The 56,258-nt window shown below is 64.2% G+C and carries 54 protein-coding genes and 1 riboswitch; of the genes, 17 read left to right on the top strand and 37 right to left on the bottom strand.

Annotation, left to right across the window (positions count from 1 at the left end; translation table 11 throughout):
- From rpmI to pyk, 3 genes are all read right to left on the bottom strand, one after another.
- On the bottom strand, positions 1-201 hold the full coding sequence (gene rpmI / locus DRF71_RS15675) for a 50S ribosomal protein L35 (protein ID WP_092899823.1): 201 nt from the start codon (positions 199-201) through the stop codon (positions 1-3).
- Between the two features lie 166 nt (positions 202-367).
- Complete coding sequence (locus tag DRF71_RS15670) at positions 368-592, bottom strand: hypothetical protein (protein ID WP_112311502.1); 225 nt, start codon at positions 590-592, stop codon at positions 368-370.
- A gap of 37 nt (positions 593-629) precedes the next feature.
- On the bottom strand, positions 630-2,078 hold the full coding sequence (gene pyk, locus DRF71_RS15665) for a pyruvate kinase (protein WP_112311501.1): 1,449 nt from the start codon (positions 2,076-2,078) through the stop codon (positions 630-632).
- 190 nt (positions 2,079-2,268) lie between these two features.
- On the opposite strand from pyk, the gene DRF71_RS15660 reads away from it, so the two are divergent.
- The 3 genes from DRF71_RS15660 to DRF71_RS15650 all read left to right on the top strand — a co-directional run bounded on the left by DRF71_RS15660 (position 2,269) and on the right by DRF71_RS15650 (position 4,556).
- Positions 2,269-3,042 (top strand): N-formylglutamate amidohydrolase, encoded by a 774-nt coding sequence (locus DRF71_RS15660; RefSeq protein WP_112311500.1) that lies wholly within the window; start codon positions 2,269-2,271, stop codon positions 3,040-3,042.
- Entirely contained in the window at positions 3,035-3,391 is a 357-nt protein-coding gene (locus DRF71_RS15655; RefSeq protein WP_232831546.1) for a DUF1244 domain-containing protein, read from the top strand. Before DRF71_RS15660 ends, DRF71_RS15655 begins: the two co-directional genes overlap by 8 nt.
- A 160-nt stretch (positions 3,392-3,551) precedes the next feature.
- Entirely contained in the window at positions 3,552-4,556 is a 1,005-nt protein-coding gene (locus DRF71_RS15650; protein WP_112311499.1) for a calcium-binding protein, read from the top strand.
- Between the two features lie 92 nt (positions 4,557-4,648).
- Here the strand turns inward: DRF71_RS15650 and DRF71_RS15645 are convergent, their stop codons facing one another.
- Together DRF71_RS15645 and dgcA are read right to left on the bottom strand one after the other, a co-directional pair.
- Positions 4,649-5,506, bottom strand: coding sequence for a D-amino-acid transaminase (locus DRF71_RS15645; RefSeq protein WP_112311498.1), 858 nt, complete (start codon positions 5,504-5,506; stop codon positions 4,649-4,651).
- A 4-nt stretch (positions 5,507-5,510) separates the two neighbouring features.
- Positions 5,511-6,473, bottom strand: a complete 963-nt coding sequence (gene dgcA, locus DRF71_RS15640; protein ID WP_112312102.1) for an N-acetyl-D-Glu racemase DgcA — start codon at positions 6,471-6,473, stop codon at positions 5,511-5,513.
- A 177-nt stretch (positions 6,474-6,650) separates the two neighbouring features.
- Between dgcA and DRF71_RS15635 the strand changes: the two genes are divergently transcribed.
- From DRF71_RS15635 to DRF71_RS15625, 3 genes are all read left to right on the top strand, one after another.
- The gene (locus DRF71_RS15635) at positions 6,651-7,610 is read left to right on the top strand and encodes an L-malyl-CoA/beta-methylmalyl-CoA lyase (protein ID WP_112311497.1); all 960 of its coding nucleotides are present in this window, start codon (positions 6,651-6,653) and stop codon (positions 7,608-7,610) included.
- A gap of 400 nt (positions 7,611-8,010) precedes the next feature.
- The gene (locus tag DRF71_RS15630) at positions 8,011-8,970 is read left to right on the top strand and encodes an acetyl-CoA carboxylase carboxyltransferase subunit alpha (protein WP_112311496.1); all 960 of its coding nucleotides are present in this window, start codon (positions 8,011-8,013) and stop codon (positions 8,968-8,970) included.
- A gap of 145 nt (positions 8,971-9,115) precedes the next feature.
- The gene (locus tag DRF71_RS15625; RefSeq protein ID WP_112311495.1) at positions 9,116-10,138 is read left to right on the top strand and encodes a Hint domain-containing protein; all 1,023 of its coding nucleotides are present in this window, start codon (positions 9,116-9,118) and stop codon (positions 10,136-10,138) included.
- A gap of 20 nt (positions 10,139-10,158) precedes the next feature.
- Here the strand turns inward: DRF71_RS15625 and DRF71_RS15620 are convergent, their stop codons facing one another.
- The 3 genes from DRF71_RS15620 to DRF71_RS15610 are packed head-to-tail and all read right to left on the bottom strand — an operon-like array spanning position 10,159 to position 12,493.
- Positions 10,159-10,917, bottom strand: coding sequence for a lysophospholipid acyltransferase family protein (locus DRF71_RS15620; protein WP_112311494.1), 759 nt, complete (start codon positions 10,915-10,917; stop codon positions 10,159-10,161).
- Positions 10,914-11,786, bottom strand: coding sequence for a cell division protein FtsX (locus DRF71_RS15615; protein ID WP_112312101.1), 873 nt, complete (start codon positions 11,784-11,786; stop codon positions 10,914-10,916). Before DRF71_RS15615 ends, DRF71_RS15620 begins: the two co-directional genes overlap by 4 nt.
- Positions 11,787-11,821: 35 nt before the next feature.
- Positions 11,822-12,493 (bottom strand): cell division ATP-binding protein FtsE, encoded by a 672-nt coding sequence (locus tag DRF71_RS15610; RefSeq protein WP_112312100.1) that lies wholly within the window; start codon positions 12,491-12,493, stop codon positions 11,822-11,824.
- 219 nt (positions 12,494-12,712) lie between these two features.
- Here DRF71_RS15610 and DRF71_RS15605 point away from each other — a divergent pair, with 219 nt between their 5' ends.
- Entirely contained in the window at positions 12,713-13,729 is a 1,017-nt protein-coding gene (locus tag DRF71_RS15605; RefSeq protein ID WP_157971113.1) for a zinc ribbon domain-containing protein, read from the top strand.
- Positions 13,730-13,834: 105 nt separating this feature from the next.
- On the opposite strand, the gene DRF71_RS15600 is transcribed toward DRF71_RS15605, so the two are convergent.
- The 5 genes from DRF71_RS15600 to argH all read right to left on the bottom strand — a co-directional run bounded on the left by DRF71_RS15600 (position 13,835) and on the right by argH (position 19,552).
- Positions 13,835-16,342 carry a DUF4175 domain-containing protein gene (locus tag DRF71_RS15600; protein ID WP_112311492.1) on the bottom strand — a complete coding sequence of 836 codons (2,508 nt, stop codon included), beginning with the start codon at positions 16,340-16,342 and terminating at the stop codon, positions 13,835-13,837.
- Positions 16,343-16,386: 44 nt separating this feature from the next.
- Positions 16,387-17,661 (bottom strand): diaminopimelate decarboxylase, encoded by a 1,275-nt coding sequence (lysA, locus tag DRF71_RS15595; RefSeq protein WP_112311491.1) that lies wholly within the window; start codon positions 17,659-17,661, stop codon positions 16,387-16,389.
- Positions 17,662-17,751: 90 nt separating this feature from the next.
- Complete coding sequence (locus tag DRF71_RS15590; protein ID WP_112311490.1) at positions 17,752-17,988, bottom strand: hypothetical protein; 237 nt, start codon at positions 17,986-17,988, stop codon at positions 17,752-17,754.
- 1 nt (position 17,989) lies between these two features.
- Positions 17,990-18,121, bottom strand: coding sequence for a hypothetical protein (locus DRF71_RS29055; protein WP_269814374.1), 132 nt, complete (start codon positions 18,119-18,121; stop codon positions 17,990-17,992).
- Positions 18,122-18,148: 27 nt separating this feature from the next.
- On the bottom strand, positions 18,149-19,552 hold the full coding sequence (gene argH / locus DRF71_RS15585) for an argininosuccinate lyase (protein WP_112311489.1): 1,404 nt from the start codon (positions 19,550-19,552) through the stop codon (positions 18,149-18,151).
- 24 nt (positions 19,553-19,576) lie between these two features.
- On the opposite strand from argH, the gene DRF71_RS15580 reads away from it, so the two are divergent.
- A complete protein-coding gene (locus DRF71_RS15580; protein WP_112311488.1) occupies positions 19,577-20,134 on the top strand; it encodes a TlpA family protein disulfide reductase in 558 nt (185 codons plus the stop codon).
- Positions 20,135-20,191: 57 nt separating this feature from the next.
- Here DRF71_RS15580 and DRF71_RS15575 read toward each other — a convergent pair whose 3' ends face one another.
- Both DRF71_RS15575 and DRF71_RS15570 read right to left on the bottom strand, forming a co-directional pair.
- Positions 20,192-20,980: an exodeoxyribonuclease III gene (locus DRF71_RS15575; RefSeq protein ID WP_112311487.1), complete on the bottom strand. Its 789-nt coding sequence runs from the start codon at positions 20,978-20,980 to the stop codon at positions 20,192-20,194.
- Positions 20,981-21,423: 443 nt separating this feature from the next.
- Positions 21,424-22,110 carry a response regulator transcription factor gene (locus DRF71_RS15570; RefSeq protein ID WP_112311486.1) on the bottom strand — a complete coding sequence of 229 codons (687 nt, stop codon included), beginning with the start codon at positions 22,108-22,110 and terminating at the stop codon, positions 21,424-21,426.
- 155 nt (positions 22,111-22,265) lie between these two features.
- On the opposite strand from DRF71_RS15570, the gene ribA reads away from it, so the two are divergent.
- A complete protein-coding gene (gene ribA, locus DRF71_RS15565; protein ID WP_112311485.1) occupies positions 22,266-23,378 on the top strand; it encodes a GTP cyclohydrolase II in 1,113 nt (370 codons plus the stop codon).
- A 50-nt stretch (positions 23,379-23,428) separates the two neighbouring features.
- Positions 23,429-23,899 (top strand): L,D-transpeptidase family protein, encoded by a 471-nt coding sequence (locus DRF71_RS15560; protein ID WP_232831585.1) that lies wholly within the window; start codon positions 23,429-23,431, stop codon positions 23,897-23,899.
- Here DRF71_RS15560 and DRF71_RS15555 read toward each other — a convergent pair.
- Both DRF71_RS15555 and DRF71_RS15550 read right to left on the bottom strand, forming a co-directional pair.
- Positions 23,887-24,543 (bottom strand): YggS family pyridoxal phosphate-dependent enzyme, encoded by a 657-nt coding sequence (locus DRF71_RS15555; protein ID WP_112311483.1) that lies wholly within the window; start codon positions 24,541-24,543, stop codon positions 23,887-23,889. The genes DRF71_RS15560 and DRF71_RS15555 overlap by 13 nt on opposite strands.
- 122 nt (positions 24,544-24,665) lie before the next feature.
- On the bottom strand, positions 24,666-25,634 hold the full coding sequence (locus tag DRF71_RS15550; protein ID WP_112311482.1) for a porin: 969 nt from the start codon (positions 25,632-25,634) through the stop codon (positions 24,666-24,668).
- Between the two features lie 317 nt (positions 25,635-25,951).
- Here DRF71_RS15550 and DRF71_RS15545 point away from each other — a divergent pair, with 317 nt between their 5' ends.
- On the top strand, positions 25,952-26,473 hold the full coding sequence (locus tag DRF71_RS15545) for a DUF3576 domain-containing protein (RefSeq protein ID WP_112311481.1): 522 nt from the start codon (positions 25,952-25,954) through the stop codon (positions 26,471-26,473).
- 102 nt (positions 26,474-26,575) lie between these two features.
- On the opposite strand, the gene DRF71_RS15540 is transcribed toward DRF71_RS15545, so the two are convergent.
- The 10 genes from DRF71_RS15540 to DRF71_RS15495 all read right to left on the bottom strand — a co-directional run bounded on the left by DRF71_RS15540 (position 26,576) and on the right by DRF71_RS15495 (position 37,729).
- Positions 26,576-27,592, bottom strand: a complete 1,017-nt coding sequence (locus DRF71_RS15540; RefSeq protein WP_112311480.1) for a DNA polymerase III subunit delta — start codon at positions 27,590-27,592, stop codon at positions 26,576-26,578.
- Positions 27,592-28,113 (bottom strand): LPS assembly lipoprotein LptE, encoded by a 522-nt coding sequence (gene lptE / locus DRF71_RS15535; protein ID WP_232831545.1) that lies wholly within the window; start codon positions 28,111-28,113, stop codon positions 27,592-27,594. Before lptE ends, DRF71_RS15540 begins: the two co-directional genes overlap by 1 nt.
- Before the next feature lie 5 nt (positions 28,114-28,118).
- Positions 28,119-30,677, bottom strand: a complete 2,559-nt coding sequence (gene leuS, locus DRF71_RS15530) for a leucine--tRNA ligase (protein WP_112311478.1) — start codon at positions 30,675-30,677, stop codon at positions 28,119-28,121.
- A gap of 70 nt (positions 30,678-30,747) precedes the next feature.
- Positions 30,748-31,164 (bottom strand): GNAT family N-acetyltransferase, encoded by a 417-nt coding sequence (locus tag DRF71_RS15525; RefSeq protein WP_112311477.1) that lies wholly within the window; start codon positions 31,162-31,164, stop codon positions 30,748-30,750.
- Complete coding sequence (gene dapE / locus DRF71_RS15520) at positions 31,161-32,315, bottom strand: succinyl-diaminopimelate desuccinylase (RefSeq protein WP_112311476.1); 1,155 nt, start codon at positions 32,313-32,315, stop codon at positions 31,161-31,163. The genes DRF71_RS15525 and dapE overlap by 4 nt, the downstream gene beginning before the upstream one ends.
- 72 nt (positions 32,316-32,387) lie before the next feature.
- Positions 32,388-33,518 carry an alpha/beta hydrolase gene (locus DRF71_RS15515; RefSeq protein WP_157971112.1) on the bottom strand — a complete coding sequence of 377 codons (1,131 nt, stop codon included), beginning with the start codon at positions 33,516-33,518 and terminating at the stop codon, positions 32,388-32,390.
- A 175-nt stretch (positions 33,519-33,693) separates the two neighbouring features.
- Positions 33,694-34,992 carry an ATP-dependent protease ATPase subunit HslU gene (hslU, locus tag DRF71_RS15510; protein WP_112311474.1) on the bottom strand — a complete coding sequence of 433 codons (1,299 nt, stop codon included), beginning with the start codon at positions 34,990-34,992 and terminating at the stop codon, positions 33,694-33,696.
- The gene (locus DRF71_RS15505) at positions 34,989-36,077 is read right to left on the bottom strand and encodes a hypothetical protein (RefSeq protein ID WP_112311473.1); all 1,089 of its coding nucleotides are present in this window, start codon (positions 36,075-36,077) and stop codon (positions 34,989-34,991) included. Before DRF71_RS15505 ends, hslU begins: the two co-directional genes overlap by 4 nt.
- Entirely contained in the window at positions 36,074-36,631 is a 558-nt protein-coding gene (hslV, locus tag DRF71_RS15500; RefSeq protein ID WP_112311472.1) for an ATP-dependent protease subunit HslV, read from the bottom strand. Before hslV ends, DRF71_RS15505 begins: the two co-directional genes overlap by 4 nt.
- Before the next feature lie 60 nt (positions 36,632-36,691).
- The gene (locus DRF71_RS15495) at positions 36,692-37,729 is read right to left on the bottom strand and encodes an acyl-CoA desaturase (RefSeq protein ID WP_232831544.1); all 1,038 of its coding nucleotides are present in this window, start codon (positions 37,727-37,729) and stop codon (positions 36,692-36,694) included.
- Positions 37,730-37,986: 257 nt separating this feature from the next.
- Here DRF71_RS15495 and DRF71_RS15490 point away from each other — a divergent pair, with 257 nt between their 5' ends.
- Together DRF71_RS15490 and DRF71_RS15485 are read left to right on the top strand one after the other, a co-directional pair.
- Entirely contained in the window at positions 37,987-38,694 is a 708-nt protein-coding gene (locus tag DRF71_RS15490) for a hypothetical protein (protein ID WP_157971111.1), read from the top strand.
- A gap of 29 nt (positions 38,695-38,723) precedes the next feature.
- On the top strand, positions 38,724-38,939 hold the full coding sequence (locus DRF71_RS15485) for a hypothetical protein (RefSeq protein WP_112311470.1): 216 nt from the start codon (positions 38,724-38,726) through the stop codon (positions 38,937-38,939).
- Positions 38,940-39,038: 99 nt separating this feature from the next.
- Here the strand turns inward: DRF71_RS15485 and trxA are convergent, their stop codons facing one another.
- From trxA to aroC, 7 genes are all read right to left on the bottom strand, one after another.
- Positions 39,039-39,365 (bottom strand): thioredoxin, encoded by a 327-nt coding sequence (gene trxA, locus DRF71_RS15480; protein ID WP_112311469.1) that lies wholly within the window; start codon positions 39,363-39,365, stop codon positions 39,039-39,041.
- 75 nt (positions 39,366-39,440) lie between these two features.
- Positions 39,441-42,755: a double-strand break repair helicase AddA gene (addA, locus tag DRF71_RS15475; RefSeq protein WP_112311468.1), complete on the bottom strand. Its 3,315-nt coding sequence runs from the start codon at positions 42,753-42,755 to the stop codon at positions 39,441-39,443.
- Positions 42,752-45,703: a double-strand break repair protein AddB gene (addB, locus tag DRF71_RS15470; RefSeq protein WP_112312099.1), complete on the bottom strand. Its 2,952-nt coding sequence runs from the start codon at positions 45,701-45,703 to the stop codon at positions 42,752-42,754. The genes addA and addB overlap by 4 nt, the downstream gene beginning before the upstream one ends.
- Complete coding sequence (locus tag DRF71_RS15465) at positions 45,703-46,416, bottom strand: nucleotidyltransferase family protein (RefSeq protein ID WP_112311467.1); 714 nt, start codon at positions 46,414-46,416, stop codon at positions 45,703-45,705. Before DRF71_RS15465 ends, addB begins: the two co-directional genes overlap by 1 nt.
- Positions 46,395-47,408, bottom strand: a complete 1,014-nt coding sequence (locus DRF71_RS15460; protein ID WP_112311466.1) for an aminoglycoside phosphotransferase family protein — start codon at positions 47,406-47,408, stop codon at positions 46,395-46,397. Before DRF71_RS15460 ends, DRF71_RS15465 begins: the two co-directional genes overlap by 22 nt.
- Positions 47,405-47,854 (bottom strand): tRNA (adenosine(37)-N6)-threonylcarbamoyltransferase complex ATPase subunit type 1 TsaE, encoded by a 450-nt coding sequence (tsaE, locus tag DRF71_RS15455; protein ID WP_232831543.1) that lies wholly within the window; start codon positions 47,852-47,854, stop codon positions 47,405-47,407. Before tsaE ends, DRF71_RS15460 begins: the two co-directional genes overlap by 4 nt.
- A gap of 42 nt (positions 47,855-47,896) precedes the next feature.
- On the bottom strand, positions 47,897-48,997 hold the full coding sequence (gene aroC / locus DRF71_RS15450; protein WP_112311464.1) for a chorismate synthase: 1,101 nt from the start codon (positions 48,995-48,997) through the stop codon (positions 47,897-47,899).
- Positions 48,998-49,305: 308 nt separating this feature from the next.
- Between aroC and DRF71_RS15445 the strand changes: the two genes are divergently transcribed.
- The 4 genes from DRF71_RS15445 (at position 49,306) to DRF71_RS15430 (ending at position 53,785) form a co-directional block, all read left to right on the top strand.
- Complete coding sequence (locus DRF71_RS15445) at positions 49,306-50,343, top strand: TerC family protein (protein WP_112311463.1); 1,038 nt, start codon at positions 49,306-49,308, stop codon at positions 50,341-50,343.
- 134 nt (positions 50,344-50,477) lie between these two features.
- A riboswitch (TPP riboswitch) is annotated at positions 50,478-50,577 on the top strand.
- Positions 50,578-50,623: 46 nt separating this feature from the next.
- Positions 50,624-51,598 carry a thiamine ABC transporter substrate binding subunit gene (gene thiB, locus DRF71_RS15440; RefSeq protein ID WP_112312097.1) on the top strand — a complete coding sequence of 325 codons (975 nt, stop codon included), beginning with the start codon at positions 50,624-50,626 and terminating at the stop codon, positions 51,596-51,598.
- Entirely contained in the window at positions 51,574-53,100 is a 1,527-nt protein-coding gene (locus tag DRF71_RS15435; RefSeq protein WP_112311462.1) for a thiamine/thiamine pyrophosphate ABC transporter permease ThiP, read from the top strand. Before thiB ends, DRF71_RS15435 begins: the two co-directional genes overlap by 25 nt.
- A complete protein-coding gene (locus DRF71_RS15430; RefSeq protein ID WP_112312098.1) occupies positions 53,084-53,785 on the top strand; it encodes a thiamine ABC transporter ATP-binding protein in 702 nt (233 codons plus the stop codon). Before DRF71_RS15435 ends, DRF71_RS15430 begins: the two co-directional genes overlap by 17 nt.
- Before the next feature lie 63 nt (positions 53,786-53,848).
- On the opposite strand, the gene DRF71_RS15425 is transcribed toward DRF71_RS15430, so the two are convergent.
- The 3 genes from DRF71_RS15425 to petA form a co-directional block, all read right to left on the bottom strand.
- Positions 53,849-54,640 (bottom strand): cytochrome c1, encoded by a 792-nt coding sequence (locus DRF71_RS15425; RefSeq protein WP_112311461.1) that lies wholly within the window; start codon positions 54,638-54,640, stop codon positions 53,849-53,851.
- Between the two features lie 20 nt (positions 54,641-54,660).
- Positions 54,661-55,974, bottom strand: a complete 1,314-nt coding sequence (gene petB / locus DRF71_RS15420) for a cytochrome b (protein WP_112311460.1) — start codon at positions 55,972-55,974, stop codon at positions 54,661-54,663.
- A gap of 10 nt (positions 55,975-55,984) precedes the next feature.
- Positions 55,985-56,258 (bottom strand): ubiquinol-cytochrome c reductase iron-sulfur subunit (gene petA / locus DRF71_RS15415; RefSeq protein WP_112311459.1); only part of this gene is annotated, 274 nt, incomplete at its 5' end.

The following is a 56,258-nucleotide window of genomic DNA, read 5'->3' as shown; positions in this document are numbered from 1 at the left end:
TTACCGGTTATAGGGCATGTATTTCTTGACGATCTTCGCATCCGAATCGTCCAGGATCATGGTCCCGGTCGCCTGACGGATGAAGGTCGTCGAACGCTTGATCATGCCGTGGCGCTTACCGGCCACACCGGCCTTCACGCGCCCCGAGGCGGTGAAGGAGAACCGCTTTTTGGCAGCGGATTTCGTCTTCATTTTGGGCATTTTACACTCCAGTGTTTTCACGCGCGACGCGGCATGCCACTTTCGCCGGTCTCGCGGTTCTTGTCGAAGCCGTCCCTATAGGGGGTTCCGTGTAAAGGGGCAAGGGCTAATCCGCCCGCTGCCCTGCCCTAATCCTGGCCCCGAATTCTGACCCTGCCCCGGGCGGTCAGGGCATATAGCGCGCAACGACCGCCAGCATGATCGAGGGGATATCGCTGACATCATAGCCGCCCGGCTTCTGGGTGAAGGCCACGATCAGCAGCGCCGCCGACAGGATCACCAGAAGCGTTCCTAACCGTGGTGCCCTGCCGTCGACCCAGCCGGCGAGCATGGTCGGAATGGTGAGGATCGCGGTCACGATTCCCACCGTAAGCAACAGATCCGGATCCACGCTGCCCCCACCCTGAAAACCCTTCGCAGGGCTCAGGTTAGCCGGGATCGACCCGCGAAATCAATCTTTCATCACAGGGCGCAACCCGAAGGATATTGGTCGAGCCGGGCACGTTGAACGGCACGCCCGCCGTGACCACGATCTGATCCTTCTCTTCGGCGAACCCGGCTGACCGCGCGGCGCGGATCGCGGAAAGCACCGCGCCTTTGAAGCGCTCCTGCTCGGGCACGATCACGCAATGGACGCCCCATGTCAGCGCAAGACGGCGCGCGGTCGAGACCAGCGGCGTCAGCGCGATCACCGGCACATGCGGGCGTTCACGCGCCACAAGACCAACGGTCTGGCCTGACTGGCTGAAACAGGTGATCGCCTTGATATCGGTCGCCTCGGCGATTTCGCGGGCGGCAGCGACGATGCCATCGGCCACCGTCTCGCGCTTGACGACGCGGCTGGCGTCGATGATCGAAAGATAGGTCGGATCGGCCTCGACCGATTTCGCGACATTGTCCATCGTGGTGACGGCCTCGATCGGGAATCTGCCAGCGGCAGATTCTGCCGAAAGCATCACCGCATCGGCGCCCTCATAGATCGCGGTCGCGACATCCGAGACCTCGGCACGGGTCGGCATCGGGTTCTCGATCATCGATTCCAGCATCTGGGTCGCGACGATCACCGGCTTGGCGGCCGCGCGGGCCTTGCGCACAAGACGCTTCTGGATCGGCGGCACCGAATGGACCGGCAGTTCAACCCCAAGATCGCCCCGCGCCACCATGATCCCGTCAGAAACCGCAAGGATCTCCTCATAGGCCTTCACCGCCGCCGGTTTCTCGATCTTGGAAAGGATCGCGGCGCGGCCTTTGGCAAGGCCACGCGCCTCAAGCACATCCTCGGCGCGCTGCACGAAAGACAGTGCCAGCCAGTCAACGCCCAGTTCGCAGACGAATTCCAGATCCTTGCGGTCTTTCTCGGACAAGGCCGCCAGTGGCAGCACCACATCCGGCACGTTCACGCCCTTGCGGTTCGAGATGACGCCGCCGACCTCAACCACGCAATCCGCGAAATCCTTGCCGCATTCCAGCACTTTCAGGCGGATCTTGCCGTCATTGACCAGAAGCGAGGCACCTGGCTCCAGCGCTGCGAAAATCTCGGGATGCGGCAGCTGCACGCGGGTCGCATCGCCCGGCGCCTTGTCCAGATCCAGCCGGAACTTTGCGCCATCGGCGAGGTCATGCCCGCCATCCTGTGCAAAGACACCGACCCGCAGCTTCGGCCCCTGCAAATCGGCGAGGATGCCGATCGGGCGACCCAGATCATGTTCGACCTGGCGGATTATGGTGTGACGCTCACGGATGTCGTCATGGGTGCCATGGCTCATATTCAGGCGGAACACATCGGCCCCGGCGGTAAAAAGCTGGCAGATCATGTCATAGGTGCTGGAAGCAGGCCCCAGCGTTGCCACAACCTTCACGTTACGGTGACGGCGCATATGCCATCCTCCTGTCTCGAATTTCGCGTTACGATGTGGGCCAACCGCGTTATGGCTTAAACTGTTAGCGCCCGCAACAGAACGATTTGTGACGGTGCTGCGTTTCAGGGCCATCCCGCTCGACCGGCGCGCGCGGATAGGATACCCCGATGAAATATCAGGCAGGGCAACAGGCGGGGCCGGCAGCGAAATGCAACATGAGGCGTTCCGGATCGAGGGCGAGGACCGCAGAGGCCCCTGGCTGGTGACCTGCGACCATGCGACCAACCGGGTGCCCGACTGGGTTGCGGGCGGCAGTCTCGGCCTTCCCGACACCGATATGGAGCGCCATATCGCTTATGATCCCGGCGCGCTTGGCCTGTCGCGCGCTTTGGGCGTGGCGCTGGACAGCGCGGTGATTTCCTCGGATTTCTCGCGCCTCGTGATCGACCCTAACCGGGGCGAGGATGATCCCACCCTGGTGATGCGGCTTTATGACGGCTCGGTCATCCCGGCCAATCGCCGCATCGGCGCCGAAGGGATCGCCGAGCGGCTCGACCGCCTTTACCGCCCCTATCATGCCGCGCTGGAGCAGCTTGCGGCGACGCCCTCCCCTTCCGGGTCCGGGGCGCTTTCCGGGCCGCGCGCCATCCTCGCGATCCATTCCTTCACCCCCTGTCTGCGGGGTCGCCCGCCCCGGCCCTGGCATGTCGGCGTACTGCATTCCCATCTCGACAGCCGGCTTTCCCGCGCGCTGCTGGCAGAGCTGGCCCGTGAGGCCGATCTCTGCATCGGCGATAACGAGCCCTATTCCGGCCATCTCCCCGGCGATTCCATCGACCGCCACGCCCTTGAACAGGGCCGCCACAATACCCTGATCGAGTTGCGCAACGACCTGATCGAAACACCTGCACAGCAAGAGGCCTGGGCGCAGCGGCTCGCGCCCGTTCTGACCCGCGCCCTGAAGGAGGCAAGCCATGTCTGACCCCGCATCCCGCCCCGTATCCGAACAGGCGACAATCGACGATCAGACCCGGATCGAGCTGGAGGCCGCCACCTTCCGTGCGCTGATGCATCATCTGCAGGAGGCCAGGCCCGATGTGCAGAATATCGACCTGATGACCCTTGCCGGTTTTTGCCGCAACTGCCTGAGCCGCTGGTATCAGGAGGCCGCAGCCGAAAAAGGCATCACCCTGACAAAAGATGCAGCGCGCCAAGTGGTTTACGGGATGCCCTATGCCGACTGGGTCGCCGCGAATCAACGCGCGGCCGGGCCGGAGAAACAGGCCGCTTTCCGCGAGGCCTTCGCGCAGAATGTTCCCGATAAAAGCTGATCCAGGCCAGCATCGCGGCAGAACAATCCCCGACCGTTCCACATTCTGTTTCCTGTTTGGGAACAGTTAATCAACCGTTAGCTGATATGCTTGACTCAGGTTCGCGCAGACAGCATCGCTTCAGGGATTAAGTCATCCTTTGGGCAGTGGGGCTGTTGCCATGGAATTGCTGTTTCTTCTTCCCGTACTTTTGATTGGCGGGCTGATCGTCGCGAATAACGATGATGACGATGACGACAACACCGAACAGCCCTCGAACCAGACCATCAATGGCACTGACGGCGACGACACATTGACCGGAACCGACGGGCGCGAACAGATCCTGGGCAATGAAGGAGATGATTCCATCAGCGGCCTCAGCGGTTATGACACGATCGACGGCGGCGCCGGCAATGATACGATCCAGGGCGGTAACGGCGAAGATCTGATCATGGGTGGCGATGGCAATGACTGGATTGCCGGTGGCCTCGATGACGACAGGATCTTCGGCGGCGATGGCAATGATACCGTCAGTCACTTTGGCAATGACGGCGATGACGAGGTTTTCCTCGGCGATGGCAATGACGTGTTCGACGGCTCGGGCGGGCGCGGTGAATTGCTGGTTCGTGGCGGTGCCGGTCGCGACATCATCCATAGCGGTGTCGGCAATGACACGCTTTATGGCGATGCCGGCAATGATGCGCTGCGCTCCTGGGGCGGCGAGGACGTCATGTATGGCGGCGTCGGCAATGATTATCTGCGCTCGGTCGACACCGATATCCGCTATGCCGGCAATGACACGCTGTTCGGCGGCGATGGCAATGACCGGCTGACCGCAGATGGCGGCGACACGCTGACCGGCGGCGCCGGAGAGGATATTTTCGAGCTCGACCATCGTGGCGTCAGCACCGATCTGATGACCGTCACCGATTACAACCCGACCGATGACAGGTTGCATATCCATGTGCTGGAAGGGCCGGAACTGCCGGAAGTCACGCTGCGGGCCAGCGAGTCGGGCACCGGAACCATCGTGACCGTGAACGGGTTCGACGAGGTGCTGCTGGAAAACATCGCGCCCGGCGATGTGAACAGTGATGATTTCATGGTAACGCGCCACGAAGCGCCGGTTCCGGATCCGGCCCCGGCGATGGCAACGACCGGGGAGCCGCTGATCTCGGTGAACTGACAGCCCGACTCCAAAGGATCCGACCTCCGGAACGATCCGTCAGGCGAAAGGGCCGCCCCATCCCGGGGCGGCCCTTTTTCATCTCCGCCGGATCAGATCGCGGCCTTGTTCATCTCATCGAGGTAGATCTCGCGCATCCGGGCTGCAACCTTGCCCGGCTTGCCGGAGCCGATTGCGGCACCGTCCAGCTCGACCACCGGCATCACAAAGGCCGAGGCCGAGGTGATGAACGCCTCATCCGCCGCTTTGGCCTCTTCGACGGTAAAAAGCCGCTCTTCGATCTCGAATTGCGCCTCTTTGGCGAAACGCAGCACCGCCGCGCGGGTGATCCCATGCAGGATGTCGGAAGACAGCGGCCGGGTGATGATCCGGTTGCCTTTGACGATATAGGCGTTGTTCGAGGTGCCCTCGGTCACATGGCCGTCCTCGGTGAACCAGGCGTCATCGACACCGGCCTTCTTCGCCATCATCTTGCCCATTGACGGGTACAAAAGCTGCACCGTCTTGATATCGCGCCGCCCCCAGCGGATGTCGGGGATCGAGATCACCTTCAGCCCGGTTTCCGCCTGCGGATTGGCGGCAAGCCCCGGTTTCGACTGGGTGAAGAGTACGACGGTCGGCGTGACACCCGGGCCCCAGGCGAAATCACGGTCGCCCGGGTTGCCGCGCGTCACCTGCAGGTAAACCATCCCCTCGGCGATATTGTTCACCAGAACCAGCTCGCGATGCACGGCCAGCCAGTCCTCAGCGCTGAGCGGATTGTCCATCTCCAGCTCATCGAGCGAGCGTTGCAGCCGCGCGATATGGCCCGCGAAGTCAATCAGCTTGCCGCCCAGCACCGAGGTCACCTCATAGACCCCGTCCGCCATCAGGAAGCCGCGGTCAAAGATGGAAACCGTGGCCTCGGTTTCGGGCAGGTATTGGCCATTCACATAGACGGTGCGGGTCATAGGACTATCCCCAGAGTTGGCGTTCGGGCGGATGAAGCTGCGAGAGGGTGTAATGCAGCGGGTGAGGCCGGTCTTCTGCCAGCAAAAGCGGCCCGTCAAGATCAACATGCGCGGCGCCTTGCGCCAGCAGCACCGCCGGCGCCATCGCAAGCGACGAGCCAACCATGCAGCCGACCATCACGCCAAAGCCCTGTTTTGCAGCCTCTTCGCGCAGGGCAAGCGCCTCGGTCAGCCCGCCGGTCTTGTCGAGCTTGATATTGATCACGTCATAGCGGGGTTGCAGCAAGGGCAGGCTGTGGCGGTCATGGCAGCTTTCATCGGCGCAGACCGGCAGCGGGCGGGCCATATCGGCCAGCACCTCATCCTGGCCCGCCGGCAGCGGCTGCTCGACCAGCACCACGCCCATTTCCACAAGGCGCGGCGCGAGGTCCTGGTAGATATCGGCGCTCCAGCCCTCATTGGCGTCGATGATCAGCTTTGCTTTCGGCGCGCCGCGCCTGACGGCCTCCAGCCGGGGCATGTCATCGGGCGTGCCGAGTTTGATTTTCAGCACCGGCCGGTCTGCTTGCGCCCGCGCCGCCGCCTCCATCGCCGCCGGCTCCGCCAGCGACAGGGTGAAGGCGGTGGTGACCGGCCCGGGCGCCGGTAGCCCCGCCAGATCCCAGACCCGGCGGCCCGAGGCCTTGGCTTCCAGATCCCAAAGGGCGCAATCGACAGCATTGCGGGCCGCGCCCGGCGGCAGCGCCTGCTGCAACGCCGCCCGGCCAATCCCCTGCGGCAGTGCAGCAATCTGCGCCATCACCGATTCAAGGCTCTCGCCATAGCGCGCATAGGGCACGCATTCGCCGATGCCCGTCGCGCCCCCCCGGCTGATCCGCACGGCAACCACCCGCGCCTCGGTTTTCGAGCCCCGGCTGATGGTGAAAACCTCGGCCAGGCGGAAAGTCTCGGTGGTGACGGTGATCATGGCGGCCTCCTCATCGCGATCAGGATTTCCCGCGCCCTTGCGCCGGGGGCAAGCGAAAACGCCGCTGCCCTGCGGCATCTCCTTTCTGCATGTGCAAATTTACCTTGCAAGCACAAAAGCAACAATCTAACCAAATCAGCAACCATATCGAAATATGATTGCCAAAAGGATGCGCCCATGAGCTTTCGCCTCCAGCCCAGCCCCCCTGCCCGCCCCAATCGCTGCCAGCTCTTCGGCCCCGGCTCGCGCCCCGCTTTGTTCGAGAAAATGGCGGCCAGCGCGGCGGATGTGATCAACCTCGATCTGGAAGATTCAGTGGCGCCCCAGGACAAGGACCAGGCGCGGCAGACTATCATTCAGGCAGTGAACACGATCGACTGGGGCAAGAAGACGCTTTCCGTGCGGATCAACGGGCTGGATACGCCTTACTGGTATCGCGATGTGGTCGAGCTGCTGGAACAGGCCGGCAACCGGCTCGACCAGATCATGATCCCGAAAGTCGGTTGCGCGGCCGATGTCTATGCGGTGGATGCCCTGGTAACGGCCATTGAGCGCGCGAAGGGCCGCCCGAGACCGATCAGCTTCGAGGTCATCATCGAGACCGCCGCCGGCATCGCCCATGTCGGGGAAATCGCGGCCTCCTCGCCGCGCCTGCAGGCGATGAGCCTCGGCGCCGCCGATTTCGCGGCCTCGATGGGGATGGCGACCACCGGCATCGGCGGCACCCAGGACAACTATTATATGCATCGCGAGGGCCAGAAATACTGGTCCGATCCCTGGCACTGGGCCCAGGCGGCGATTGTGGCCGCCTGCCGCACCCATGGCGTGCTGCCGGTCGATGGCCCCTTCGGCGACTTCTCGGACGATGAGGGCTTCCGCGCCCAGGCGCTGCGCTCGGCCACGCTGGGGATGGTCGGGAAATGGGCGATCCATCCGAAACAGGTGGCTCTGGCCAATGAGGTCTTCACGCCGTCGGAAACGGCTGTGACCGAGGCCCGTGAGATCCTCGCGGCGATGGAGGCCGCCAAAGCCGCCGGCCAGGGCGCCGCCACCTGGAAGGGCCGCCTGATCGACATCGCCTCGATGCGCCAGGCCGAGGTGATCGTCCGCCAGGCTGAGATCATTGCCGGAAAGTGAAGAGAATCCGTTGACACACTGCTTTTACAATGTGCAACATCCGTACAACCTGGCCCGTCTTTGAGGCGAAGCTGAAAGAACACCCGCGCCGCGACCACAGGGAGAGGAGGCCCTGCGCGGCAATCGGGAGGAAGCGCACCCCGTGGCGAAAGCTGCGGGGTGTTGCCATTTAAAATGCCCCGCCTCTGTTTGATTTCGGAAGCCTCCGGCGGGGATATTTAGAGACAGATGAAATCGGCACTGTCCTCGCTGAATTCATCTGTCTCTAAATATCCCGGGGGTGAGGCCCGCCAGGGCCGAGGGGGCTGGCCCCCTCTTCAGCGCCGACACGTCGTAGCCTCAGTTGCACTTTGCGCCTGACCCCTCCATATAGGAGTCGATCAAAACAAGGGTCCTGCGCATGATCTATCTCGATTTCGAAAAGCCCCTGGCCGAGATCGAAGGCAAAGCCGAGGAATTGCGGGCGCTTGCCCGCAAGGATTCCGCGATGGATGTCACTCGCGAGGCCGAGGCGCTTGACCGCAAGGCCGAAACCGCGCTGCGCGACCTCTACAAGAATCTCAGCGCCTGGCAGAAATGTCAGGTCGCGCGGCACCCGGACCGGCCGCATTGCAAGAGCTATATCGACGCGCTTTTCACCGAATACACGCCGCTGGCCGGCGACCGCGCCTTTGCCGATGACCATGCGGTCATGGGCGGCATCGCGCGGTTCAACGACCGTCCGGTGGTGGTGATCGGCCATGAAAAGGGCCATGATACCAAAACCCGGATCGAGCATAATTTCGGCATGGCCCGCCCCGAGGGCTACCGCAAGGCGATCCGCCTGATGGATCTGGCCGACCGCTTCAGCCTGCCGGTGGTCACCCTGGTCGACACGCCCGGCGCTTATCCGGGCAAGGGCGCGGAAGAACGTGGCCAGTCCGAAGCCATTGCCCGTTCGACCGAGAAATGTCTTTCGCTGGGCGTGCCGCTGATCTCGGTGATCATCGGCGAGGGTGGCTCGGGTGGCGCTGTGGCTTTCGCCACCGCGAATCGCGTCGCGATGCTTGAGCATTCGGTCTATTCGGTGATCTCGCCCGAGGGCTGCGCTTCGATCCTGTGGAAGGATGCCGAGAAGATGCGCGAGGCTGCCGAGGCGCTGCGCCTGACCGCGCAGGATTTGCAGAAACTCGGCATTGTCGACCGCATCATCAAAGAGCCGGTCGGCGGGGCGCAGCGCGCGCCTGGCGAGGCGGTCGATGCGGTGGGCAAGGCGATTGCCGCCATGCTGGCCGAGCTGACCGAGAAGAAACCCGCCGCTCTGCGCAAAGACCGCCGGCAGAAATTCCTCGACATGGGGTCCAGAGGTCTCGCGGCCTGACCCCGCTCCAGGCCCGGATCCGGTCAGCCCCCTGACCCCCTTTCGGCAGCCTCTGGACCGCCGGCACGGTTTCGTCACAACTCATCCATATTGTTACCGCAGTTCTTAGGCAATTTCGGCAGGTAAGCATCGGAAGGGTCCTGTTGTGCCGGTAACCAATGTCATTGTTAATGGAGGCTTCGACCAGGGCAGCAGCGGCTGGAGCGGCACCGACCTTGAAACCAGCTACACCGAGAACGCCTATCTGGGGAACGGCTCGAACAACCACCTCGCCGAGCTTGATGGTCGGACCGGCTATACCACGGTCATGGAGCAGACCTTCCATATCGACCGTGTCGGTGAATTCCCGCTGAGCTTTCGCGGCGCGCTGCGCAGCGGGGTCGCCGGCAGCACCAGCGAAGGCTACCGCGTCGAGATCCTAGATAATTCAGGCAATGCCCTCTTCTCCCGCGACATTCACCCGGTGACCACGACCTGGCAGACCTATACCTTCCCCATCGACTTCCCTGCCATCGGCGATTACACGATCCGCTTCACCGAACTGGGCCCCGACAACTCGCTGGGCGGCCTTGTTGACGATATCTCGCTGCTGGTCTGCTTTGTCGCCGGCACGCTGATTACCACCCCCGACGGGCAGCGCCCGGTTGAAGATCTGCGCCCCGGCGACCTCGTATGCAATATCGAGGGCGAGGCTTTGCCGGTCATCTGGGCCGGGTCGCGCCGCGTCCCGATGGAGGACCAGATCGTCGATGAAAACCTGCGCCCGGTCATCTTTGAGCCTGGCTCGCTGGGCAAGGGCCTGCCAGAGCGCCGGCTGATGGTCTCGCCGCAGCACCGGATGCTGGTTTCGGGCTGGAAAGCCGAACTCTGGTTCGCCGAATCCGAAGTACTGGTGCCGGCAATCTCGCTGGTGAATGGCGACACGATCCGCCAATCCACTGCGGATGACGATGTGACCTATGTGCATTTCCTGTTCGAGGGCCATGAAATCGTTCTGGCCGAAGGCAGCCCGAGCGAAAGCTTCCATCCCGGGGATCATTCTTTGAAAGGGCTGGAGCGGACGGCGCGCGATGAGATCCTCGTGCTGTTCCCCGAACTCAATGCCGCGCCGGTGATCGCCGCCCGTCAGGTGGTCCGTCGCCAGCTGGCCGGCGTGCTGGCAAACTGAGGCCAGACGCGCCTCCGGGGTCAGCCCGGGGGCCGCTTGCTTTCGGCGACGGGTTCAGCAACAAATCCGGCTTCGGCCATCAGCCGGTTCGAGCGGGTTTCGATTTCGGTCTCGACCCGCGACAGGAATTCCTGCATCGGCAGCCCGGTGCCGATCCTCGGCAGGAACTCCACCACGGCAAGGCCCGGTTTGCGCAGGATGCTGCGTTTGGGCCAGAACAGGCCGATATTGGTGGCCACCGGCACGCAGGGCTGTTCCAGCTGCTGATACAGGAGCCCCGGCCCCGCCTTATAGGGTTTGACCACCCCCGGAGCGACACGGGTTCCCTGCGGATAGATTACCAGCTGGCCAGGCTCGGCCAGGCCCTTCTGGACATCCGCCTTCATCTTCGCAATCGCTGCGCCGCGCTTGCCGCGGTCCACCGGGATACAGCCAATCCTGAGCGCATATTGCCCGAGAAAGGGCGTATAGATCAGCTCGCGTTTCATAATGAATTTCGGGCGCGGCAGGGCTGCGAAAATCACGATGATGTCGAAAAAGCTCTGATGTTTGGCCGCGACGATCACCTCGTCCTGGGGCACCTCGCCGCGCACCTCGGTGCGGATACCGCACAGGATCCGCGCGGTCACGATCACCCAGCGGGCATAGAAATGGCAGGCGGCAAAGGCCCCCTCGCGCGAGAGCAGCGCCCAGGGGAAGAACAGAACGGACACAACCGCCATCATCACATACATCTGGATGATGAAAATCAGCGAGAAGAGCCAGCGGATCGCGTTCATCGGAACTCCCTCAGCTTGCGCAGGGCGGCGGTGCGGGTCGAGAAGAACGCCACCAGCCCGACCAGCGGCGGCAGGATAAAGGGCAAAAGCCAGGACCAGCCGGTGAAGCCAAGCCCGGTGAGAAAGGCACCTGCGGTATCGGCGCCGGGCAGGAAGAGGATGCCGATCAGCCCCGCCACCGCACCCACACAGGAGCCGGCAAAGGCGCGCAGGGTGAAACGACGCACGAAGGCGCGGGCGATATACTGATCGCGGGCGCCGACAAGGCGCAGGACGCGCACCACCTGGGCATTGGCCTCAAGCGAGGCGCTGGCGGCCAGCGTCACCATCGCGGCCATGGCGGTGCCGATCAACACGATCGACAACAGCCCCAGCAGGCGCAGCTTTGACGCGGCCTCGGCCAGCGGGCGACGCCAGCGGGTATGGTCATCAAGCACCGCGCCGGGCGCCTCGGCGCTGAGCCTTTGCCGCAGCCCTTCGGCATCATAGCCCGGATCGCCCTCGGTCACCTCGATCAGGCGCGGCAGGGGCAGCTCTTCGATGGGCAGTTCGGGGCCGAACCAGGGCTCCAGCAAAGCGCGGTTTTCCTCATCGGTCAAAGCACGGGCTGAATCCACGCCGGGCGTCGCCGCCAGCAGGGTCAGGATCGCCTCGGTCTGCTGGTCCATCTGCGCCGGCGGCGCGGCAAGGCGGATCGTCGAGGTCCTGGCCATCGCATCCGACCAGCGCCCGGCCAGCCGTCCCGAAGCCAGCGACAGTGCAATGGCAAAGACGCAGAGAAAGGTCATCGCGGCCGCCGTGAACAAGGTCAGCCAGGCGGTATGACCCGAAGGCGGCACCACCCGGTCGGAACGGGCATCCGGCGACATCAGCGCGACGGCGCGGGCAATCGGTTTTGGCAGTTTCACAGATCGACCCCCGCCAGCTGAATCCGCCGTTTTGAAATCCGCAGCACCCGGGTCGGGATCTGGTTCTTGGCTTGGCGGATCAGGTTCAGATCATGGGTGGCGATCAGGATCGTCTTGCCCATGCGGTTCAGCTCGACCAGCAGGGTCAGGAGACGCAGCGACATTTCCCAGTCGACATTCCCCGTCGGCTCATCGGCGAGGATCACATCCGGCCCCATGATGATCGCGCGGGCCAGCGCCGCCCGCTGCCTTTCCCCCCCGGAAAGCGAGGGCGGCAGCGCATCGGCCAGATGCGACAGGCCCACCCATTTCAGCAATTCCCCAAGATCGCCGGTCTCGCTTCTGCGTCCCGCCACCGTCAGCGGCAGCTGCACATTGGCGGCCAGCGGCAGGTGATCCAGAAACTGCACATCCTGATGCACCACCCCGATCCGGCGGCGCAGATTCGCCACATCATCGCGCGGCAGCGATTTCACCTCGCGGTCAAAGATGGTGACATGGCCCGCAGTGGGCAGCAATTCGGCATAGGCCAGCTTGAGGAAAGTGGTCTTTCCAGACCCCGAGGGGCCGGTCAGAAAATGGAAAGACCCGGGCGCCAGCTTAAGCGTCACGTCCGACAAAAGCTCTCCGCCGCCATAGTTATAGGCTGCACTTTCAAAGGCAATCACTGCCGATCTCCCTGCGATCAACACCACGCGCGCGCGCCCCGAGCCTTATGCGCCGCCAGACAAACCATGACTTAATTCGCACGGCTGCCGGGGATTGCACAAGACCGGGTCACATAGTCTTGGACGAATGCAGGATTATTGTTAGAAGAGAAAAGGGCTTAGCTTCGGGCGGGGATTTTCATGTTACTGGCATGTCCAAATTGTGACGCCAGATACGATGTGCCGGACAACGCAATCCCGGAAGCCGGGCGCGATGTTCAGTGCTCGAATTGTGGCCATGCCTGGTTTCAGCTTCCGGTTGATCCGGTAGCGGAAGAGCCGGTCGAGGAAGCGTATACCCCGGTATCTGTTGCAGCCGACAGCGATGGTGGCGATGCCGTCCGCACAGTTTCTGCGGTGAAAGAAGAACGGGCCACGCCTGACACCTCTGCCCGTATCAGCGGCCATGTCACTGAAAAAGAACCAGAAATCATCAGAGAACCCGAGGATCCCGAAGAGCAGGATCTGGTCGTGGCCGCTATTGGCGACGTCATCGCGGACGCGGAAGAAGCAGCCCCCGCCGCTGCGGATCTTACCGGAACCGATGCCCTGAAAGCCGCACTGATCGGCAAGGCGCCCCCTCCCGAGCCGGTCCAGGCACCGCCCCCCGTCGCCGAGCCGGTGCGCCGCGAGCTGGATGAGGCTGTGCTCTCGATCCTGCGCGACGAGGCCGAGCGCGAGGCGAGTGTGCGCAAGGCCGAAGCCCAAAGAAGCACCAATCGCCGGGCCGAGGCGGATACCGGGCTGCAATCACAGCCCGAGCTGTCGATGCCGGCCCCCACTGCGGAACAGACCGCGCAGCAAAAGCGTCTCGCCATGCTGCGCGGCGAGGATCTCGACGAGCCGGATCCCGAGCCCAGCCGCCCGATGGCACGGCGCGATCTTTTGCCCGATGTCGAGGAAATCAACTCCACCCTGCAACCCGATGAAAGCCGTTTCGACCTCGATTCCGAGGTGGATTCGCTGCCCGATCTGACGCGGGGAGGGTTCCGCACCGGCTTCCTGCTTGCGATGCTGGCGCTGATCATTGCCGCGTTGATCTATGTCTTTTCCGACCGGATCATCGCCTCGATTCCGGCGGCGGAAAGCGCGCTGCAAGCCTATGTCGGCTTTATTGACAATCTGCGCAGCTGGCTGAATTCATTGATGGATCAGGCAACCCAGGCGATGACCGGCGATACCGGCAGCGGCGGCTGACAGGCCGTATATGATACAGAAAGGCCGCGCCGGTCTGCACGGCGCGGCCTTTTTATTCCGGCACCCGGCAGCCAGCGAAACCCGGCCACCAGAACAATTCTGCGGTCAGAACAGTTCCAGCAGCCGTTTCAGGTAATCCAGCTCGGTATCCGGACGCCCGATCTCGCCCGAGCGGCGGCGGATCTCGTCCAACAGCTCCTGCGCGCGCTGATCGGGGTTGTTCTGCACCATATTGCGGTCAGACCCGATCCGCGCCGAATCGCCCGGCTCGCGGCCCAGCGGGTCGACGGCATTCGGATCGACACGGCGGGCGTCGCGCAGCTCCTGATTGCCGCCCTCGGCGCCCGGCTCGCGCTCCATATCGGCCAGAGCGTCGCCAAAATCGCGCATGCCCTGACGCAGCCGTTCCATCGCTTCGGCCTGCTTGTCCAGCGCGCCGGCCAGATCACCCTGGCGCAGCGCCTCTTCGGCCTCGCGCATGGCGCGCTCGGCCTCGCCCAGCCGCTCCCGCCCGTCTTCGCCCTTTTCCGAGCCATCGCCCGGCATCTTGCCATTCTGCATTTCATCCAGCCGCTCGCGCAGCGCGCGCTGGCGATCCGCCAACTCGCCGGGATCGGCGCCGGGCTGGCCATTCCGGCCGCGCTGCATGTCGCGGTAAGCGTCATCCGAGAGGCCTTGCTGATCCTTCAGCGTCTCGCCAAGATCCTTCATCGTGCCCTGACCACCTTCGCCAGGCTGGCCATTCTCGCCGGGGCTGTTATTGGCCTGGAGATTCTCCATCAGCTGGCGCAGCTCTTCCATTTTCGCCATCGCCTCGGCGGTCCTGCCCTCTTTCATCAACCGCTCGATCTCATCCAGCATCTCTTGCAGCTGATCCGAGGTGATGGTCTGGCCGCCCTCACCCTGGCTTTGCTCGCCTGGGCCTTTTTGCTGCAACTCTTTGGTATAGTCGCGCATCGCCTGCTGCATTTCTTTCATCAGCTCTTCGATTTCCTCCGGAGAGGCCCCGTTGCGCATCGCCTCTTCCAGCCGGTCCTGGGCGCGTTGCAGCCGGTCATAGGCATTGCCCAGATCGCCCTCTTCGAACATGAAGGCGATATCCCACAGCTCCTTGACCACCTCATCGCGCTGCGCGTCGGTCAGCGGCTGCGCCATGGCATCGACGCCCCGCACCAGTACCCGCAGCCGTTTCGCGGCGTTTTGCGAGCGCGCCAGCTCCTCGGGCCGGTTGCCGATGGCTTTCAGCAATTCCAGCGCGCGCGGCAGATTCTCGCGATTCCAGAGGATATCGCGCCGCATCTCGACCACCGCATTGGCCATCGGATCAAAGAAGCGTTTACCAGGCAGCGTGACCTCATACGGCGCCGAGTTACCCTCATTCCCCGCCGCGTCCATCGCGGTGAACACCATGCTGACCGGCATATTCGAGAAGATATGTTCCGAGAGGTCATCCACCAGGGTCTGGGTGATCTCGGCCCGGTTGCCCTTCATCGGCATCGGCAGGTCCAGTATGACCGGAGCCCAGGTCTCGGGCTCGGTCGCAAGCCCGTAGCGGCGGGTGACTTTTTCAGGTTGCAGGCTGATCGTCACGCGGCCGGCGGTGACGCCGTAATCGTCGCTGGCCTTGAATTCCTGTTTGAACCGGCCATCGGCCTCGCGGCCCATCTCGCCGGAAACGGCGATGGCCGGAGCAAGGTCGGGTGTGGCCATGACCTGCCATTCGCGCCCGCCAGCGGCGCCGGCGCTGCCGATGGCAAGGCGGCCGGACTGGCTGACCACCAGCTCGGTCAGGCCTTTCAGCCCTTCGGGGATCGCGGCAGCGACCTCGCCTTCGGGTGCGGGAGGCGCGACCTGGGCGATGGTCTGGTCGATCTGCGGCCCGGCGCTGTCGCCATAGATGCGGATCTGGATACGGGTGCCGACCGGCACCTCGAAGCCATCCGCCGTGATATCATTGAGATAAAGCGCCGGCTTGCCGGTATAGGCAGGGGGCCGCGCCCAGCCTTCCCAGACCGGGCCGGCGGGAATCGCCTGGGCGGGGCCAGGGCCGATGGCCACCACCTCGGCTGCGCGCCAGAACGAGCCGAACAAGGCCGCCATCACCGCCGCCGTCAGCGCCACATAGCGCAGGGACCAGCGGTCGCGCGAGGCGAGTTGCAGATCCGGCGGCACGGCGCGGGCGGCACGGGCCTTTTCGGCCATGCGCGCCAGGTGAACCCGCCACACCGCCGAGGATTGCGCATCATCGACGCCGATCGCCTGGCTGTCACGCAAAGTCGCAATCGGCCGCCCCGGCAGCGAGGCATCCAGCCGGATCAGCGCCTCATCCGAAGTCGGACGGCGGAACTTCCGCAGGCCCCAGACCAGCGCAACAAGCGCGGCCAGCGCCAGAACGCCCAGCCCGATCTGCACTTGCAAGAGCGTGCCGACCTCATGCAGCCCGAAAGCCGCCGCAGAGAAGGCCAGCAGAAGGATGGTCCAGAGCGGCCAGAAGGCGCGGGCCAGACGCTCGGCCCAAAGCCCCGCCAGCGTCAGGCGACGCGGCCATTTCAGCGCCTTGAGCGCCGCAGCCGTCGCGCTGTCGTTCTGCTGGTCGGACTGTCGCGCTGCCATCCGGTCTCCCTTCGCCGCCCGGGGCCTGTCGGTCCCGGCGGAGGTTACTGATCCTTCATCCACGCCGGCAGTCTATCGCGCGCGAGGATTTCGTCAAAGGTAGGGCGTTCCCGAATGACAGCGAATTGATGCCCATTGACGAGAACTTCGGGAATCAACGGGCGGGTGTTGTATTCGCTGGCCATCACCGCGCCATAGGCGCCCGCCGAGCGGAAGGCGACCAGATCACCCGCCGCCAGCAACGGCAGATCGCGCGCTTTCGCAAAGGTGTCGCCGGTCTCGCAAACCGGGCCGACCACGTCAAAGGGCTGGGTCGGAGCGCCCGGCCCGCCCTCGGTCACCGGCACGATGTCATGCCAGGCGTCATACATCGAGGGCCGCACCAGATCATTCATCGCGGCATCAAGGATCAGGAAATCCCGCCCCTCGCCGTTTTTCACATAGATGACCTCGGATACGAGGATGCCGGAATTGCCGGAAATCAACCGGCCCGGCTCGATCTCGATCTCGCAACCCAGATGGCCGAGCTTGCGCTGGATCATCTGGCCGTATTCGACCGGCAAGGGCGGCGCCTCGTTCGAGCGCGTGTAAGGAATGCCAAGCCCGCCGCCGAGGTCGAGCCGGGTGATCTCATGCCCGTCGGCGCGGAGCGTTTCGGTCAGCTCCGCCACCTTGTCGAAGGCAGCTTCGAACGGCGCCAGATCGGTCAGCTGGCTGCCGATATGCACGTCGATGCCGACGACTTTCAGGCCCGGCAATTTCGCCGCCTCGGCATAGACCGCGCGGGCGCGGGCGATGGGGATGCCGAATTTGTTCTCGCTCTTGCCGGTCGCGATCTTGGCATGGGTTTTCGCGTCAACATCGGGGTTCACGCGGACAGTGATCGGGGCCACCTTGCCCAGTTCAGTCGCGATCTCGGAAATCGCCCGCATCTCGGGTTCCGATTCCACGTTGAACTGGCGGATGCCGCCTTCCAGCGCGGTGCGGATCTCGGCGCGGGTCTTGCCAATGCCCGAGAAAACAATGCGTTCGCCCGGCACACCAGCAGCTTTGGCGCGCAGATATTCGCCGACAGAGACCACATCCATCCCCGCGCCCAGATCGCCCAGCACCTTGAGCACGGCGACATTCGACAGCGATTTGATCGCGAAGCACACCAGATGCGGCAGCGGCGACAGCGCCTCGGAAAACAGGCGGAAATGGCGGGTCAGGGTCGCGGTGGAATAGACGTAAAACGGCGTGCCGACCGCCGCCGCGATCTCGGGGATCGCCACATCCTCGGCATGAAGAATGCCGCCCTGATAGAGGAAATGATCCATGCCCGGCCCTTTCGCATCACGCTTATGCGCCTTGCTATAGCAGAGCGTCGGGATAGCGCAATTCAGCGATAGCCGAGAGAGGCGGGCGGATCAGAACCCGGCGCTGAGGCGGATCGGTCCAAATCTTGTGCCGACATAGCCGCCGCCCGAACTGGCGCCGACCGTCACCCCCGCGACATTGGCCGAAGCCGAGGGATAGACAGTGCCGTTGCGCGAGACATGAAGCCCGAGCGTCGGGTCATAGACAACCTGGCCATCGGCCAGCGGGTCGCGTTTGGGCGCGCAACCCGCAAGGACAACACAAAGGGCCAGCCCCGCCCGGAGCATCTCAGAAACTGTGGCTCGCGCCGAGGCTCAGACTGCCCGAGAAGCTGACCTTCTCGTCAGGATGCTTCGGATCGCCTGCAACGCCGCAGGCAGTCAGCAGGATCGTGAGGCTAAGAGAGGCAACAAGGCGCATCGGAAACTCCCTTTTCCGGATCGTGGCTCAGCCGAGCAGCTCTTTCCAGCGGGCGATCTGTTCGCGCACCCGCACAGGCGCGGTTCCGCCGTAAGAGACCCGCGAATTCACCGAGTTTTCCACGCCGAGCACGGTGAAAACCTCATCGGTGATGCCAGGATGCACGGATTGCATCTGCGCAAGGCTCAGATCCGGCAGGTCGATACCGGCCTTTTCCGCCATGCCGACAAGGGTGCCGGTGACGTGATGCGCCTCGCGGAACGGCAGATTCAGGTGCCGGACCAGCCAGTCAGCCAGATCGGTCGCGGTCGAGAAGCCACTTGCCGCCGCCGCCGTCAGGCTGTCGCGGTTCGCCGTCATGTCGGACACCATGCCGGTCATCGCCGCAAGGCCGAGCATCAGATTGTCGGCCGCGTCAAAGACCTGTTCCTTGTCCTCCTGCATGTCCTTGGAATAGGTCAGCGCGAGGCCCTTCATAATGGTGAACAGGGCCACCGTCGCGCCAAGGATCCGGCCCAGTTTGGCACGGAGCAGTTCGGCGGCATCGGGATTCTTCTTTTGCGGCATGATGCTGCTGCCGGTGGTCCATTTGTCAGACAACCGGACAAACCGGAACTGCGCAGAGGACCAGATCACCAGCTCTTCGGCGAAACGCGACAGGTGCATGGCGCAGATCGAAGACGCCGACAGGAATTCCAGCGCGAAATCGCGGTCGGAAACCGAATCGAGGCTGTTCGCGGTCGGCCGGTCGAAACCAAGCGCCGCCGCCGTAGCATGACGGTCAATCGGAAAGCTGGTCCCGGCCAGCGCCGCAGCCCCCAGCGGGCTTTCATTCATGCGCTTGCGGGCATCTTCAAAGCGCGAGCGGTCGCGGGCGAACATCTCGACATAGGCCATCATATGATGACCCCAGGTCACCGGCTGGGCGGTCTGCAAATGGGTAAAGCCCGGCATCACCCAGTCAGCGCCCTGCCCGGCCTGAGCGATGAAGGCCCGCATCAAAGCGGTCAGGCCCGAAATCGCCGCATCACACTGGTCTCGTACCCAAAGCCGGAAATCGACCGCCACCTGGTCATTCCTCGAGCGCCCGGTATGCAGCCGCTTGCCGGCTTCACCCACGATCTCGGTCAGGCGGGATTCGACGTTGAGGTGAATATCTTCCAATTCGACCCGGAATGGGAAATTCCCGGCCTCGATTTCTGACAAGACGGTGAGGAGGCCTTCCCGTATCGCCCCGGCATCGCTATCGGTAAGAATACCCTGTGCCGCCAACATCGCAGCATGGGCACGCGAGCCGGCGATGTCCTGGGCGTAAAGCCGTTTGTCGAATCCGATCGAGGCATTGATCGCCTGCATGATCGCATCCGGCCCTTCGGCGAAACGCCCGCCCCACATCTGGTTGGCGGCTTTGGACTGGTCCTGTTCAGACATGCGGGGCCTCGGAAGAATGGAGTTGTGATGCGGCTGTTTCTGGCGGCTCTTTATACCGCGCTGACGCTTGGTGCAAATGTGGCCCTGGCGGAGGATGTGGCGGGGAATGTGGCGGCGCTGCGCGAGGGCGATATGAAGAAGCTCGCGCTGCATGAGATACCGGTGGATCTGCCGAAGGCCGCGCTGGTGACGCTGGACGACGCGCCCGCCTCGCTGGAAGATTATCGCGGCAAATGGGTGGTGCTGAATTTCTGGGCCACCTGGTGCGCGCCATGCCGGGCCGAGATGCCCTCGCTGAACCGGCTGCAACAGGCGATGCCGGATCTGGCCGTGGTGCCGGTGGCGACGGGCAGAAATGAGCCCGCCGCGATAGAGCGCTTTTACACCGAGGCCGCGATCACCGATCTGCCGATCCTGCGCGATCCGAAATCAGAGCTTTCGCGGCAGATGGGCGTGATGGCGCTGCCGGTTACCGTGATCCTGAACCCCGAGGGCCAGGAAGTCGCGCGCATGATCGGGGACGCGGAATGGGACAGCGCAAATGCGCAGGCGGTGCTTGCGGCGCTGATCGACAGCCAATAGCGCAACCCGTTTTGTGACCACAAAACGGGCCGATTTCTTGCAAGAAATCGGAGGCGCCTAGAGGTCGAATGTTGCGAAGACCGGGACGTGGTCGGAGGGCTGTTCCCAGCCCCGCGCCGCGCGCAGGATGCGCGAGCCGTGGCCCGCATTCGCGATATCCGGGGTTGCCCAGATATGATCCAGCCGCCGGCCTTTATCGGCACCATCCCAATCGGCGGCGCGGTAGCTCCACCAGGAATACAGCCGGCCCCCGGGTATGTCCTGGCGGGTGATATCCACCCATTTGCCGGCCTCCTGTGCCGCGCCAAGATGCTCGACCTCGATGGGCGTATGGCTGACGATTTTCAGAAGCTGCTTATGACTCCAGACGTCATCCTCGCGCGGCGCGATGTTCAGATCTCCGACCAGAATGGCCTTTTCCGGCCGGTCCGCATGGAACACATCGCGCATCTCGGTCAGGAAATCGAGTTTCTGGCCGAATTTCACATTCTGCTCACGGTCGGGAATATCGCCTCCTGCCGGCACATAGAAATTGTGGACCGTGACACCGTTTTCCAGCTTTGCCGCCACATGCCGCGCATGGCCAAGCGCCGCATAATCGCGGTCCCCCGCATCCTCCAGCGGCAGTTTCGACAGGATCGCCACGCCGTTATAGCCTTTCTGCCCGCGCGCCACCATGTAGCGATAGCCAAGCGCCGCAAAGCTTTCGGTCGGAAACTTATCGATCGGCGTCTTGATCTCCTGCAGGCACAGCACCTCCGGCGCGTCCTCGGAAAGCAGCTTTGACACCAGCCCTTCGCGCAGACGCACGGAATTGATGTTCCAGGTGGCGAGGGTAAAGCTCATCTCTCTCTCCGGCAAACGTGTTCCGGGGCGGAGACTAGGCCGACAACGGCGCAAAAGAAAGCCCGGCACCGCAGATGAGGAACGCGAGACACCGGGCAAAGTCCAACAGGGAGGTGTGGCATCCATAGCATGAAACGGCCCAACCATGAAATGCGGCGGTTCCTGTCCCGGCGCAAGGGCAAGGACCAGTGCAAGGCTGCAACAGTCGGTCGGGCAGTGTCACCAGCCCGCAGCCCATGCACAAAAAAAGGCCGGGCAAAAGCCCGGCCAGTCCAACAGGGAGGATGCCGTGCCATAACCCCGACACGGCAAGGGGAACTCTCAGACCGGAGGAACCGGCCTCACCACGCCATCATGCGCCGCAATGCATTAAGGCGCGGTGAATCAAGCGACATTATGTCGAATTGCAGCGACTTTTCGCTGGACGGCACGGTCGCAACAAGTCAGGCGACCAGCCGGTAGCCGCCGCTTTCCGTCACCAGCAGCCGCGCATTCGAGGGATCGGGCTCGATCTTCTGCCGCAGCCGGTAGATATGGGTCTCAAGCGTATGGGTCGTGACCCCCGCATTATAGCCCCAGACCTCATGCAAGAGCACATCCCGCGCAACCACGCCCGATTGCGCGCGGTAGAGGAATTTCAGGATATTGGTCTCTTTCTCGGTCAGGCGGATCTTCTTCTCCTTCTCATCGACCAGCAGCTTCTGCGCCGGACGGAAGGAATACGGGCCAAGCTGGAACACAGCATCCTCTGACTGTTCATGCGTGCGCAGCTGCGCGCGGATGCGGGCCAGCAATACCGGGAATTTGAAGGGCTTGGTCACATAATCATTGGCACCGGAATCAAGGCCAAGGATCGTATCCGCATCGGTGTCATGGCCCGTCAGCATCGTGATCGGGCATTTCACGCCGGCCTTGCGCATGCGGCGGCACAGCTCGCGCCCATCGGTATCGGGCAGCCCGACATCGAGAATCACCAGGTCATAGATGGCGGCCTTGGCCTTCTCCATCCCCTCGGCGCCAGTGCGGCCCTCGAAGACGTCGAAATCCTCGGTCATCACCAGTTGCTCGGACAAGGCCTCCCTGAGGTCGTCATCGTCATCCACCAGAAGAATTTTGCGCAGCTGGGCCATGATACGGTCCTTTCGTTTCCTTGAGAAACAGATGCGGCGCGTTCACATTTCCCGCAAGATTTGCGACAAGGGAGTCACGGCCTCGTGTCGCAGGAGCGGGATATATTTCAATTCTGTCATCCCGCGACCAGATTAACGGGGCCAGGAGACGTGTGATGACTGCAGCAGCCGGCCCCTTTTCTTCGCTTGGACCCGATATCACCGAGCGCCTGTCGCGGGCGCGCGGCGATTTGCGGATGGGTGTGCCGGTGCTGCTGGCGGGTGAGGGCGAGGCTGCTCTGGCCATCGCCATCGAGCCGCTGGAGCCCGCGCGCCTCGCGGCTTTGCGCAGCTTCGGCGAGCCGGAACTGGCATTGACCGCCTGGCGGGCCGAAACGCTGAAGGCCTTTGCCTGCGATGGCGACATCGCCCGGATCGCAGTGCCTGCAAGCGCCGACACCGCCTGGCTCAAGGCGATTGCCGATCCGCAGGACGATCTGAGGGTGCCGATGAAAGGGCCGGTCAGGGGGCTTTACGGCGGCTCGGGTGTGCTGCACCGGACGGCGGTACTGCTGACGAAATCCGCGCATCTCTTGCCCGCCGCGCTGCTGGTGCGGGTCGAGAACCCACTGGTGCTGGCGGCCGATCACGGGCTGACCTTCCTTCGGATCGACGAGGCGCTGCCGGCGCTGTCGCGGCTGGCGCCCTTTGACGATGTGGTCTCGGCCCGGCTGCCGATGGCGCTGGCTGGTGCCGGCAGGCTGCATGTCTTTCGCCCCGATGATGGCGGCGATGAGCATTATGCAATCGAGATCGGCCAGCCGGCGCGCGACCGTCCGGTGCTGGCGCGGCTCCATTCCGCCTGTTTCACCGGCGATGTGCTGGGCAGCCTGAAATGCGATTGCGGGCCGCAGCTTCATGCCGCGCTGACCCAGATGGGCGAGGAAGGCGCGGGCGTCCTGCTCTATCTGAACCAGGAGGGGCGCGGCATTGGCCTTGCCAATAAAATGCGCGCTTATTCCTTGCAGGATCAGGGCTTTGATACGGTCGATGCCAATCACCGGCTGGGATTCGAAGATGACGAGCGCGATTTCCGCATCGGGGCAGAACTGCTCCGCGGCCTCGGCTTCCGTGAGGTGCGTCTGTTGACCAACAACCCGCGCAAAGTGGCGATGCTGGATTCATGCGGGCTGAAAGTGGTGGAACGGGTGCCGCTGAAGGTCGGCAAGACCCGGGAAAACGCGGCCTATCTTGCCACCAAGGCCGCGAAATCGGGGCATTTGCTGTGATCCATCCCGGGCAAAGCGCTGGCGATCTGGTTCTGACCCCGACCGGCCTGATGTTTCGCGGCCAGCGCTATGCCTGCACCATCGGGCGCGGCGGCGTCTCACGCGGGAAACGCGAGGGCGACGGGGCAACGCCTGTTGGCCTGCATCACATTGTCGGCGGCTTTTACCGCCCGGACCGGCTGGCGCGGCAACAGGTTCCGGCCTGGGCAGAGCCGCTGATCCCGGGTGATTTGTGGTCCGATGACAGTCGCGATCCGGCCTATAATTCGCATGTCCGGGCGCCGCATGGCTTTTCCCACGAGGATCTGCGCCGCTCCGATCCCCAATATGATCTGGTTCTGGTCACCGACTGGAACTGGCCGGATGCCATTCCGGGCCGGGGATCGGCGATTTTTCTGCATTCCTGGCGTCGCCCCGGCTGGCCGACCGCCGGCTGTATCGCCTTTTCGCAACCCGATCTCTTGCGGATCGCGCGGCAGATCCGCCCGGGAACCAGGCTGATCGTGCCCTATTTCGCGTAGGCACGATCCCCGAAAATCGCCGAGCCGACGCGGATATGGGTCGCGCCATGGGCGACCGCCAGCTCGAAATCCGAGCTCATGCCCATGGAAAGGCCCTCAACCCCGTTGCGTTCGGCGATCTGCGCCAGCATGCGGAAATGCGAACCTGGGTCTTCGCCATCGGGCGGGATACACATCAGCCCGACCACCGGCAGATACATGGCGCGGCAGGCGGCGATGAAGTCATCGGCCTGTCCCGGCAGGATACCGGCCTTTTGCGGCTCTTCGCCGGTATTGATCTGGATGAAGAGATCGGGGCTGGCGCCACGCGCATTGGCCAGATTGGCCAGCCGCTCGGCCAGCGAGGGGCGGTCAACCGAATGGATCGCATCGAACAGATCGACCGCGACCTTGGCCTTGTTGCTTTGCAGGGGCCCAATCATATGCAGCTTGATGCCGGCATATTTCGCCCGCCAGGTCGGCCATTTGAACGCGGCCTCCTGGACGTAATTCTCGCCGAAAACGCGCTGACCCTCATCCAGCACGGCCTCGACCCTGGGAGAGGGCTGCACCTTTGACACGGCGATCAGGGTGACGGAGCCCTCGGCCCGACCGGCGGATTTCTCGGCCTCGCGCAGCCTTGCAGTGATCCCGGTGAGTGACATTGCCCGTGCCCTTGCTGCCTCAGAACCCGCATTGATTACAACGCCCGGGCGCGGAAGGGAAACGCCGGAAATGAAAAGAGCGGGCAAAGCCCGCTCTTTCCTTAGACATTGATCCGTTAAGATCAGAAGTCGAAGCGCACGCCGACGTCAGCGCGGGTGCCCTGGTTGTTACCAGCTGCATCGCCGAAGCCCGACTGGATCGAGCCCGAGAGACGAGCGCCTTCGCCGAGCGAGTAGTCAGCGCCGATACCGTAAGCGGTGTCGTAGTTTGCGCGATCCCAATCCGACACATAAGCGCGGAGCGTGGTCGCGCCGAAGGTGTAGTTGCCGTACAGGGTGACTTGCGAGGAATCCGACACGCCGCCAGCAGCGGTGTTGTAGTCGTAGTAGTTCAGGCCGACATTGCCGTCACCGAAGTTGTAGGCAGCACCGATGAAGTAGTCATCGTTGTCTTTCACGCCAGCCGACGACAGATTGATACCGGCTGCAACCGAGATCTGGCCATTCGACCAGTCAGCCGCAAGGCCGATTTCTTCATCAACACCAGCACCGAGATCTTTTACGTACTGGTTCGGGTCAACGTACGAGAAATACAGGTTGATGTCAGCGATCGAGTAGGTTGCAGCAACACCGGTGTAACCGCCGGAAACGCCGCCAACCGAACCCTTCGATTCGTAAGCGTAGAAGCCGTTCTGAGCGTCACCGAACGAGCTGTCTTCGTAACCCATTTCCGAATTATAGGTCAGGCCAACCGAGTCCCATGCGGTGTCGACGTTGCCGACCTGAACATTCAGACCTTCGTATCCGACCGAGAAGCGAGCGGTGTTGAAGTCCGAATATGCATCGCCATCGTCATACTGAACGCGCAGACGTGCGCCGAAGGTCACGCCAACATCGGTCTCAGTGGTGGCGTCGATGTTCAGACGCAGCCGCGAGGAGATGATGGTGTTTTCGGTGTTAGTGGCGAGAACGCCGCCACGGTCTTCGACATATTGCAGACCGAAACGGCCGTAGCCCGAAATGGTCACATCAGCAGCGGCTGCCGAAGCGCCGGCAACCAGAGCGGTGGTTGCGATAAGAAGCTTTTTCATCGTATTCCCTCGATTGACTTCCAAGGATGGCCCAACTCAGGGGAATCCGAATTGGGTATGGACCGTATTTCTGCCTCTCGGGGCCTGATTGCAATAATCATGGCAATGTCGCCCCGGAAACGCCTCGGCGATGGTGCAGCAAAGTCACAGTGCCTTTTCGCCCCTGGCGGGCGCGATCACCCGCCGCCCCCTGGATGCGCCCTGCCAGGTATGTGGCAGGCATGGCGCCGCCGCCTCGCGTGGCCATCTGGCCAAAAAGCCTTGTTCCATACAGGTGGCTAAGCTAGACAGCCGTTTAAGTTAAACGGGAGTTTCCGATGGCTCTGGCGAAATCCGCGCGCAATCTTCTTTGTGGTGGCCTGCTTGTCACCCTTGCGGCTTGCGGCGGCAAGAATGGCGGCACGGCAGAGGAAACCCGCGCCGGGGCGACCTCGGGCGCGAAACAGACGACTTCGCAACTGGGCAATTCGCGCGAAAGAGCCAACCGTGAGGGCGGCACGATCTGGAACCTCTTCGGGGCCAGCGACGACCCGAATGTCACCGTCGAAGTGAACAAGTATATCTGGCAGGCCTCGCTTGAGGTGCTGAACTTCCTGCCGATCGAAAGCGTCGATCCCTTCACCGGCGTGATCGTGACCGGCTATGGCCGTCCGCCAGGTGGCGGCCGCGCCTACCGCGCCACGATTTATGTGCAGGATCCGGCACTTGAGGCGCGCAGCCTCAAGATCGCGATGCAAAGCCAGGGTGGCGGCGCCGTGGCACCCGAAACCGTCCGCGCCGTAGAGGATGCGATTCTCACCCGGGCACGGCAGCTGCGGATCCGCGACAGCAAGCTCTGATCGCAGTCAAAGTCTGGATCGGCAAAATCTGAAACGACAAAGGCGGCATCTGCCGCCTTTTTTATGCCTCAGCAGAATCTGCCTTGCCGGGAGCCGGTGCGATCAGCGCCCGGCCCGCGCCGCGATGCGCAGGAAAACCCGCTCGACCAGCGCCAGCCCCGGCACTTTCAGCGTCGAGCGCAATGTCAGATCGGCTTCGACCAGATCGGCAATCGCGGGTTCAAGGCTCAGCATCCCCCATTTCCGCAGCTGCCCCTGCATCCGGTCACGACGCGGCCCGAAGACCCGCGCCTTTTGCAGCCCGATCCCGGCGCCACCCGGATCGCTTGCCGCAACATGCAGGGTGCGGAAATGACGCAGCGCCTGGATGCAGAGGGTCACCGGCAGCACCCCCTGCCCGCCCAGCCGCAGCATCAGAATGCCCACCTGGCGGCTCTGCCCCTCGGCCACGGCATTCAGCAGCTCATCCACCTCGGCATCAATCGTCGCCGGAGCCAGCGCCGCCACCTCTGCAGGGGTCAGCGGCGCAGGGTCCTGCCATTTATAAAGCGCGATCTTTTCCAGCGTCTGGCGGAAATCGCCCGGATCCAGCGCGCGCGCCAGCTGGATCAGATCATCCATCACCTGAGGCGGGATCTGCGAGAGCCCCGCCTTTGCCAGCTCGGCCTCGATCTCTTCGCGGGTCGGCGGATCATCGTAAAGCCCGATACAGACCGTATTGGGCAGCTTTTCAAACAGCGTTTTCAGCGCCGATTTGCCTTTCAGATCGCCCGCCGTGGCAACGATCACCGCATCGCCCGGTTTCCAGTCCTTCAGCGCTGCCTCGAAGGTCGCGCTCAGCCCGTCGGTCGCATCCTCGACAAAGGCCACGCGCGGGCCGGGGAAGAAGCCGACCGCCTTGACCGCATCCGACAAAGCCGCCTGGTCCTTGCGCAGATCGGTGCCCGCCATCCGCGAAAGCCGCATCTCGGCCTCGCCCTCGGGTCCGATCAGCGAGAGAATCGCCGCCTGGCGTTTCAGCGCGACCCGCATCGTATCGGCGCCAAAGATCAGGAGCCCCGCGCGGGCCGGATCGGGCTTTGCCAGATAACGGTTGGCCTCGGAACCGCGCAGCAGCATCAGCCGGCCGGGGGAGTGGCCGCAGGCGCGCCGTTACGCCGTTGCAGCGCTGCCATTTCCGCGATCAGCCGCGCCACGACCTGATCGGCCAGGATATGCATCAGCCGGCCTTCCGCATCCTCTTCCGCCGCCAGCATCGCCACGGTCGAGCCGGTCGCGTTGAAGGCGGTAAAGCTTTGCGCCCGCCCGCTGGCCAGCACGGTGCCGCTGAGCGTATCCGAGATCCGGAAGGTCACCACGCCGGTGATATTGTAGCGGGTGGTGCGGTTATCGGCGGTGACACCGACGCCGCCGGTCTCGGTCGTGATGGCGTAATCGAGATCGTAGAGAGGGCGCTCGGGCCGGCCCAGACGTTCCTCGATTCGCTGCACGAAGGCAAAGGCCTCTTTGGTATCCGGATCCGCCGCCCGCACCTGGCCCAGCAGCGCCTCGGCCGGGCCGCCTTTTTTATAGGCCGGCGTAAAGCCGCAGGCGGCCAGCGCCAGCGGCAGGATCAGAAGGGTGCGGCGGTCAAGCGCCATGATGATCAGGCAACCACATTGATGATGCGCCCCGGGACAACGATGATTTTCTTCACCGGATTGCCGGCAAGGAATTTCACCACATCCTCATGGGCCAGCGCCAGCTTTTCAACCTCGGAAGAGGCAAGATCCTTGGCCACGCTGATTTCCGCGCGTTTCTTGCCATTGATCTGGATCGGCAGCGAGATCACGTCATCGACCAGCAGCGAAGGATCGGCCACGGGCCAGGGGGCGCGGGCACAAAGCCCCTCGCCGCCCTGCATGGCCCAGATCTCCTCGGCCAGATGCGGGGTCATCGGCTGCATCAGCTGCGCCAGCGCCCGCATCGCATCCCGCGCGACCAGCGCCGAGGCATCGGCTTTGGACAGCGTATTGGTCAGAGCGTAAAGGGCTGCGATGGCCTTGTTGAAGGCAAAGCCCTCGATCGACCTGGTGACCTCGACCGTGGTGCGGGCGACCGTCTTTTGCAGTTCCAGATCGCCGGTGCCGGCATGGTTCGCGGGCATCGAAGCAATGCGGTCCGACAGCGTCCAGACCCGGGAGAGGTGCTTGCTGGTGGCATCGGCGCCGCTCGCCGTCCATTCGATATCGCGCTCGGGCGGGCTGTCCGACATGACGAACCAGCGCGCGGTATCGGCACCGTAAGAGGCGATGATATTCATCGGATCGACAACGTTTTTCTTTGATTTCGACATCTTGGCCGAGGGGATCACCTCGACCGCCGTGCCGTCTGCCAGGCTCACTCCGGCATCGGAACGGATCACGTCTTCCGGCAGGTGATAGACCGGACGGCCCTTGTCGTCAGTGGTCTTGTAGATTTCATGCGTGACCATGCCTTGCGTGAAGAGCGCATTGAAGGGCTCGCACGATTTCTCGGGCAGGTGGCCGGTCACATTCATCGCGCGGGCGAAATAGCGCGAGTAAAGCAGGTGCAGGATCGCGTGTTCGATGCCGCCGATATACTGGTCGACATTCATCCAGTATTCCGCATCGGCCATGACGGTCGGCGTCGTCGCCCGCGGCGCGGTGAAGCGGGTGAAATACCAGGACGAATCGACGAAGGTGTCCATCGTATCGGTTTCACGCTTTGCCGCCTGGCCGCATTTCGGGCAGGAGACATCGCGCCAGGTCGGGTGACGGTCCAGCGGATTGCCCGGCTTGTCAAAGCTCACATCATAGGGCAGCTCGACGGGCAGGTTCTCTTTCTTCTCGGGCACCACACCGCAGGTCGGGCAATGGACGACCGGGATCGGGCAGCCCCAATAGCGTTGTCTGGACAGGCCCCAGTCGCGCAGGCGGTATTTGGTCACGCCTTCGCCGAAGCCCTTTTCCCCGGCGATGGTGATCGCCTCGGCCACGCCGGCGTCGCCGGTCTGGGTCTTGTTGCCCGCGAGACCACGGACATAGTCAACCGCCTCGGCTTTGGTCGGAACATAGGCCTCGGTGAGGGTGGTCTCCTCCGTGCCGGGCGCCACAAAGACCGGCAGGATCGGCAGGCTGTATTTCGTCGCGAATTCAAAGTCGCGCTGGTCATGCGCCGGGCAGCCGAAAATCGCGCCGGTGCCGTAATCCATCAGGATGAAATTGGCGATCCAGACCGGCAGTTCGATGGAGGAGTCCAGCGGATGGCGCACCCGCACACCGGTATCGAAGCCGATCTTCTCGGCAGTCTCGATCTCTTCGGCGGTGGTGCCACCCTTGCGGCATTCAACGGCAAAAGCCGCAATGGCCTCGCTCTTCCCGGCCAGCGCCTTCGCCAGCGGGTGATCGACCGAGATGCCGGCAAAGCTCGCCCCATTCAGCGTGTCAGGGCGGGTGGTGTAAACCTCAAGCCTGTCAAAGCCTGCCGGCGCATTCACGGTTTCAAACGCGAATTGCAGGCCTTGCGACTTGCCGATCCAGTTCGCCTGCATCAGGCGCACCTTTTCAGGCCATTTCTCCAGCCCGTCCAGCGAGGCCAGCAGATCCTCGGCCATGGCCGAGATCTTAAAGAACCACTGCGTCAGCTCCTTACGCTCGACCAGCGCGCCCGAGCGCCATCCGCGCCCGTTCTCGACCTGCTCATTGGCGAGAACCGTCATATCGACCGGATCCCAGTTCACCACGGCCGCCTTGCGGTAAACCAGCCCCGCTGCCAGCATGTCGATGAACATCGCCTGTTGCTGGCCGTAATATTCCGGGTCGCAGGTGGCGAATTCGCGGCTCCAGTCAATCGACAGGCCCAGCGGCTTCATCTGCGCCTTCATGTCGGCGATGTTCCCGTAGGTCCAGTCTTTCGGATGACCGCCCCGCTCCATCGCAGCATTCTCGGCCGGCATGCCGAAAGCGTCCCAGCCCATCGGGTGCAGCACCGAGAAGCCGCAAGACGACTTATAGCGCGCCACCACATCGCCCATCGTGTAGTTGCGGACATGCCCCATATGGATGCGCCCCGACGGATAGGGGAACATCTCAAGGACATAATATTTCGGGCGCAACGGATCGGCCTCGGCCGTGAAGACCCCGGCCTCATCCCAGGCGGATTGCCATTTCTTCTCGATCTGACCGGGTTCGTAGCGCGACATGGGTTGAGCCTCTGTATCTGACAGAGAGGGAATTACCCCCCCGCGCGTCAGAGGTAAAGGATCACAGCGCTCAGAGCGTCAGCTCCATATCGCGATGCGCGATTCCGGCATCCTGGTATTCCGGGCCGTAAGCGCGAAAGCCAAGCGCCTCGTAAAAGCCAAGCGCATGGATCTGGGCACCGAGTTTTGCGCGGGTGACCCCGGGCTGCATGCGCAAGACCGCCACTGCCTCGCGCATCAGCGCCTGGCCGATGCCGCGCCCTCGCGCCGTGGCCAACACGCAGACGCGGCCGATCTTGCCGGTGGCACCCTCGATCAGGATACGCGCGGTGCCGAGCGGCTGGCCGTCGGTGGCCAGCAGATGCAGCGCCTCACCGTCGCGGCCATCGACCTCTTCCGCCTCGGAAACCGCCTGCTCTTCGATGAACACAAGCCGCCGCAGCGCCTGGCAGGTGGCGAGGTCATCGGTCAGCGCCACCCGGATCATGCGAAATAATCCCTGAGGATGCGGCTGTAGATCGCCTTCAGCTGATGGATCTGCGCGATCTCGACCCGTTCATCCACCTGGTGCATGGTCTTGCCGACCAGCCCGAATTCGACCACCGGGCAGTGATCCTTCACAAACCGCGCATCCGAGGTGCCTCCGCTCGTGGAATATTCCGGGCTGACGCCGGTTTCCGCCTTGACCGATTTGCGGATCAGTTCGGAAAACTCCCCCGGCGCGGTCAGAAAACTGTCGCCCGAGTTTTTCACCGTCACCGTGATCTTAACCCCGGTCTCGGCCACCACCGCGATGGCCTGATCATTCAGCCAGGCGGCAAGGCTGTCGCCAGTATGAAGGTCGTTGTAACGGATATTCACCGTGGCCGAGCCTTTGGCCGGGATCACATTGGTGGCCTTGTTGCCGCAATCAATCGTGGTGATCGCAAGGGTCGAGGCATCGAAATGCTCGGATCCCTGATCCAGAGGCTCCGCCTCCAGCCGGGCCATCAGCCTGACCAGCGCCGACATCGGGTTTTTCGCACGATGCGGATAGGCGGAATGGCCCTGCACACCCTCGGCGGTGAACCAGGCGGTCAGGCTGCCGCGCCGGCCGATCTTCATCATCTGGCCCATGGTGTCAGGGCAGGTCGGCTCTCCGACCAGGCAATGGGTCATCCGCTCGCCATTGCCGCCCATCCAGTCAAGAAGCGCAACGGTGCCATGTTCGGCCACATCTTCCTCATCGCCGGTAATGGCAAGGATCACGGCCCCGTCCGGCGGGGTTTGCCGCACGAAATCCACCGCAGCGGCGGCGAAAGCCGCCACACCGGATTTCATATCGGTGGCGCCGCGCCCATACATCCAGCCATCCACCTCGGCCGCGCCGAACGGATCCTGGGTCCAGGCTGCCAGATCCCCCACCGGCACCACATCGGTATGACCGTTGAAGCCGAAAGACCGGTTCGCACTGCGCGCGCCCCAGCGGGCATAGAGATTGGCAATCCCGCCGCGATCCACCCTTGTGCAGGTGAAACCAGCGCCGGTCAGCAGTTCCTCCAGCAAGACCAGCGCGCCGCCCTCGGCAGGGGTCACCGAATTGCAGCGGATCAGCCGCGCGGTCAGCTCAGCCGGGTCAACGGGGGTGAAATCGGGCATTGGCCGCCTCCTTCAAATGCTGCCGCCAGCCATAATCCCGGCAACAGGGCCCGGCAAGGCGGCGAAGCCTCCTCAGTCCGCATTGCCTGCCGCCACCGCCTCGACCGGCGATAGCACAATGGCGGTCGCATTGCGCACCGTCAGCACCACGCCCGGCAACAGACCGACCCGCGTCCGCGCCTCGGCCTGGAAGGCGGCGTCGATATTGGCGATCCCCCCCAGCAGCTGCAACAGCGCCGGCGAGGTGCCCAGGTTGTTGTGCCCGGCCCCCTGATTATAGGCGGCAGTGTCGTAATAGGTGACTTCCAGATCCGCGATCGGCGTCAGATCGGTCAGATTGCCCAGCCGGTCCGGTGCACCCGCAATCTTTGACGACAGATTCAGGATGGTGTCGCGCGTGCTGCCGAAGATCAGGAAAGGCTGCGGCAGTTTCCCCATCGCATGGGCCTGGGCGCGGAACAGATCCACATCGAGATCGGGCGAGATCAGGATCACCCCGGCCAGCTTGTCCATCACCTTGCGATCCCCCCGGATCGAGGCCTGGCGCAAGGTCTCCATCGTCAGCGCGCCGCCCATGGAATGGGCCACGATGATGATCTTCTCGGCGCCGGCGCCCGCAACCTCACGAAGCAACTCCTCCAGCCCGTCGCGCCCGAACAAAGCCGAATCGCGGTCATAGACATAACCAAGCGCCGACCCGCGCGAGGGCCAGGCGTAATGCACCGCCACGCCCGGCACTTTCAGGTCATAATGCATCTGCGCGACGCGGTAGATGCTTTCGGCCATGGTGTTGTTGAAGCCATGCACATAGACGACCACGTCCCGGCTGCCGCGCCGCCCCAGCCCCTTTGCCAGCTCCTTGCGGAAATCCGCCGCCGTGGCGAATTGCTGATCAGCAAGCGTCAGGAAATCCGTCGTCGGATCAGCGCGCTTCACCGATTTCGGCCAGGTGACCTCACCCGCCTTATGATTACGCGGCATCAGGATATCGTAGCGCATGAAGCTTGCGAAATCCGAGCGCGCGAAACCGAATTCGCCATTGTCTTCCCGCCGCGAGGTGCCGACATAGATCGGCACCCGGATCGAAACATCCTGAGCCAGCGCGATCTTCTCGGGCGACAGCTCTTCCAGCATGACGAAATTCCCGCGCGGCGCGCAGGAGGCGAACAGGACCAACACCAGAAAGGCGACCAGAACTCTCATGCCGTTTTCCTGACGCTCCCGCAGCAACAGGTCAAGCCCCGGACCGCTCACCAGTTGTTTCAGCGCTGAAAGCCTGTGGCTTTCCTCTTGACCCAAATACTCCGGGGGTAAGCCTGCGTTTCCGCCACCGGTTCAGGGAACCGGCGGCCCGGGGGGCTGCCCCCCCATTCCACCGTCACAGCACATAGCGCGAGATATCCGCCGAGCGCGCCAGCTGCCCGACATTCTTCTCGACAAAGACCTCATCGACCACCACCGCCTCGCCCGGGCGGTCCGGCGCGGTGAAGGACAGCTCCTCGAACACCCGCTCCATCACGGTATAAAGCCGCCGCGCGCCGATATTCTCGACCGAGCGGTTCACCTCCGCGGCCAGTCCCGCAATCGCCGCGATACCGTCTTCGGTAAAGCTGACTGCCACCTCTTCCGTCGCCATCAGCCCGGTATATTGTCTGGTCAGCGCATTGTCGGTCTCGGTCAGGATGCGCACGAAATCGCCCTCGGTCAGCGCCTCCAGCTCGACCCGGATCGGCAGACGCCCCTGGAGTTCCGGCAGCAGATCCGAGGGTTTCGCGACATGGAAGGCCCCGGATGCGATGAAGAGGATGTGATCCGTCTTCACCGGCCCGTATTTGGTCGAAACGGTCGTCCCCTCGATCAGCGGCAGCAGATCGCGCTGCACGCCCTCGCGCGACACATCGGCGCCGCGCGCCTCGGATTTCGCACAGATCTTGTCGATCTCATCAAGGAACACGATGCCATCCGCCTGCACCACGGCCAGCGCGCGGGTCTTTACCGCCTCGTCATCCAAAAGCTTATCCGCTTCCTGACCCAGCAGCAGATCATAGCTGTCCGCCACCGTAACCCGCTTTTTTGTGGATCGCTGGAAGGCCTTGCCGAACATCTCCTGCAGACCCTGAAGCTGCATCTCCATCCCCTGGCCGCCCGCCATCATCGGCATCGCGGGCATCGGGTCCTGGATCTCGATCTCGATCATGGTGTCGTCCAGCTCGCCCGCGCGCAGCTTCCTGCGAAACATCTCACGGGTCTGCTCGCGCGCATCCTTGCCGGCAATCGCCTCGATCACCCGCTCCTCGGCCGCGCGCTTCGCCTTCTCGCGCACCTCGTCACGCATCAGCGCACGGGTATCGACAATCGCCACATCCATCAGATCGCGGATGATGCTTTCCACATCACGCCCGACATAACCGACCTCGGTGAACTTCGTCGCCTCGACCTTCAGGAACGGCGCTTTCGCCAGTTTCGCCAGCCGGCGGGAAATCTCGGTCTTGCCCACCCCGGTCGGCCCGATCATCAGGATATTCTTGGGGTAAACCTCGTCGATCAGATCGGCAGGCAGACGATTGCGGCGCCAGCGGTTGCGCAAAGCCACCGCCACGGCGCGCTTGGCCTCTTTCTGGCCGATGATGAAACGGTCCAGTTCCGAGACGATCTCGCGGGGGGTCAGGTCAGTCATTGGTCAGGCCTCGCATAGGGGGGCAGCCGGTCTTTGCCGGGGAAATCGGGCAGAGCGCGCATCAGCCAGCCACGCAACTGCACCCACCAGGTGCCAATGGCGGTGATCAGCGCGCCAAGGATCAGCAGCGCAAAGGCCCAGGATCCGAAATTGCCGCCCCCGGTCGCCCAGACGATCACCACTGCCATATAGCCAATGGCGGCCGAGACAAAGGACCGGCGGTCGATCACCAGCGCCAGCACCGTGATGATCAGCAGCGCAACGATCAGCATCACCATGCCGCCAGAGCCGTAAAGCGTCACCGCTACCGTATTCACCAGCGCGAAAGCCGCCAGCAGATGCAGCCAGAAGGCGGTCGCGGCATTGCGGCCCAGCCGGTGCGGATCGCGCATGTCGAACCACATCCCCGCCAGAAATGCCACGATACCAAATCCCAGTGTCGCAAAGGCAAAGGCCGGGCTCTCGCGCAGATCGAACAGCCCGTTCATCCCCCAGGACCGCGTGCCAATGGCAAGCCCCACCAGCGCATCGGTCGAGGTGGTCAGGGCATAAAGCGTCAGGAGCGCAAATCCACCCAGCACGAACATCGAGAACGGCAGACGAAAGTGACGATACCAGGCCGCCATGCCCAAAGTTGCCGCCAGCGGCGGCAGCACCATCAGCATCCGCGACGGCTCAGACGCGCTTTGGAAAACCAGCGTGGTCACCGCGATCAGCAGGCCGCCGCCAAAGACCAGCGCCAGCACCATCGAAGGCAGGTTCATCCGCCGTTTCAGGGTGAAATAGCCCGCCCACCACCAGGCGATCCCGGCGGCGATCAGCGGCATCACGATGGCAATCGTCGCGCCTCCGGCCCAGGCGATCAGCGCCAGCACACCAGACAGCAGGATGATCAGACCGATCGAGATGAAGATTTCGGAGAAGCCTTTGAAAAACTCGAACGGCTCGTCTTCTGCCGGCATGGCGGCGCGTTGCCCGGCGCGGGCCTGGATCAGCGCCGCAAGCGAGGCCGCCTGGGCTTCGGTCAGGATACCGGCCTGAACACCGGCGCGCAGATCTTCGGGGGTCATCGGTGCAGCACTCATTTGCGGATCGTCTCCACCGTCAGATTGCCATTGGTATAGACGCAGATCGAGGCGGCAATCGCCATGGCTTTGCGCGCCACATCCCCGGCGGACAGGTCGGTCTCCATCAGCCCGCGCGCGGCTGCGAGGGCGTAATTGCCGCCCGAACCGATGGCGGCCACGTCATGTTCGGGTTCCAACACATCGCCGGCACCGGTCAGGACATAGACCGAGATGCCGTCGGTCACGATCAGCATGGCCTCAAGGTTGCGCAGGTATTTGTCCATCCGCCAGTCTTTCGCCAGATCGACACAGGCGCGGGCCAGCTGACCGGGTGCGGCCTCCAGCTTCTTCTCCAGCCGCTCCAGCAGGGTGAAGGCATCGGCGGTCGAGCCGGCAAAGCCCACCACCACATCATGCCCGCCCGGAGAGATCCGCCGCACCTTGCGCGCGGTCCCCTTGATCACTGTCTGGCCCAGCGAGACCTGGCCATCCCCCGCCACCACAACCTCGCCGCCGCGCCGGACCGCAAGGATCGTGGTCCCGTGCCAGCCGGGGAATTTGTCGTCCGCCATGGGTATGCCCTTCGCCTTGTTGCGAGCCCCTATATGGCGCCTGGACCCAGGCGGCACAAGTCAGAGGCCCTGATGGCGGCGCCCCGGGGCCTTGCTTCCGGTCGGACTGTCGCGCCGGGCCACCACCGGGGCGTCCTGCCGGTCATCGCAGGCCATCGGCGGATTTGCCGGTAACGGGTGCGGGTCCGGGCGCGGATCTGCCCGTCTGAGCCCCTCGCGATCCGGTTTGCTTTCCGGCACGGCAATATCGCGCGCAAGGCCCAGTGCCGCCAGGACCCTGATCAGCCACCAGCCGGGATCGGACTGCCCCGGCTCGACCCCCAGTCGCGCCGAATGCGGAAAGGCGTGGTGATTGCCGTGCCAGTTCTCTCCGAATGTCCGCAGGCCGATCCCCGGCAGGTTGTAGCCCTGCACCGGCAGCCCCTCGATCACCCAGCCCTGGTGCCCCTTGCGATGCGCGAAATGCCCGACCGCCCAATGGCCGAACAGCGAGACGGCGATCCGCAGGCTGACACCCCAGAGCACGAGGCCGATGCCGCCGATCCACCACAGACCAATCGCAAGCGGCAGCTGTTGCAACATCCACCATCGCTCCAGCCAGCGATAAAACGGGTCATCGGCAACCTCGTTTTCAAAGACGAACCGGGGCGGAGAGCCCAGCCGGAAGACGCAATGAACCTGCCACCAGAAATCCTGCCAGAAGCCCGCCCCATGTGACGGATGCGGCGGGCAAATCACCTGCCGCTGATGCCAGTCCCGCATATCATGCGCCCGGATCATGCCCATCGGCCCGGCCATCCCCACCAGCACGCCCAGCCAGACCAGCAGCCGCTCCAGCCATATCGGCGCGGTGAAGCTCCGATGGATCAGCAGCCGGTGCATCCCGACCGAATGCCCGGCGCAAAGGGTGATCGCCGACAGGACCAGAAAAGCCACAACGCCCGCCACCGAGGGCAGGTAGAACAGCGCCACCAGACCGAGGACCGCATGGCCGCTGAACCAGAGTGATTTGACCGGATCCCAGACGATCCGGCCATCTACGGCCGAAACCGCAGCATCGGCAAGGACCCTCTCGGTCGAGATCAGGGCGTTACTCACGGCATACCTTCCCCTGGTGTCGGGCCGATCATAGCCCGGGCGCCCGCGCTGTGGCTACAGATCTTGCACGGGGGCCGGCACCTCGACGGGGCAGCCCGTCACCGGCATGCTCAGGCCCAATATCGGTCACAATCCCGAACGAGCATTGGCCCATGCGATCCCCAAAGGCCGGCTTTATGCGCGCGTATCTGCTTCTTTCTGTTCTTTTCTTCCCCTGCGCCCTGCAGGCCCGGCCCTTACCCGTCGCAGACCCGCAAATGATCGAAGCGCTGCAAGGACTGGCCCCCGATCTGCCCGGCTGGCGCTGCGGCGCGCCCGATGCAGATCCCGCAAAACCCGCCTTGCTGCGTACCCTGCCCACCACGGTGATGGAGTGCCGCAGGGAGACAAGCTCCATCACCCTGATCATCGGATTCGATCCTGAATTTGGCACCACGACCTGCGACAACCTGCGCCGCAAACTCGACAGGCAATCAAAGGGTGAAGATGTCGGCACCGGTGAGGTGGTGGAAAACGGGGCATGGATCAGCGCGCGCACAGGGCTGAGCTTTCAGCTCTGCTCCGCCGATCAGATCACTGTTCTGGGGCAGATGAAGGGAAACGGGGCAGATCCGTCCGGCGATGGCATATCATTCGGCCTGTTTCACCAGGCGATGCTTGCGGGCGATCTCACCGGGGTTCTGGACCTTGCAGCCGAAAGCACGGCACGGCTGGATGAGGCATATGCCATCCTCGATGCGCAGAGCCGTGACCTTGACCAGCTGCTGCCGTGCCCGGAAGGGTGGGGGGTGACGAACAGCCTTTTGGCCATGATGGAAAGCCTGGAGGCGAGCGGGGTTTCCCCGTTTTCGGCAGTCTTGCGCCTGATGGGCATGCCGACAGCCAGCCATACCCTTTCGCGCGGAAGCTGCACTGTCAGCATCGTGCTGTCATCCGCTCCGGATTCCCTGCAAACTGCGCTGTAAGCTTTGCCAGACCGCGCGGCAGGGATGGTGTGACGGGATCATTCTGGCGCAGCCGCAAGACCGCGCAGCTGAATGGCCAGGAGGCGATTGATGGCAGCCGCTACCAGGTGGTGATTGATGACGCCGTTGTGCTGCGCATCGACGCGCGCGGCGATTGCCTGGAAGAGACCATGGGCGCGCCCGCTGCCACCGCGTTTTACAAGGCCCTCACCGGCCACGATTTCTCCCGCTTTCGCCGGGAGTGAGTTGCGGCCCCGCCACCGGGACACAGCCGCGCAAGCAAAACGGGCGGTCCCTTGCCGGGCCGCCCGTTTCCTGTCTCTGCGGTGGCTCCAGGGCCTTGGTCAGATCGCAGCCTTGATCCAGTTTTCCAGCGCAGCCTTGGGCGCGGCACCGACCTTGTTCGACACGACCTGGCCATCCTTGAACAGGAACAAAGCCGGGATGCCGCGCACGCCAAGCGCCGCCGGGCTTTCCGGATTCTCGTCGACATTGACCTTCACGATCTTGACTTTACCGGCATATTCCCCCGCCAGCTCTTCCAGAGCCGGGCCGATCATCCGGCAGGGGCCGCACCATTCGGCCCAGAAATCCACCACAACCGGCACGTCCGACTGACGGACTTCGGTGTCGAAAGTGGCATCGGTGACGGCAACAGTTGCAGCGCCCATGGCGTCTCTCCTGAGAATTCACTTGGGTGAAAGCTAGGTTTGCAACCGGGGAACGTCAAGGAGCAGGCCAGAGCATCAGCTCTGCGCCCGCTGCAAGGCGGCCTGAACCCTGGCGGGATCCACCGGCATCAGCCGGGGCACCCTGGTCCAGAGGATCGCGGTGGCGATCTCGCGCCCGGGGTAAATCAGCGCGCAGGCATGGGCATAGGCGCCCAGCTGGCGCAGATAGGGCTCGGGGATGGCCGCTTCGGTTTCCGGCGCCATGGCGTTGGATTTGTAATCGACCACAGTGATGCGGTCCGGCGTGATCACCAGCCGGTCCACCGATCCGGCAAGGAAGCCGCTATTCCAGGGCGCCGACAACTCGGCCTCGGACATACTGCCGGGCGCGAAGATCCAGGCCAGATCCGGCGCGGTCAGGATCGCGCGGGCCTCGGCCAGCAGCGCCTCGCCGGCACCCAGACGGGCCGCCAGATCGGGCCAGGCCCCGGGCGGAGCATCGGCCAGGTGCTGCAGCAAAAGATGAAGCCTGGTGCCGCGCTCCAGCGGGTCATCCTCGTCGAAATCCATCACCAGATGGAAGCTGCCGCCCGCAACCTTCGCCTCGCCACCGCCCAGACCCGAAGGCGACCAGAGCCGCGGCGGCGCCACTGCGGGCGGCAAGGACGGCAGGCTCAGCGCGCGGGGCACCTCTGGCCTTGCGGCAGCCGCCGGCACGTCCCCGGGCCAGTCGCCAAAGCCCAGCCGGATACGGCCGTCCTCGCCGGGGGTCGCCCCCATCGCCTCAGCGCCGGCAAGCGCCGCATGATACCAGGAGCCAGGCCCAGCCTCGCCCGCCGCCGTCACGATCAGCCAGTGTTTCGCCCGCGTCATCGCCACATACAGGAGCCGCAGGTTCTCGGCCTCGCGCGCCGCTGCACGGGCGGTCTTGATCTCGGCCACCCGTCCCGCATCTTCCGCCTTGCGCCCGGCCCAGGTGACCATGCCCTCGCCAATGGCAATGACCGGATCCTTGTCGGAAAGCCGCCGGTCGCCGGTATCGGGCAGGATCACAACCGGCGCCTCAAGCCCTTTCGAGCCATGCACCGTCATCACCCGGATCAGCCGCCCCTCGCTCTCGGCCTGGCGTTTGACCTCGACCTCGCCGGCCTCCATCCACACCAGGAACCCGGTCAGGCTGGGCACTTCGCCGCGCTCATAGGCCAGCGCCTGCTGGCTCAGCTCGTCAATCGCATCCGCCGCCTCGTCGCCCATCCGGCCAAGGAGTTTCGCGCGGCCCTGATGGCGGGTCAGGATACGGTCGATGAGGTCATAGGGCCGCATATATTCGGCGAGTTTCCTCAGATCATCCAGGACAGCAAGCGTCTCCGGCTCGGCCGCGTGCCGCAGACGCTCCCACAGATATTTTCCGCCCCGCCCATGCGCCAAAGCGTAAAGGCGCGCCTCGGACCAGCCGAACAGCGGTGAGCGCAGCACCTGGGCCAGCGCCAGATCATCCTCGGGCGTGTTGAGGAACGACAGCAGCGCCAACAGGTCACGCACCGCCAGTTCCCCGGTCAGGGTCAGCCGGTCCGGCCCGGCAATCGGCAGGCCGGCCATCTTGCAGGCCCGGATCACCGCGTTGAAGATCGGCCCGCGCCGCTGCACGAGGATCAGGAAATCGCCGGCGTGAACCGGACGAAAGCCGCCTGGCGCCCTGTGATCCGGGATCTGCCGCCCCGCCGCGATCATCGCGCCGATTTCCGCCGCGATCTGGCGGGCCAGCACCTCGGTTGCGTCTTCTTCGCCGATCTGATCGACCGGCTCGAACCAGTCGCCGGGCTCGGGGTCTTCGGGCTTCGGAACGATGGGCCAGATCTCGGCCCGCCCGGGCAGCGCCTCATGGAACGGCCGGTGGCGGAAGGCGCCGCCAAGCGCTGCCTCGGCCTCGCCCGGGAAGCTCTGATCCACCAGTTCCAGCAGCGCCCGGGACGAGCGGAAGGAATATTCCAGCGCCTGTTCGGTGACCGGCACCCCCGCCGCCGCGAAACCATCGGCGAAACGGGTCTTCACCGCGTCAAACCCGGCCACATCGGCGCCCTGGAAGGAATAGATCGACTGTTTCTTGTCACCGACCACGAAAAGCGAGCGCTCGGTGTCGCGCGCGCCCTCACCCGCCATGAATTCCTCGGTCAGCGCCGCGATGATCTTCCATTGCGCGGGGCTGGTATCCTGGGCCTCATCGACCAGTACATGGTCGATGGAACCGTCGAGCCGGTAAAGCACCCAGGGCGCGACACTCGGATCGGTCAGCAGCGCCGTCGCGCGGGTGATGAAATCGTCGAAATCCAGCCAGCCATGCGCGGATTTGGCGCCCTCATAACGGCCAAGGAATTCTGCGGCGAACCGGTGCAGCGCCAGCGATTTGCGCAACGCGCTGAGGCCAAGCCGCAAAGCGCGCCCGCCCTCGACCCGTTTCATCAGCGATTGCAGCCCGTCAAGATGATCCCCAAGCGCGAGGCGGCAGTCTTTGGTCGGGAACGTGTCGAGTTTGGCGCCAAAGGGCAGTTTCGCCGTGGCCCCGAACAGAAACAGCCCCTCCAGCACCGGCAACACGCCGATCCCCAGCGGCGGCAAAGCCGCCAGCGCCGCCCCCGCCTTCTGATCGGTCACCTTTGACGATGCCATCAGAACCGGCGCCACCACGGCCAGCATCGCCTGATCGCCCGGCCCGAAGATCTCGGCCTCCAGCGCCGCCTCGTCCAGCCCGGGCGGCAGCCCGAAAGCCGCGCGCAGCGCGGCCTCCGCCGGCACATGGCTCAGCTCGGCGCGCATCCCGGTGAGCTTTGCCAGAAACGGGTCGATCTGTTCGCCGACCTCCGGCAGGATCGCCTCGAAAAGGCCGCGCGTCTCGCCTTCGGCCATTTCCTCAAGGATCTGGTTCCTGAGCAGTTCCGCCGAACGGTCATCCAGTTCCGAGAAGGACGGGCTGACGCCCGCCTCCAGCGGGAACCGCCGCAAGAGACCGGCACAGAAAGAGTGGATCGTCTGGATGCGGATGCCGCCCGGCGTCTCGATCGCGCGGGCAAAAAGCTGGCGGGCGCGTTTCAGCGCCGGTTCGGACAGATCACCCCCCTCGCCCAGATCGCCAAGGTTCTTTCGCAAGCCCTCATCCGGCGCCATCGCCCATTCGCCCAGCCGGCGGAACAGGCGGTTCTGCATCTCGGCCGCCGCCGCCTTGGTATAGGTCAGGCAAAGGATATTCTGCGGATCGGTGCCGCGCAGCAAAAGCCTGGCCACCCGGTCGGTCAGCACCTTGGTCTTGCCCGAGCCGGCATTGGCGACCAGCCAGACATTGACCGACGGATCCGCCGCCGCGATCTGGGCCAGCGATGCGGGATGCTGTGTCATGGCCCCTCTCCGGAAGGCATATCCTCGGGTTTCGCCGCCTCGGTAATATCCCATTCGCCAAACCGCGCGAGGTCGTCGTAATCGCTGCGCTCGCGCGCGCCCAGCATGGCCTGGCGGGCGGTATAGCCGCGGGCGGGGTCTTCCCAGGCGCGGATCAGGCGGCGGAATTCCTCCAGCAGCCGGTGCAGGTCATCGGGGCCGAGAAGTGCCGAGATCGTCTTCAGATCGGCCGCGAGGCGGATATAGGCAATCTCGACCTCGTCAGGGAAACCGGCCTCGGGAAAGCCGCCAAGGCTTGCCATCACCGCCGCCAGATGCAGCTGTTTCGCGAAAGCCGCCTGCTGTTTCTCGGACGGAGGCGCGCCGGTCTTATAATCCACAATCCGGATCCGGCCGCTCTCGGTGACGTCGATCCGGTCGGGCTTGCCCACCAGGGTGAAACCGGGGTCTTTCAGCACCACCGCGTATTTCTGTTCCAGCGAGACGGTCTGGCCGCCTTCGGCCAGCAGCCCCTGCACGAAGGGGACCGCCAGTTCCGCCATCCGCGCCCGCCAGATCGCCCGCATCGCAGGCCAGGCGACATCCTCCTCCAGCACCCGGTCGGTGATCCGCATCAGAGCCGCTGCGGCGTCGGTGACCAAGGGCGGCACCCCCTCGCGCAGCAGCGCCTCGGGCACCTTGTGCAGGATCTCACCCCTGAGCCGCGCATCCGCCATCGGGCGCAGCGGCATCAGCGGGCGCAGCCGCAGCAAATGGCGGGCATAGATCGCATAGGGGTCGCGGATCAGCTTTTCGATCTCGGTCAGCGAGAGGGTTTTAGGTCGATCCGCCACCCTCGGGCGCGGTGAGGGCCGAGGGGCGCGGTCCGAGATGATCGGCGCACCCACAAGGCCGGCGTCCGAGATCAGCCTGCCCCCCCGCGCCTTCATCGCCGACAGCGCATCGCGCCCGCCCTGATCCGGCAGACCGTCCAGCAGGTTCATCAGCCGGTTCAGCCACCGCGACGGCACCGTCTCGGCCTCGGCATTCCTGTGCGCATGGCTTAACACCACCTCGGGCGCGGCAACCGCCATCTGGAAATCATGCGCAGAAAGGCCGATGCGGCGCTCGGGCAGCAAGAGGCCCAGATCCATCCGCATCCTGCGGTTCAGCCAGGGGTCGGGGTCGGGCTGGGCGGGCCAGACGCCTTCGGTCAACCCGGCCAGCACCACGAGGTCAGCCCCCTGCACCCGCGCCTCCTGGGCGCCGAGGATCACGATCCGTTCATCTGCCGGGATCAGGCTGCGCACCTGGCCGCGATTGATCACCCCATCTGCCAGAGCCGCATAGTCGCCCGTGCCCAGATGCAGCGCCTCCGGCGCCTCCGACGCCAGATCTTCGATCACTTTGAACGCCGCCTCGCCCGCAGCATCCTGCCAGAGCCGTCCCGTCCCCTCGCCTGTCCCCTGCGCAAAAGCCTCAGCAAGGCTGCGGTGGCGGGCAATCAGGCCAGGCAGCGGGCCCGGGGTGCAGGCCTCAAGCGCCGCCAGCAGCCCGCCCAGCCATTCGGCCCAGGGCGCGGCAAATTCATCGCGCTGCTCTGCCGCCCAGGCCTGCAGCGAGGCAAGGTCGGGATAGGCCGGGCCCGAGCGGCGCAGTTTCAGCTCCAGTTCATGCGTCAGCCGCAGATGCGGGCCGCGCTGGTCGGTCGAGAAACAAAGCGGGTGTTTGAGGATGGTCAGAACCTCATCCGCCATCAGCCGCTTGCCCATCGCCCGCGCGATCAGCCGCAGCATCCGCCCCGCCGGGCTGTGGATCAGCGGCTCACCGGCGGAATCGTCGGGCTTCAGCCGCCAGCGGTCCAGAGCCGCCGTCACCTGCCGCGTCAGGTCGCGATCCGGCGTCAAAAGCGCTGCACGCTTGCCCAAAGCCACCGCCTCGCGCAGGCAAAGGGCAATCGCCTGGGCCTCGTCGCGGGGGCTTGCGGCCTCGATCAGGGTCATACGGGCGGTGGCCGCGCGCAAATCGCCCAGTTCCGGCCCCTGCGCGATCCATTGATCGGTGACCGGCGCGGGCCGCAACGCCAGCGAAATCAGACGGTTGCGGGCCGGATCGGCGGCGCCCTGATCATCCCATTCGCGGATATCCCGGCGCGACAGCCCCAGCATCCGCATCAGCCGGTGATAGCGGTATTGCGGATGATCCTCCTGGCCCGTGCCGTCATCAAGGCTGGCCCAGACCGCATCGGGCTGGTCGAAATCGAAACCCGGCACCAGGATCGCGCCCTGCGGCAGCCGCGCCACCGCCTGCATCAGCAAAGCCGATGTGCCGCGCGAGCCGGTCGAGCCCGCAATGATCACCGGATCGGGGGTTGGCGCGGCCTCCCAGGCGGCGATCTGCGCCATCAGCGCCATGCGCAGCCGCGCCTCGCTGTCGGGCGGTGCGCTTTCGGTGAAGAACTGCGCGATCAGGGATACAAACCGGCGGGTGCGCGACCAATGTGCCGCATGGCCCTCGATATCGAGCGTGTCGAGCGCGGCGGGGTCCACCTCTTCGGCGCGCATCTCATCCATCAGCCCGGCAAGGCTGTCGGCCAGATCATAAAGCGCATGGCGCGGCGCCAGATCGGGCTCGGCCGCCAGCAGCCGGTCGATCAGGACCGCAAGCTCAAGCCGCCGCCCCAAAGGCGAGGCGCCCTGGACCTGGCCCGTGAGCAAAGGGTCATTCCCCGGCTCGGATACCAGCTTCAGCCGGGGCAGAAAGCCCGCACCCCTGGCCAGCAGCGCCTCACGCAGCCGCCGGCGCATCCGCTGGCTGTTGAGATAGACCGTCACCCGCGCCATCGCCTCTGGCGGCTGACCCATCAGCCGCGCCTGCAAGCCGGCCGCCAGCCGGGCAGGAAAATCCACGCCGGGGGGCAGGCCGAAAAGACGGGGGCCAGAAGAATGGGGGCCGGGTTCAGGGAACATCATTTTGCCAGCAGGGCCTCGGCCTCGGCCAACCCCTCGGGGCTGCCGACATCGCACCAGCCGCCGCCCCAGATCAGGCCATAGGCGCGGTCATTCCTGATCATGTCATCCCAGGCGAGGTTGAGGGAAAACACCCGTTCGGGCGTGCGAAACAGCCAGTCGGTGCGCAGGATCTGCGCGCCGAGATAGACCATGCCGCCGGGCATCATATCCTCTCCGGTCTCGCTGTCCTTCGGCATCCGCTGGATGCGGCCATCGGGGCCAAGGGTGAAATCAGATCCCCCCTTGCGCCCCGGCAGCCCGCTTCGCGGCGCCAGCAACAAAAGCGCCCCCATTTTCAGCGGATCCCAGGCGCGAGAGAGCGCCTTCAGCGGATTGCCCCCCGTCCAGATCACATCCGGGTTCAGCGTCATCACAGCGCCATGGCCCAGCATGGGCAGCGCCTGTTTCAGCCCGCCACCGGTCTCTAGCAGTTCTTTCTCATGGCTGATCTTTACCCGGCGGCCCATCAGATGGGTCACCATCTGTTCGGAAAGGTAATGCGTGTTCACCACCACCGGACGGCAACGCGCCGCCCGGCCAAAGGCCAGCGCCCGATCCAGCATCGGCACGCCCGCGACCGGGATCAGCGGCTTGGGCCGCACCTGGGTCAGATGCCGCATCCTGGTGCCAAGGCCGGCCGCGAAAACCATCAATGGGAAACGGTCGGCCATGCCCTGATCCTCTCGATGATGGCTTGGGTGGGTTCGGGCAGGATCGCTTCCACTTCAGCCCGCAGCCCGGCCAGCGCCGGATGCGCGAGGTTGCGCCGCAGCTGGCCCCAGACGCGTGGCAGAAAGGCGAGGTAGCGGTCCTTGCCCTGGGTCATGGTCAGCCGCGCAAAAATCCCGATGATCCTCAGCGCCCTGAGCGCGCCAAGCGTGGCACAGGCGGCGGTGATGTCGCCCCTGCCGGTCTCGCGGCTGAAATGCGCGATCATCGCAGCCTCGGTTTCCGGCGAGACATCGCGGCGCGCATCCTGCAGGAGCGAGACGAGATCATATTCCGGCTGCCCCATCTGGCCAAGCTGGAAATCCAGCAGACCGACCCGCGCCACACCCATGCGCGCAGGCAGCCAGAGCAGGTTCTCCGCATGATAATCGCGCAGGATCAGCACGCGCGGCCCATCGGCACAGGCGCGGATCGCCTGTTCCAGTGCGGCGAGAAATGGCCCCGCATCCGGCATGCTGCCGGTCGCCGCCAGCGCATAGAATTCCGGCGCCAGCGCGGCCGAGGCGGCCCATTCGGCCGCGCTCAGATCCGGCAGACCGGCGGGCGGCGGGGCGGCCTGCAACCGGACCAGCACATCGACCGCATCAGCATAAAGCCCGGCCTCCAGCGCCGGAGCATTCTCCAGCAGCCGCGCATAGACCGCCTCGCCCAGATCCTCGATCAGCATGAGGCCAAGCGCCTCATCCATCGCCCAGGTCTTCGGCGGCGAGAGGCCAAGCCCCGCCAGATGGGTGCCGATCCGATGAAACGCCCCCACATCATCGCCGCAGCCGGGCGGCGCATCCATCAGCACCGCCAGATGCAGATCTGTGTCGCCACCGGGGCGGACCAGCCGTTCATACGACCGCGCCGAGGCATCGCCCGCGAGGTGAAACCGCTGCGCATCGCCCCATCCGGCACCGGCAAGGAACGCCAGTTTCTGCGCTTCTCTCATGCGGGACCCCCAAGACAGGCGAGGAAATCCTCCGGCCCGCTGACCACCAGCCGCCGCCCCTCGCCCTCATAAGACAGCGTAACGCGGATCGCGTCGGAGGGGGTGTAGACACCCAGCCGGTCGGGCCATTCGATCAGCAGGATGTCCTGGCCTATCGCCCCGGCCAGGCCCAGCTCCTCGACCTCGCCAATATCCGAAAGGCGGTAGAGATCGCTGTGCCAGATCTCACCCGCCCGGGTCTCATAGGTCTGAACAAGCGTGAAGGTCGGCGAGGGCACGTCGATTTCCGCCCCCGCCATCGCCCGGATCGCCGCGCGGGCGAGATGCGATTTCCCCGCCCCCACCGGCCCCTCCAGCAGCACGGTCATGCCCGGCCGCAGGCACAGCCCGAACCGCGCCCCGAACCGGCGCGCGTCTTCCTCATCGGGCAGCAAAATCTCAAACATCATGGTCTGACTGTCGGCTTTCCGCTATGCGGGCGCAAGCGCTCAGCCGATGCGGCCACGGCGACCACCGGTCTGGCCGCGATCCAGCAGCAGGTGGTCAAGGATCACACAGGCCATCATCGCCTCACCCACCGGCACCGCGCGGATACCGACACAAGGGTCGTGGCGGCCCTTGGTCACGAGGTCGATCTCCTGGCCGAATTCGTTCACCGTGCGGCGCGGCGTCAGGATCGACGAGGTCGGCTTGACCGCGAAACGGCACACCACCGGCTGTCCGGTGGAAATGCCGCCAAGGATGCCGCCGGCATGGTTCGAGAGGAACTCGACCCCGTCCTTGCCCATCCGCATCTCATCGGCATTCTCAACACCGGTCAGCGCCGCCGAGGCCATGCCCTCACCGATCTCGACGCCCTTGACCGCATTGATCGACATCATCGCGCTGGCCAGATCGCTGTCGAGCTTGCCGTAAAGCGGCGCGCCAAGGCCGGGTGGCACACCTTCGGCCACCACCTCGATCACCGCGCCGACGGAATTATGCGAACGGCGCAGATCGTCGAGATAGACCGCCCAGTCCTGCGCCGCGACAATATCGGGGCAGAAAAACGGGTTCTCACTGATCTGGCTGGCATCAAACCGCAGCCGGTCGATCTTTTTCTCGCCCATCTGCACCATATAGCCGGTGATCTTCACCTCGGGCGCCAGCATATCCAGCACCGCCCGTGCAACGCCACCCGCCGCGACCCTGGCCGCCGTCTCACGCGCCGAAGACCGGCCGCCGCCGCGATAATCGCGCAAGCCATATTTCAGATGATAGGCGATATCGGCATGACCGGGGCGGAACGCATGGGCGATCTCGCCGTAATCCTTGCTGCGCTGGTCGGTATTTTCGATCATCAGCTGGATGGGCGTGCCGGTCGTCACCCCCTCGAATACGCCCGAGAGGATCTTTACCACGTCATCCTCACGCCGCTGCGTGGTGAATTTCGAGGTGCCGGGTTTGCGCAAATCCAGCCAGGGCTGGATATCGCCCTCGGTGAGCCGCACACCCGGAGGGCAGCCATCGACGGTGCAGCCAAGCGCCGGCCCATGGCTTTCGCCCCAGGTGGTGACGCGGAAGAGATGGCCGAACGTGTTGAGGCTCATGGCAGAACTCCGGGCAGACAGGTTGGGCTGGTCCTGGTCGGCATAGCCCCCGGCAGCCCGGGGTTTCAACCTTATTCCACAAAAAAGTGAAGCGCGGGGTTGAAACCGTGGCCCCACCCCCCATTTCACCTGGGCGGGCCGGGCCCCTCTGGCGCTCCGGGCGGGTTTTCATGGGAAAACCGCCGGGCGTGATGTCGGACCGCATCGGGAAAACGCGCCCGATGGATTGCCCGGCTTTTCCCGACCCGTTCCCAGGGTTCAGCAGACGGTCACTCCCTCCGGCGCCATGTATAAAGGGCTACAGGCGGATGGAAATCCTGCTGACTTTGTTTCTGGGCAAGCCTTTGTGGCTCTGGCTCACCTTCCTCTCAATCGTGTTCGTGCTGCTGGTTCTGGATCTCGGCATCCTGAACAAAGGCGACGAAGAAATCGGCGTCGCCAAAAGCCTGAAACTCTCGGCCTTCTATGTCACGCTGGGGGTGCTGTTCGGTGGTTTCATCTGGTGGCAGATCGGAGCCGAGGCGGCAGGCCTCTACCTCACCGCCTTTGTGGTCGAGAAATCGCTGGCGATGGACAATGTCTTCGTCATCGCGATGATCTTCGGCTTTTTCGCGATCCCCAGGAAATACCAGCACCGGGCACTGTTCTGGGGCATTCTCGGCGTGATCATTCTGCGCGGGCTGATGATCGGCTTCGGCGCGGCACTGGTGCAGAACTACCATTGGGTTCTCTATATCTTCGCAGCGTTCCTGATCTTCACCGGCATCAAGATGCTGGTCGCGAAAGACGATCACGACCCGGATATCGCCAATAATCCGCTGCTGAAATTCCTGCGCCGCCGGCTGAATGTAACCGATGAGCTGCATGGCCATGCCTTCACCGTGCGCAAGCAAGACCCGAAAACCGGCAAACTGAAGCTCTTCGCCACACCGTTGCTGCTGGCGCTGATCATGGTGGAAATCGCCGATGTGATCTTCGCGGTCGACTCGGTGCCGGCGGTGTTCGCCATCACCTCGGACCCCTATATCGTCTTCACCTCGAACATCTTCGCGATCCTCGGGCTGCGTGCCCTTTATTTCGCGCTGGCCGCGATCCTGCACCGATTCGCCTATCTGAAATATGCGCTGGCGATTCTCCTGATCTTCATCGGATCGAAAGTCTTCATCGCCAGCCTGCTGGATCTTGAGAAATTCCCGGCCTCGGTCTCGCTGGGCGTCACCTTTGTGATCCTCGCCACCGGCGTGATCGTGTCCTTGTGGAAGACCCGCGGCCAGCCAGCCCATGCCACCATACCGGGCGAGCCGGGGGACGAGCATCCGGCCCAGCCCGACCCTGCCCGTCGCTGACCATAGGAAAGGGGCGCAGACCGCGCCCCTTTCATCTGTCCAAAAATATCCTTGGGGAGAGGCTCGCCAGAGCCTCGGGGGCAGCGCCCCCTCCCCCGCCTCCCCTTGCAAGCCGCCGCCGATCCCCTATGCTCAGTCCTACCTCGGGGTGCCCTTTCGGGCTGAGATGCGTCACGCGGACCCGTTGAACCTGAACCGGCTTATACCGGCGGAGGGAAGGTGCATCGGATCCCCCCTTGCGCATCACCCCCGTCGCAACAGGAGGACAACCATGCGCCAGATGCGCCCCTTCCTTGCGGCATGTCTCGCTTCCCTGCCGCTGGCGGCAGCGGCCGAGACGCCTGTGCTCACCGTCATGACCTATGACAGTTTCACCACCGAATGGGGCCCGGGCCCGGCGGTGGAAAAGGCGTTTGAAGAGGTCTGCGGCTGCGATCTGCGTTTCATCACCGGCGGTGACGGCGCGGCGCTGCTGGCCCGCCTCCAGCTGGAAGGGGCTGCGACCGAGGCTGATGTCGTCCTCGGCCTCGACACCAATCTGACCGCCCAGGCCCGTGCCAGCGGGCTTTTCGCCGAACACGGCATCTGGGAAAATATCGCGCTGCCGGTCCCTTATGAAGACAGCCTCTTCCTCCCCTATGACTGGAGCTGGTTTGCCTTTGTCTATGACAAGAGCCGTACCGCCATGCCGCCCGAAGACTTCCGCGCCCTTGGCGATTCCCAGCTGAAGATCGTGATCCAGGACCCGCGCTCTTCAACACCCGGCCTTGGTCTCCTGATGTGGGTCAAAGCGGCCTATGGTGACCGTGCACCGGAAATCTGGGCGGGCCTTGCCGACAATATCCTGACCGTCACCCCGGGCTGGTCCGAGGCTTACGGCCTCTTCCTTGAAGGCGAGGCGGATATGGTGCTCTCTTACAGCACCTCGCCAGCCTATCACCGCATCGCCGAAAAAGACGACAGCAAGGACTGGGCCGAATTCGCCGAGGGCCATTACCTCCAGATCGAAGTCGGCGGCGTTCTGGCTTCGTCAAAGCAGCTCAATCTCGCGAAGGATTTCCTTGCCTTTACCCAATCGCCCTCTTTCCAGTCTGTGATCCCGGAAACCAACTGGATGTATCCGGCCTCGGAAATTGCCTTGCCCGAAGGGTTCGAAACCCATCGTCCGGCGAAATCCCTGCTTCTGTCCGCCGAAGAGGCGCTGGAGGCGCGGGGGCCCGCGCTGGCGGAATGGCAATCCTCGCTCGGTCAGTAAGCCTTGCCGCGCTGGCTCTGGTCGCTGCGCCGCTGGTCGCGGTGACCATCCGGGCGGGCGGGCTGAGTCTGAACGGGCCGGACCTCGCCGCGCTGCGCTTTACGGTACTGCAGGCCGGTTTGTCGGCTCTGGTATCGGTGGCGCTGGCAGTGCCGGTCGCGAAAGCGCTGGCAAGGCGGCGCTTTCCGGGCCGCAGCCTCCTGATCACGCTGATGGGCGCGCCGTTTCTTCTGCCGGTGATCGTGGCGGTGATCGGGCTGATCACGGTTTTCGGCAGATCGGGCTGGATCAGCGCTGCCCTGGCGGTGGCTGGCCTGCCGGGGCTCAGCATTTACGGGCTGCATGGCGTCGTCATTGCGCATGTGTTTCTGAACCTGCCGCTGGCGGTGCGGATGATCCTCCAGGCATGGCTTTCGGTGCCGTCCGAGCGGTTTCGCCTTGCCGCTTCGCTGGGCTTTTCCCCCGGCGACATCGCCCGCCATATCGAGCGCCCGATGCTGGCGGGCGTGCTGCCCGGCGCGCTTGCGACCATTTTCGCGATCTGCCTGACCTCTTTCGCGGTGGCGCTGACTTTGGGCGGCGGACCGCGCGCGACCACGCTGGAACTGGCGATCTACCAGGCGATCCGTTTTGACTTCGATCTGGGCCATGCCGCGGGCCTGTCGCTGGTCCAGACCGGCATCGGGGCGATCGCGGCGCTGCTGGCCTGGCGTCTTGCCGCGCCGCCGGGTTTTGGCGGCGGGCTCGACCGGCCGTTTTCCCTGCCGGCCCCGGATGGCTGGCGGCGCGGGGCAGATGTCGGCTGGCTTTTGCTGACCACCCTGTTTCTGATGCTGCCGCTGGCTGCGCTGATGCTGCGCGGCCTGCCGGGGCTGGCAGAGCTGCCGCCCTCGGTCTGGGGGGCCTCGCTGCGCTCGGTTCTGGTCGCGCTGATCTCAACGCTGGTGACGGTGAGCGCGGGGCTGATCCTTGCGCTGGCGGTGGCGCGGCGGGATGCGCGCGGGATGGAGCTGGCGGCGGTCTTGCCGCTGGCGGTCTCGGGGCTGGTGCTGGGAACAGGGCTCTTCCTGATCGCGCGGCCTTTTGTGGCGCCCGCACAGCTGGCACTGCCAGTGACGGTTTTGGTCAATGCGGTGATGGCGCTGCCCTTCGTTTACCGCCTGCTGATCCAGGATGCCCGCGCGCTGGAGGCGGATTACGGGCGGCTGGCGGCATCGCTGGATCTGCGCGGGCTGGCGCGGCTGCGATTCTTGACGCTGCCCCGGCTGGCACGGCCCCTGGGCTTTGCCGCCGGAGTGGCGGCGGCGCTGTCGATGGGGGATCTGGGCGTGATCGCGCTATTTGCCAGCGGGCAGGAGGCGACGTTGCCGCTGTTGGTGCAACAGTTGATGGGCGCCTATCGGACTGAAGCGGCTGCAGCAGCGGCGCTGGTGCTGATCGGGCTCAGTTTTGGCCTGTTCTGGATATTCGATGCGGGGGGGCGCCATGTTCAGGCTCGATAATCTGGTGCTGGAGCAGGAGGGCTTTCGCCTGAGCGCCGACTGGCAGGCGGAACCCGGGGCGCGGATTGCGGTGATCGGGCCTTCGGGGGCAGGGAAAAGCTCGCTATTGGCGGCGATTGCCGGGTTCTATGCGCCGGCCTCGGGCAGGGTCTGGCTGGAGGGGCAGGAGCTGACCGGGATGGTACCGGGAGAGCGGCCTTTGTCGATCCTGTTTCAGGACCAGAACCTGTTTCCGCATCTGACCGTGGCGCAGAATCTGGGCCTTGGGATCCGGCCCGATCTGCGCCTGTCGGCGGCGGATCAGGCGCGGGTGGCGGCGGCGCTGGAACGGGTCGGGCTGGAGGGCTTTGGGGCGCGAAAGCCCGCGCAGCTCTCGGGTGGTCAGGCGAGTCGGGCGGCGCTGGCGCGGGTCTTGCTGCGCGCGCGGCCTTTGCTCTTGCTGGATGAGCCCTTTGCCGCGCTTGGGCCGGCGCTGAAGGGGGAGATGCTGGCTTTGCTGGCCGAGGTCGCGGGAGAGACCGGGGCGACAGTGCTGATGGTGACCCATGACCCGCAGGATGCCGAGGAATTTGCCGGGCTGACGGTCTTGGTGGCAGAGGGGGTGGCGGCAGCGCCGGTGACCACAGGGAAGTTGCTGGCCGATCCGCCGCCCGCGCTGGCAGCCTATCTCGGGCCAAAGAATTAAAAGGAAAAGCCCCACCAGAGGGGTGGGGCTTTGATCCGGTTCTTTTCGGTGGAGCCTCTGCCCTCAGGCAGTGAACTCCTTGCCCTTGACGCGGGCCCAGATCTTCTTGTTGGTCAGGTAGAGCAGCGCCGACAAGAGGATCAGGAAGGTCACCGCGATGAAGCCCGCCTTTTTGCGGTCCATCATCTTCGGCTCGGCCGTCCACATCAGATAGGCCGAGACATCGGTGGACATCGCGTCCAGCGTGCTCGCGCTGCCATCTGCAAACGTCACCTGGTCATCCGAGAGCGGCGGGGCCATGGCGATCCAGCCGCCCGGGAAGGCGTGGTTCTCATAAAAAGTTGTGCCGGCTTCTTCCTTGGTCTCACCAGTATAGCCAGTGAGAATCGCATGGATATATTCCGGCCCGCCGATACCCTTGAACAACTGGTTGATGCCGGTGCCTTCCGGCCCGCCGAATCCCGTACGCGCCTTCGCCATCAGCGAGAGGTCCGGACCGGTCCCAAGGCCAAAGCGTCGCGGAAACGTGTCCGTCCACTCGCGCGGACGGGTCGTTCCATCAGGCATTTCGACCTCATCGAGACCCGCAGCAAAGGCGCGGACCTGATCGGGCGGAAGATTTGGGCCACCCTCATCCGCCAGCGTGCGGATGGGAACATAAGTCATGCCGTGGCAGGCCGAGCAAACCTCGGCATAAACCTGCAGCCCCCGCTGAAGCTGAAACTGGTCATAGGTGCCGAACGGGCCCTCGAAGGAAAAATCGATATCTTCGATATCTGCGAGCGGCCCGGCGGCCATGGCACCACCGGCCAGAGCGACCGTGGTTACGGCAGAGAGAATGATCTTGCGGAACATTTTGCGTCAGATCCTTTGTTTCACTCAGCCGCGTTGGGGTAGTGGGCCTTGAAGTCTTCCTCGATCGTCGCCGGCTGCGGCAGCGGCTTTTCGATCACACCAAGCAGCGGCAGGATCACGAGGAAATAGGCGAACCAGTAGGCAGAAGCGATCAGCGAGATCGTAGCATAAGGCTCTTCCGCCGGACGGGCCCCCGCCCACATGAGCACGACGAAGTCGATGCAAAGGAGCGCGAACCACCATTTGAACATCGGACGATACTTACCCGACCGTACAGAGGACGTGTCCAGCCATGGCACGATCGCCATGATCGCAATGGCACCGAACATAGCCAGCACACCGAAGAATTTGGCGTCGATGATACCGAAGCTGATCCATTCGGCGAAGATCACAACCCAGACGTCAGCCGTGAAGGCGCGCAAGATGGCGTAGAAGGGCAGGAAGTACCATTCCGGCACGATATTCGCGGGCGTCGAAAGCGGGTTCGCCTCGATATAGTTGTCGGGGTGGCCGAGATAGTTCGGCATGAAGCCGACAATCGCGAAGAACACCACGAGGATCACGGCAAGCGCGAAGAGGTCCTTGATGACGTAATAGGGCCAGAAGGGGACCGTGTCTTTCTCGGCATTGGCCTTGCTGTCGCGGCGAACCTCAACACCCGTAGGGTTGTTGTTGCCGGTGTGGTGGAAGGCCCAGATGTGAAGGATCACAAGGCCCGCGATCACGAAAGGCAGCAGATAATGCAGCGAGAAGAAGCGGTTCAGCGTCGGGTTGTCGACCGCCGGGCCGCCGAGAAGCAGCGTCTGGATCGGCTCGCCAATGCCCGGGATCGCACCGAAAAGGCCGGTGATCACGGTCGCGCCCCAGAAGGACATCTGACCCCAGGGCAGAACATAGCCCATGAACGCCGTGCCCATCATCAGCAGATAAATCAGCATGCCAATGATCCAGGTGATCTCACGGGGGGCCTTGTAGCTGCCGTAATAGAGGCCGCGGAAGATATGCAGATAGACGGCGAAGAAGAACAAAGACGCGCCGTTTGCGTGCAGATAGCGGATCATATGCCCGCCATTCACGTTGCGCATGATATGCTCGATGCTGGCAAACGCCAGGGAGACATGCGGCGTGTAATGCATCGCGAGGATGATGCCGGTCACGATCTGAAGACCGAGGCAGAATGCGAGGACGATGCCCCAGATCCACATCCAGTTCAGGTTTTTCGGGGTAGGCACCATCAGAGTGTCATAGACCAGGCCGACGATCGGCAGCCGCTTGTGCAGCCACTTTTCGGGGGCGGTCTTCGGTTCGTAATGGTCGTGCGGAATACCGGCCATGTTGCGTTCCTCAGCCCAGCAGGATCGTGGTTTCGTCGGTGAACTGCGCCACCGGCACTTCGAGGTTCCGGGGTGCCGGTCCTTTGCGGATACGGCCCGCCGTATCGTAGTGGGAACCGTGGCACGGGCAGAACCAGCCACCGAATTCACCGGCGCCATTGCCCAGCGGCACGCAGCCGAGATGGGTGCAGACGCCCATCATCACCAGCCATTCGCCGGCGTCATCCAGCGTGCGGTTCTGGTCAGACGCATCTGCGCCCGGCTTGTTCTGGTTCTCGGCATTC

The sequence above is a fragment of the Pseudogemmobacter bohemicus genome (genome assembly GCF_003290025.1).
GTDB lineage: Bacteria > Pseudomonadota > Alphaproteobacteria > Rhodobacterales > Rhodobacteraceae > Pseudogemmobacter > Pseudogemmobacter bohemicus.
Note: the sequence above shows the minus strand (reverse complement) of the source record. Positions and strands in the feature narration are given on the sequence as shown.

Bases quoted from the DNA above. Each gene is read 5' to 3' on its own strand.
- DRF71_RS15600 (WP_112311492.1), bottom strand. From the start codon at position 16,342: ATGGCAGCGCGACAGTCCGACCAGCAGAACGACAGCGCGACGGCTGCG.
- DRF71_RS15430 (WP_112312098.1), top strand. From the start codon at position 53,084: ATGTTCAGGCTCGATAATCTGGTGCTGGAGCAGGAGGGCTTTCGCCTG.
- DRF71_RS15435 (WP_112311462.1), top strand. From the start codon at position 51,574: ATGGCAATCCTCGCTCGGTCAGTAAGCCTTGCCGCGCTGGCTCTGGTC.
- DRF71_RS15635 (WP_112311497.1), top strand. From the start codon at position 6,651: ATGAGCTTTCGCCTCCAGCCCAGCCCCCCTGCCCGCCCCAATCGCTGC.
- DRF71_RS29055 (WP_269814374.1), bottom strand. From the start codon at position 18,121: ATGCGCCTTGTTGCCTCTCTTAGCCTCACGATCCTGCTGACTGCCTGC.
- DRF71_RS15630 (WP_112311496.1), top strand. From the start codon at position 8,011: ATGATCTATCTCGATTTCGAAAAGCCCCTGGCCGAGATCGAAGGCAAA.
- DRF71_RS15490 (WP_157971111.1), top strand. From the start codon at position 37,987: ATGATCGAAGCGCTGCAAGGACTGGCCCCCGATCTGCCCGGCTGGCGC.
- DRF71_RS15505 (WP_112311473.1), bottom strand. From the start codon at position 36,077: ATGAGTGCTGCACCGATGACCCCCGAAGATCTGCGCGCCGGTGTTCAG.
- pyk (WP_112311501.1), bottom strand. From the start codon at position 2,078: ATGCGCCGTCACCGTAACGTGAAGGTTGTGGCAACGCTGGGGCCTGCT.
- thiB (WP_112312097.1), top strand. From the start codon at position 50,624: ATGCGCCCCTTCCTTGCGGCATGTCTCGCTTCCCTGCCGCTGGCGGCA.
- trxA (WP_112311469.1), bottom strand. From the start codon at position 39,365: ATGGGCGCTGCAACTGTTGCCGTCACCGATGCCACTTTCGACACCGAA.
- DRF71_RS15540 (WP_112311480.1), bottom strand. From the start codon at position 27,592: ATGCTGCTGCGCGGTTCCGAGGCCAACCGTTATCTGGCAAAGCCCGAT.
- DRF71_RS15445 (WP_112311463.1), top strand. From the start codon at position 49,306: ATGGAAATCCTGCTGACTTTGTTTCTGGGCAAGCCTTTGTGGCTCTGG.
- ribA (WP_112311485.1), top strand. From the start codon at position 22,266: ATGACTGCAGCAGCCGGCCCCTTTTCTTCGCTTGGACCCGATATCACC.
- DRF71_RS15545 (WP_112311481.1), top strand. From the start codon at position 25,952: ATGGCTCTGGCGAAATCCGCGCGCAATCTTCTTTGTGGTGGCCTGCTT.
- DRF71_RS15425 (WP_112311461.1), bottom strand. From the start codon at position 54,640: ATGTTCCGCAAGATCATTCTCTCTGCCGTAACCACGGTCGCTCTGGCC.
- dapE (WP_112311476.1), bottom strand. From the start codon at position 32,315: ATGCCCGATTTCACCCCCGTTGACCCGGCTGAGCTGACCGCGCGGCTG.
- DRF71_RS15570 (WP_112311486.1), bottom strand. From the start codon at position 22,110: ATGGCCCAGCTGCGCAAAATTCTTCTGGTGGATGACGATGACGACCTC.
- DRF71_RS15525 (WP_112311477.1), bottom strand. From the start codon at position 31,164: ATGATCCGGGTGGCGCTGACCGATGACCTCGCCACCTGCCAGGCGCTG.
- addB (WP_112312099.1), bottom strand. From the start codon at position 45,703: ATGTTCCCTGAACCCGGCCCCCATTCTTCTGGCCCCCGTCTTTTCGGC.
- rpmI (WP_092899823.1), bottom strand. From the start codon at position 201: ATGCCCAAAATGAAGACGAAATCCGCTGCCAAAAAGCGGTTCTCCTTC.
- petB (WP_112311460.1), bottom strand. From the start codon at position 55,974: ATGGCCGGTATTCCGCACGACCATTACGAACCGAAGACCGCCCCCGAA.
- DRF71_RS15550 (WP_112311482.1), bottom strand. From the start codon at position 25,634: ATGAAAAAGCTTCTTATCGCAACCACCGCTCTGGTTGCCGGCGCTTCG.
- lptE (WP_232831545.1), bottom strand. From the start codon at position 28,113: ATGGCGCTTGACCGCCGCACCCTTCTGATCCTGCCGCTGGCGCTGGCC.
- DRF71_RS15620 (WP_112311494.1), bottom strand. From the start codon at position 10,917: ATGAACGCGATCCGCTGGCTCTTCTCGCTGATTTTCATCATCCAGATG.
- DRF71_RS15590 (WP_112311490.1), bottom strand. From the start codon at position 17,988: ATGCTCCGGGCGGGGCTGGCCCTTTGTGTTGTCCTTGCGGGTTGCGCG.
- lysA (WP_112311491.1), bottom strand. From the start codon at position 17,661: ATGGATCATTTCCTCTATCAGGGCGGCATTCTTCATGCCGAGGATGTG.
- DRF71_RS15460 (WP_112311466.1), bottom strand. From the start codon at position 47,408: ATGAGAGAAGCGCAGAAACTGGCGTTCCTTGCCGGTGCCGGATGGGGC.
- tsaE (WP_232831543.1), bottom strand. From the start codon at position 47,854: ATGTTTGAGATTTTGCTGCCCGATGAGGAAGACGCGCGCCGGTTCGGG.
- hslU (WP_112311474.1), bottom strand. From the start codon at position 34,992: ATGACTGACCTGACCCCCCGCGAGATCGTCTCGGAACTGGACCGTTTC.
- DRF71_RS15660 (WP_112311500.1), top strand. From the start codon at position 2,269: ATGCAACATGAGGCGTTCCGGATCGAGGGCGAGGACCGCAGAGGCCCC.
- DRF71_RS15650 (WP_112311499.1), top strand. From the start codon at position 3,552: ATGGAATTGCTGTTTCTTCTTCCCGTACTTTTGATTGGCGGGCTGATC.
- DRF71_RS15555 (WP_112311483.1), bottom strand. From the start codon at position 24,543: ATGTCACTCACCGGGATCACTGCAAGGCTGCGCGAGGCCGAGAAATCC.
- DRF71_RS15575 (WP_112311487.1), bottom strand. From the start codon at position 20,980: ATGAGCTTTACCCTCGCCACCTGGAACATCAATTCCGTGCGTCTGCGC.
- DRF71_RS15560 (WP_232831585.1), top strand. From the start codon at position 23,429: ATGTTTCGCGGCCAGCGCTATGCCTGCACCATCGGGCGCGGCGGCGTC.
- leuS (WP_112311478.1), bottom strand. From the start codon at position 30,677: ATGTCGCGCTACGAACCCGGTCAGATCGAGAAGAAATGGCAATCCGCC.
- hslV (WP_112311472.1), bottom strand. From the start codon at position 36,631: ATGGCGGACGACAAATTCCCCGGCTGGCACGGGACCACGATCCTTGCG.
- addA (WP_112311468.1), bottom strand. From the start codon at position 42,755: ATGACACAGCATCCCGCATCGCTGGCCCAGATCGCGGCGGCGGATCCG.
- DRF71_RS15655 (WP_232831546.1), top strand. From the start codon at position 3,035: ATGTCTGACCCCGCATCCCGCCCCGTATCCGAACAGGCGACAATCGAC.
- DRF71_RS15515 (WP_157971112.1), bottom strand. From the start codon at position 33,518: ATGAGAGTTCTGGTCGCCTTTCTGGTGTTGGTCCTGTTCGCCTCCTGC.
- dgcA (WP_112312102.1), bottom strand. From the start codon at position 6,473: ATGATCACCGTCACCACCGAGACTTTCCGCCTGGCCGAGGTTTTCACC.
- DRF71_RS15645 (WP_112311498.1), bottom strand. From the start codon at position 5,506: ATGACCCGCACCGTCTATGTGAATGGCCAATACCTGCCCGAAACCGAG.
- DRF71_RS15465 (WP_112311467.1), bottom strand. From the start codon at position 46,416: ATGGCCGACCGTTTCCCATTGATGGTTTTCGCGGCCGGCCTTGGCACC.
- argH (WP_112311489.1), bottom strand. From the start codon at position 19,552: ATGTCTGAACAGGACCAGTCCAAAGCCGCCAACCAGATGTGGGGCGGG.
- DRF71_RS15615 (WP_112312101.1), bottom strand. From the start codon at position 11,786: ATGTCGCCGGATGCCCGTTCCGACCGGGTGGTGCCGCCTTCGGGTCAT.
- aroC (WP_112311464.1), bottom strand. From the start codon at position 48,997: ATGAGCCTCAACACGTTCGGCCATCTCTTCCGCGTCACCACCTGGGGC.